A 57671-nucleotide genomic window follows, 5' to 3' on the forward strand; every position below is an offset into this window, starting at 1 on the left:
ACGATGTGCATATTATAGGTATGATGGAACACATTGAGCCTGCGGGTATCCACTCCGGCGATTCATTCTCGGTATTGCCGCCATTTGACCTGTCAGACCACGTGATCGGCCTGATGGAAGAGTATACCATAAAAATAGCCAAGGCATTAAATGTACGCGGCTTACTAAATATTCAGTTCGCGGTTAAGAACGACCAGGTGTATGTGATCGAGGCTAATCCCCGCGCTTCACGTACCGTACCATTCATTGCCAAAGCGTATGACGTACCTTACATCAATATAGCCGCCAAAGTAATGCTTGGGGTTAATAAGCTGAAAGACTTTACTATCGAACGCAAACTTTGGGGTTATGCCATCAAAGAACCTGTGTTCTCCTTCGATAAATTCCCTGAAGTGAACAAGGAGTTGGGCCCCGAAATGAAATCGACCGGCGAGGCTATCCGTTTTATCCCTAACCTGCAGGATCCTTATTTCAGGCATTTGTACAAAGAAAAATCAATGTACCTGAGCAAATAAAATAATTTAAAACATTAGATTGCACACGCAGTTTAATTACCGGATAACATTTACCTGCGGCCCCGGCTGCAGGTAAATTATTGTTGAACTAAGTTAGTATAGATTGAGAGTTACTTCGAATAATACACAGGCATTCAACCTGAATAATGTTGATCCTGAGGAAATAGGTGATGTTCTTGTAAAAATTGAAAGATCCTTTAATATCCGTTTAGACGACACATCCTGTAAAGATGTAAAAACCTTCGGCAAGCTTTGCGATATTGTTGTAGAGAAGGTAAAGCAAACCAATAACGACAGCTGTACCACCCAACAGGCATTTTATAAAATACGCAATGCCATTAACTCTACTATTTCTCCACCTAAAGAGTTAATAAAACCCCAAACCAAACTGGCTGATATTTTCCCGAGAGATACCCGCTTACAGGTGATCGCTGAAATTGAACGCGAAATGGGTTTCAAGATCAATCTCTTGCAACCTAAACAGGGCATTGTAGGCACATTTATATTTGTGCTTGCAGCATCGGCAGTTGGTTTCTTTTATCAGCCTATAATGGCTTTTATTGGAGCACTGATTGCTATAACCGGCTTAATGCTTGCAGGGAAATTTGGCAAGGAGCTTAAAGTAAAAACTCTGGGCGATCTGGCCGAGAAAGTGGCACGCGAACATTATATCAAATGCCGTCGTGATGCCTCAACCGTTAATCGCAATGAGATATCGCAAAAAATAAAGGAACTGTTTACAGCCGACCTATACCTGGAACCATCAGTATTAACCCGCGACGCTAAGTTTTAAGCAGCATTAAAAATAATCTCCAAAATAAAAGGGGATCCATGATATATGGATCCCCTTTTATTTTAAGATGCTATTCAAAGTTCTCCTTTTAGGAACTTATTTTGTTAAAAAGTGGGTTTACATGGTTTACACTTTTCATGGTTTACACTTATTTAATTAATTGATTGTCAGTTAATTACTTTTATTTTTCCATAAAAAAACGGGTTACAGTGTAAACCATGATTTTGGCTAAAGTCCCAATGTTATTTCAACGAACAGCAACGGGCATAGTGGAGGAGTGAGGAGAAATCTTACGCGCAATCGAAGAAGATCTCTCCTCGTACCTCGTTCAAATGACAGCTTTAGTTAGTTCCCCCATCAGGGGGCCAGGGGGCTTATTTATCTACCTGTAATCCCTTTACTTCAAAAGTTACTTTCCTTTTAGCATTCGTTTTCACCTGGTGTTGTTTTTTGCCAGTAACGGTATCGCCCGCCAGATGTTGAAGATCGTCGGCAATGAATTGCCTTTGGGCCACGCCTTCAATGATCACCGTACGTCCGGCTATATCTGCAGGGATGGTGATATTATAATTTTTAAAATGCGCGGCTATCACTTTCCCTGCTCCTGCATCCAACTCAAACCAACCTCCTTTTTTGTGGATCACTCTGATCACCCGGCCTTCGATAGTGGTACTGATCCTGGTCTTTTTTCCCATAAAGTTTTCCAGCTTTGCTGCACTCATCATGGCCTGCGTATTTGGTTTTTCACCATAAACCATACCATGAGGCAGAGGGGAGTGTTGCTGTGCAAAAGCGGTAGTTGAAAGTAAAAAAGCGATTAGAAATATGGAGGATTTCATGGTTATTGTTTACTGAATTGTAACAATTATATAAGCAAAATGTTATCCACCCCTGCAATATTACCTTTCTTCAGACTATCCTCATTTAAAAATGTTTCTTTCGAGGCTTTAAAGGCCCTTATTAGACAGCAAAAAAGTATTTTAATGCCATTTGTTAAGATATGTTAAAACGCGTGTTGCTAAATAATATGCGGCCTCGTATAGAGTTAATAAAGTGCTTAATAAGCATACTTATACTTAATCTATTAACACATGGACAAAACCTTAACTAAATCAATTTTTTTTGCCAGCTGTTTGCTAGCTGCTTTTTTAACAATTACCGGATGTACTAAGGGTACAAGTACAACCGGCACCCCACCAACCCTGGTAACAATGGATGTAACTACAACTGCTACCGGAACAGGTGCATATAGCGGTGGATTACTTACAACTACCTTAACCGAAAACCTGACGGGCATTGGCGTATGCTGGAGTGCGAGTAATCAAAACCCAACTACTGCCGACTCTAAAACAGCAGACACTGTTACCGTAATGAGCTATGCCAGTAAGGTAACCGGCTTAACCCCCAAAACAACGTATTATTTAAGGGCATATGCCATTAGTGCATCCGGAACTTCATACGGCAATACCATACAGTTTACTACCAGCGCAGATTTATCTGCACTGGGGGGTACAGTAAGCACAGTGGCTGGTAGTGCAACCACCGGATTTGCGGACGGAACCGGGTCAAGCGCAGTATTTGACAGTCCGCAGGGGTTAACCATTGACGCTGCCGGTAATATTTACGTAGCGGATTCCTTTAATAGTGCCATTCGAAAAGTTACACCGGCTGGTGTAGTAACAACTGTATCTGGCGACGGAAGCATAGGTTATATTGACGGTCCAATTGCCAGTGCTAAGTTTTATGCGCCGCAAAGCCTGGTGGCTGATGCTTCCGGGAATATTTACGTAGCCGATTTTGGCAACAATATGATCCGTAAAATATCAGCAAGTGGCACAGTAAGCACCCTTGCCGGAAGCGGTGATGCTGGCTATGCCGATGGCACAGGAAGCAAAGCTACTTTCAACAGCCCACGCGGCCTGGCTCTGGATGCTCAGGGTAATTTATACGTAGCCGATCAGGGGAATAATCTGGTCCGTAAAGTTACGGCAGCAGGCGTGGTAACTACCGTTGCAGGTAAAACCACAGCGGGTTATGTTGATAATGTTACAGCAACAACCGCGCAATTTAACCAGCCAAATGGCATTGCGTTGGACGGCCAGGGCAATATTTATGTAGCAGATCTGCAAAATTATGCCATTCGTAAGATCACAGCAGCCGGGGTAGTAACTACTGTGGTTGGCGGCCTTAAATTATCGGCGCTGATCAGTAATCCTGGCGCCCTTACTTTTGATGCTAAAGGAAATTTATTTATAAGCGATCAGAATGGGCGTGTATTAGAACTAACCGCTAATAAAGTTTTGCTTTCATTAGCCGGGAAAACAGCTACAGCGGGTTTTGCCGATGGACAGGGTGCGAGTGCCTTATTTAATGCTCCACAGGGCCTTGTGGCCGATGCCAGTGGTAATATCTGGATAGCAGACAGCAACAATAACCGTATACGTAAGCTTGTTCCGCCGTCAGGAATTTAAGATTATTGGACTTTTTGGACTATAGGACTTTGGGACAAGGGGACTGAAGGACTAAGATGGAAGATAAAGGATCCATTATCCTTACATACTAATAAAGGACGAAAGAACAAGGATGATATAAAATCCTTTGTCCTTTCGTCCTTTATCTTTTGTCCCAAAGTCCCTTAGTCCTCTTGTCTCAAAGTCAATGAATTATCCAAAAAGCTGACCAAATACTTCTTCAATACTACTTACAATTTTTATTTCAATATCGTAACGCGACAGATCCATCCGCTTTTTGTCCTGCCCTCCTGATGGAAGATTATATTTAGATATGAAGATTTGATTAAAACCTAGCTTTTGCGCTTCAGCAATACGTTGTTCTACCCGGTTTACCGCTCTGATCTCGCCTGATAACCCAAGTTCACCTGCAAAACAGGTTTTAAAGGGTATGGGCATATCCTCATGTGAAGATATAATGGCCGCTGCCAAACCAAGGTCAATAGCCGGATCCTCTACCCTGATACCCCCGGTAATATTTAAAAACACGTCCTTGGCTCCCAGTCTGAAACCACAGCGTTTTTCCAATACGGCCAACAGCATACTCATCCGCTTGGTATCAAAACCCGTAGCTGTACGTTGTGGTGTACCATAAGCCGATGTACTTACCAATGCCTGTGTTTCTATCAGCATAGGGCGCAGGCCTTCCAATGTGGCCGATATGGTGATGCCGCTTAACGGCTCATCACGCTGCGACAATAGTATTTCTGAGGGGTTGGATACTTCCCTTAAACCCTCGCCCAGCATTTCATAAATACCCAACTCGGAGGCTGAGCCGAAACGGTTTTTTACCGTACGTAATATGCGGTAAACATGATGCCTGTCGCCTTCAAACTGCAAAACGGTATCAACCATATGTTCCAGTATTTTTGGCCCTGCAATCATGCCATCTTTAGTGATATGGCCTATCAAAAATACGGGAGTTGATGTCTCCTTGGCAAAGCGCAGCATCTCGGCTGTACACTCACGCACCTGTGACACACTGCCAGGGGTAGACTCGATGTGCGAAGAATGAAGCGTCTGTATAGAGTCGATCACTACCAGATCAGGCTCCAGGGCCTCTATTTGTTTAAAGATATTTTGGGTGGATGTTTCCGTTAGGATAAAACATCCCTTATTAATTTCGGATTGAGCCCCTATATTAAGTTTTTGACTGCCAACCGAAGACTGCTGACTGAGAACTTCTGGGGCCAACCGCTCGGCCCGCATTTTGATCTGCCGTTCACTTTCCTCGCCCGATACGTAAAGCACTTTCAGATTTGGCATATTGAGTGCCAGTTGCAACATCAGGGTTGATTTACCAATGCCCGGCTCGCCACCAATAAGTACCAGCGAACCTGCTACTATACCACCTCCTAAAACCCGGTTAAACTCCTTGTCGGGAGTTTGCATGCGGTGTTCTTCGCTGAAAGTTATATCGGCCACCTGCACCGGCTTATTGGCACGTTGCTGGGTATTGGAAGTAACTTTCCAGGTAGGCACCGATGCCGTGTTACCTTTGTCAATAATCTCCTCAACAAAAGTATTCCATTGCTGGCATGAAGGGCATTTGCCCAGCCACTTAGCCGATTCAAAGCCACAGCTTTGACAAAAATACGCGATCTTGGTTTTAGCCATATCTTAAACCTGCATATTACAGATGCGCAAATATGCAGATTTATATACTAATTAAGGATATGATTGCTAATTAAATTAGTATTTATTGCGCTGCATGTTATACCTTAAATGCAATTTTTGCAAAAGTTTAATTAATTACCCGTAAAGCAAATTATCAGGAAACATAAAACTATCTTTAGCCGTATCACTGCCGTGTTTCATACTTGATCAGCATGGGACATGACTCGAAAACGCAACTGGCGATCGCGCTTTTTAACTATTGTAACTTAACGTTTATGAATAAATTTTTATCTGTTATTATAGGGATTGTGCTATTCAGTTTTTCTGCAAAAGCGCAGGACACAGGAAATAGTATTGAAATAAGCGGCACCTCGGGTATCAAAATTTTTTCGCCAGAGAAAAACTATCTGACTGGCCCTCTATTTGGCGGAGAACTGGCTTATCACTTTAATATGGCGGATAATAAAAGTGATTACATCCGGATACTAAACATCAAGAGTATCGATGCGGTATTTTCTTATCGAAACATGAGCAAGGTAATACTAAACCATGATCAGGCAACCAAAGGCGTCATCGGCGATACTTACGCTGTGCTGGGCCGGTTAGAGATCGGTTTGCTTAAAATAAATCGTACCGAATTATTGTTTACCCCGGGCTTTGGCTTTTTGTATGCCACTGAAACCCATGTAACCAACAGCCAAAATGTTATTATAGGTAGTCACATCAATTTAGCCACTCAGGCTGGTCTCAAGATATTTACGCCTATAACCCAAACAACCGGTATACAGGCAGGGGTTGAGGTTTTTCATTACTCAAACGGCGCAACCAAGCTGCCTAACAATGGTATAAATGCATTTGCTTATACACTGGGGCTGGTACAAAAAATTAATCAGAGCGGTCCCGTAAATGACCGCGAACAACAACCCGAGAATAAGCACTTTTTTGAGGTTGGTGTTAATGTAGGCAGCCGGGGCGCTATCAGTAACAACAAAGCACTCTATAAAGCAGGGGTTTACATAGGCTATAATTACAAATTCAGCCCGGTATTGAGCATCAAATTGGGAACCGATGCCGTTTACAATAATACCCTTTTTAAGTACAATTCAACACAAAGCTTTCTGAACACCTTTCAATCCTATGGCTCCTCCTATGATCGTTGGAGAGTTGGTGTTGCTATAGGTCCCGACCTGTGGCTGGGTAAACTGGCTTTAATGACCGGCTATGGTTATTATGTACATTACAACAGCTACTACCCAACAAAAACATACTGGACCGCAGGTTTTAAATACTTTATAACGCCTTACCTGGCACTACAAGCCAAAGGATATGTTCATGGTACCGAAGCCGATTATGTTGGTTATGGTTTACTATTCAGGATCCATTAATCATATGGAGAGGGGCCATAAACCCCAATAAACAAAATATGCAGCTATTATTTAATAGCTGCATACTTGAAATCTGCATAGCTGCAAATCAATCTCTTTACAGTTTTATTTCTTCGTCTTTTGACGAGAAGAAACGGAACTCTGTGATCTGGTAAGCAGGGTTGCTTTTAACCTTGATCCACTGGCCATATTTAACAAACCACTTCATTTGGCGGTTGTAAATGCCTTTTTTAATGTAGGCTTCAATATATGGATGTACGCATAGGGTAATGCCCTTTTCGTTTTGCTCATCCAATATATAATTGAAGTTATTCTCAATATCATCCATCAGCAAAATGGTTGGCCTAATGGTACCCGTACCATTACAGGTTGGGCACACTTCGCTGGTAACAATATTCATTTCGGGCCTTACACGCTGGCGGGTAATTTGCACCAAACCAAATTTACTTGGTGGTAAAATGGTATGCTTGGCCCTGTCGTACTGCATTTCGGTACGCAAATAGTCAAATAGTTCCTTGCGGTTCTGCGGCTTGTGCATATCAATAAAATCGATCACCACAATACCGCCCATATCACGCAAACGTAATTGGCGGGCAATTTCTTTAGCCGCTTCCTTATTTACCTGGTAGGCATTTTCTTCCTGGTTCTCTTTACTGGCTGTACGGTTACCACTGTTAACGTCAATAACGTGCAATGCCTCTGTATGTTCAATTACCAGGTAAGCGCCACCAGCAAGATTAACTGTTTTACCAAAAGCGCCCTTGATCTGTTTATCAACACCAAAATGTTCAAATATAGGCTCCTTATGCTTGTGCATACGGACTATACTTTCCATGTCTGGCGATATTTCATGGATGTATGACCGAATTTCTTCGAACATACCATTATCATTCACATAAATATGCTGAAAATCGGGGTTCAATATATCCCTGAGGATAGTTGATGTACGTCCAATTTCGCCTAAAACCTTTTTTGAAGGCTCAACAGACGGGAGCTTAGTTATAAATGATTCCCATTTAGATATCAGGTCAAGCAGGTCTTTCTGTAATTCATCAACCCCTTTGCCTTCAGATACTGTACGGATAATAACGCCAAAATGCTTTGGCTTAATGCTTTCAACAACCTTCCGTAAACGATTTCGTTCTGTATTGCTCTTTATTTTTTTGGAAATAGAGATAGCCTCCGAAAATGGTACCAATACCACATAACGGCCGGCTATTGAAAGATCAGAACTTAAACGTGGTCCTTTGGTTGATATAGGTTCCTTAGCTATTTGTACCGGTATAAGTTGGTTTTTTGATAATATCTCCGAGATCTTTCCTCCCTTATTGATATCACCTTCCAGCTTAAAGCTGTCCAAAAGCTTCGATTGGTATCCCCCGCTACGTACTTGTTTGGTCAGTTTAAGCAGGCTTTGCACCTGCGGACCAAGATCAAGATAATGCAAAAAGGCATCCTTCTCGTAGCCAACGTCTACAAAGGCTGCATTTAAACTGGGCATGATCTTTTTGATGCGCCCCAGGTAAATATCACCAACAGTATAATTGTTGCTGACCTGCTCTTTATGAAGTTCTACGAGTTGTTTGTCCTGTAATAATGCAATGGTAGCCCCATTTGGGGATGAATCGATAATTAATTCTTTTATCAACTGCTACTCCATTTCTTAAAACGGTAAAAACCGCATGTTAATAAGTGGGTAAAAAACACTACTAAAGTTACCTGCTTCATAAAAAAGCAGGTAAGCTGCTTTAAAAAAAGCAGCTTATTTCTTTTTATGTCTGTTTTTTCTTAAACGCTTTTTGCGTTTATGGGTAGCCATTTTGTGTCTTTTACGTTTTTTACCGCTCGGCATAATAATAATTTTTAATGTGTGATTAATTCTTTAACTCCTTGATGTATTCATCAATCCGTTGCCCGAATACAGGATCGGGCATCATTTCTTTACATTTTTGGTAAGCATCAATAGCTTCCTTTTTCATGCCCAGTTGTTTGTAGCTTTCGGCCAGATAAAAAGTTGGCTCTAACTCCTGTTTCTGGGCAATTAATGTTTTAAACCTGCCTACCGCTTTTTCGTACTGGCCCGATTTCATGGCAAACATTCCTAAATTCAGGTTTGCATTCCAGTTGTTCGGATCCTTTTTTACTACTTCAAGCAATAAGGCTATACCTTGCATTGGGCTGGCGCCGCCATTTACGTAGGCAACACCTAATCCTGTTTTACCCTCAAGGCTTTCTGGTTTTAATTTAAGGGCACTTTGAAAAGCTTCAACCGCATTGGTTACAAATGCTGGCTGTGTTAAAGTGTCCTGTGTAAGTTTGTAAGCATCGTTAAAACGATTCCCTGCATTTAACCAATCTTCCAGCTTGTTTTCCTTACGGGCCAAGGCCTGGTAATAAAATGCTGCCGGAGCCGGCTGGTTAACATCATCCCACTGACTGGCCAATTGCTTCTGCAATTTTTGCTCGTCGGCGCCTGATGCGTTTTTTAATTGCCCTTCAAGGTCATTTATCTTTGCTGTTAATGCCGCCCCAATTGCGGTTTTAGCAGTCGTAGATACCATATCAACCGTTACAGCAGTGGCCGCTTTGCGGTTTCCTGTCATCACGCTTGTTTTATCTGGTTTAGTCTCTTTGGGTTTTATTAAACCTTTAACAGGTAAATAGTACAAATAGCCCATAATCACAACTACGGCTGCACTAATGGCTATTTGTTTCTTATTCATGCTTATAAATTATTTGCTGTTTTTGTTACCTGTTTTAACTTTTTCAACAAAAGTTTTAGCTGGTTTAAAGCTTGGTACAAAATGCTCAGGAATAATGATGGCAGTATTTTTTGAAATATTGCGGGCTGTCTTTTTCGCCCTTTTCTTTACAACAAAACTTCCGAAGCCTCTTACATAAACGTTCTCGCCGCCAACCATTGAGCTTTTCACTACTTTAAAAAATGCCTCAACTGTTTCCTGCACGTCTACTTTCTCTATACCTGTCTTAGATGAGATTTCAGTTATAATTTCTGCCTTAGTCATATCTGATTTACTTTTATTTAATATATAAATACTTAACTGTTTTGGGGTTGCAAAAGTATCGCTTTATATTTTAAGAGCGAAATATTTAACAGTTTTTTTTTCGTAAGTAAGTAAAACGTACAATTCTGTTACAAATTGTAAGCTAAATCGTTAAAAATGAAAGGTAAAGGAGCAATGATCAAAAGGCTAAATACAGCGTTATGTGATTAGCAATAACGCTGATTTCGTTAACCCGTTTTAACATCCGGCAGGCTTTTGATGATCAATATTTAAAACAGTTTAGCCATTCGCCTTTTAGCTTTGACCTGCTTACTTTTACAGCCATGAATTTTACTGACGAACTGGTGCAATGGTATCTTCAAAATAAACGCGACCTCCCCTGGCGTAATACCACCGACGCTTATGTGATCTGGCTGTCGGAGATCATCCTGCAGCAAACGCGGGTTGAACAGGGCCTGCCTTACTTTTATCGTTTTGTAGAAAAATATCCAAACGTAAGCAGTTTTGCGGCTGCCCACGAGGACGAGGTACTTAAACTATGGCAGGGCCTGGGTTACTATTCACGCGGCCGTAACATGCTTAAAACAGCCAAACTGGTACAGGAACAGTACAACGGTGAATTCCCTCAACGTTATGACGACCTGATTAAATTAAAAGGCATAGGCGAATATACTGCTGCGGCTATTTCCTCATTTTCGGCAAACGAAGCCAAAGCCGTTGTTGATGGCAATGTTTACCGGGTACTTGCCCGCTATTTTGGTATTGATGAACCGATCAATTCAACCGGGGGTAAAAAAACATTCCAGGAACTTGCCAACAATTTAATTAATAAGAAAATGCCCGGCTTGCATAATCAGGCTATGATGGAGTTTGGCGCGATGCTGTGTAAGCCAAAAAATCCGGCTTGCGGTATTTGCCCGGTACACCTGAATTGTGTTGCTTTTTTGAGCAATGCTACCGCTTCACTCCCGGTTAAATTAAAGACGGTAAAAGTGCGCGAACGCTTTTTTAATTATTTTTTAGTAACCGATGGCGACTCCGTATTGATGAATAAAAGGGACGATAAAGACATCTGGGCCAATTTATACGACTTTCCGATGGTTGAAACAGCCTCTCTTTTACCAATCCAGGAATTGATGGATCAGCCTATGGTAAAGGAAATTTTTGGTGACGACATCCAAATATCCGCGGATAATTTACCCGTACAAAAACATATACTTACCCACCAGCGCTTGTATATCCGGCTTATTAAAACGCAATCGAAGCCCATTAAATTAGAATCCAACTGGTTTTTCACCACAGTTGAAAACCTGTCAAATCTGGCTCTTCCCAAACCTATAGTTATATTAATAAAAAATATTTTTAATTTATAAAAGAATTTTCCGTTATTTTATGGCATGTCTGGAATTAATAAAGTAATACTTGTAGGTCATTTGGGCAAAGATCCTGAGGTGCGAATTTTAGAGGGTGGAGTATCAGTAACCAGTTTCCCTTTAGCTACTTCTGAAACCTTTAATAAAGATGGCCGTAAAGTTGAACAAACCGAATGGCATAACATTGTAATGTGGCGCGGTTTGGCCGAAATGGCTGCCAAATTTTTACAAAAAGGTAAACTGGTTTACATTGAAGGTAAACTACGTACCCGTTCATTTGAAGATAAAGAAGGCATTAAAAAATACACCACCGAAGTAGTAGCCGAAAACTTTACCATGCTTGGCCGCAAAAGTGATTTTGAAGGTGACAGCAGATCGGTTTTAAAGCAGGAAGATCCGCTTAGTTACCAGGGTAACGCGGCGGATGATGGTCAAGCTTATTAACCTATACCTTATTGCTATAAAAGTGCCTGCTGAAATACCGGCAGGCACTTTTTATATTACATCATGCTATTGCTTAACATAGTAAAAGGGTGGTACGTAATTAGCAGTGCAAAGCTCATTAGCACCACATTGATGATTTAAAGTAAGCCTATTCCCATTGGTAATAGCTACATCGTAATCATAAGTTTTTAGACCCTCAATGGCTTTAAGATCATCAATAGTACCTGGTTTATTATCTTTATTCAGGTAACTCAACATATCATAAAGCCCTAATTTAGCATTGCTGATTTTGTATTTACCCGTTTCTCTGGCAATGATGCCCAGATCCTTTTTGGTGACCGTATCGATAACATGCAACGTGTGTTCGTAGGTACGATCACTTTTGAATTCGTAGGTTGATTTCTGTGCTGACATGGGGATGGTTGCCTGCCATTTCCCTACCAGATTGTCGCTATTTGCAGCATCTTTTTTACAAGCATGGAGCATGAATAGCAACACAAATATCAAGGTGATAAAAGGCGCGTTAAGGTTAGTTACTCTTTTCATAAATAAGCTTTTTGATAAGTATAACAGCCTTTACGCACCTTTAAACCACAATGATACAGTCATCATAAAACGCTCCGCGCAATACATACTCGGAGAGCCAATACAAAATTTACAAGTAGCTTAATTATCTGCCACCTGGCGGGCAATGTTCTTTTAAATAATGAGTAAACAGCGTTCTTAAATGCAGATTTGTTCCTTCGCCCTCGGAGATGCTATGTGTACGGTTAGGATACGACATCAGCTCAAACTGACGGTTATACTTCACCAACTCATTGATCAGCTCTTCGGCATTCTTATAATGCACATTGTCGTCACCTGTGCCATGGATATATAACAGGTTACCACGCAGGTTTTTGGCATAGGTAACCGGCGATCCTTTGATAAATGCCGCACGACCTTCGTCATCAACAGGTACCCCCATATAACGCTCCTGGTAAATATTATCATAAGTAAGCTGATCACCAACAGCGGCTACAGCTATACCAGTTTTATAAATATCCGGATACTGGAACATCAGGTTTAGGGTTGATGAACCACCACCGCTCCAGCCATGAACAGCTATACGGGTTGAATCAACAAATGGCCATTTTAAGATCTCTTTTGCCGCCATAGCCTGATCGCGGATATTCACGATGCCTATATTTTTATAGATCGCCTTACGCCATGCTGTCCCCTTTGGCGCAGGAGCTCCACGACCTTCAACCGACATGTAGATATAGCCATCATTGGCCATACTGCCTACATACAGCCTGTTACTGCCTGCCCCCCAGGTATCGGTAACGGTTTGCGATGCAGGTTCGCCATAAACTATAAACACCACCGGGTATTTTTTATGCGGATCAAAATTGGTGGGCTTTTTCATCCAGCCATCCATTTCAATGCTGTCAACCGTTTTAACTTTAAAAAACTCGGTTTTATTTGCGGCGTCTTTGTTTAATGCTATCAGGTTACCGCCAATATGCTTATGCTCTGGCAAGCTTACCACCTCGCTTACCGGAGGAGTGTAGCTGTTGGAAAAATTATGCAGGGCAACCTTACCGTTTGGCGATATATCATAACCATGTGTACCCGGTTCATCCGCCGGCGAAACACGCTCGGGCTTTGCAGCACCGGCAATTTTTATACGGTACAGATACTTTTGGGTAGCATTATCAGGCGAAGCCATAAAGTAAATATAACCGGATGCTTCGTCAATCAGATTTACGCTGATCACATCATAATCGCCTTTGGTCACCAGGGTTTCTTTGCCATCGCGGGTTACCCGGTAAATGTGTTTCCAGCCATCTTTTTCGCTCACCCATAAAAACTCTTTGCCTTTATTCACCCATTCCCAGCCACTTGGATCGCCACTGTTCCAGCGTTCTTTGCCATCAATCCAGGCATTGCTTTTTTCCTCACGGATCAGGTGGGTAGTACCATTGGAAACATTGCCAATAAACACCCTGCTTTCGGTTTGTGCCCTGTTCAGTTGCTCCAGGATAATTTCATTGGAGTTCAATGTCCACTCCATTCGGGGTATATAATGTTGTACAGCATCGCCAGGTGTGTTTATCCAGTTGGTTTTACCGGTGCTGATATTCACAACGCCTACTTTACATGAACTTGGATCCTGCCCTGCTACAGGGTATTCCACAGGCACGACGTACGGGTAAATAGAATCCGTAGTATTCAGCATCAGGTAGCTTTTTATTTTAGTAGCGTCTATCTGCCAATAGGCTATCGACCTGCTATCCGGCGACCAGCGGAAACCATCGCGGCAGCCAAACTCTTCTTCATAAGCCCAGTCGAAAGTTCCATTGATGAGCCTCGTGGTGCCATCGGTAGTCAATTGCTTAACCGAAGCATCAGCCAGATCTTCCACATAAATATTATGTCCGCTCACATAGGCTGCTTTAAGCCCATCGGGTGAAAATTTGGCAAACATCAGCGACGATTCCGGCAGTTTTTTGCCCAGCTGCCACAGCTTTTTGGTATTGGTATCATACACCCAATAATCGCCCCGGGTATCATAACGCCATACTTTTTTGGTGTTGGTATTGATCAGCAATTTTTGTCCATCGGCCGATACCGAGAACCTTTTTACGCTTAACGGCGACTGCCCCTGCGGGGTAAGCATATCTTTACTTATCCACAAGGTTTTTTTGCTGGTATCGCGGGTGTCCAGGATCCTGATGCCATCGCCGCTGATTTTGTAATACTGGTAGCCATCCTTTGTCCAATGGGTTGGCAACCGTTGCGCTTTTGCTGTGTACCCGCCCAAAATGAGCAATACAGCGGTAAGGAATAATGATCCCGAACGTAAAAATTTCATATACTGCGTGTTTTAATGAAGATTGCGGCGTTATTTTACAATTAAGTAAAGCCGCTGTAAATTTTGCATTAAATTAGCACAATCAAGCACGTAAATATCCAGTGTAATGAAAAAAATACTTCTATCTTTTATTATCTGCCTTACTTTTTTTACCAGCGTCCGGGCCCAGCGTGCCGACCGTTCCAAGTTTATCCGGGATAGTTTGGACCTGTATATCAGCAGGGCTTTAACCAATTGGCGCGTGCCCGGGATTGCCGTTTTTATTGTAAAAGACAATAAAATAGTACTGGTAAAAGGCTATGGTATCAAAGAACTGGGGCTGCCCAATACGGTAGATATCAATACCCTGTTTATGATAGGCAGCAATACCAAAGCCTTTACCGCTACTGCCCTGGCCATGTTGCAGGCCAACAACAAACTATCGCTTGATGAAAAAGTAACCAAATATATCCCCGAATTTAAACTGGAAAATAAATTTGCCGGGCAGGAAGCTACCGTACGCGACCTGCTGTGCCACCGCCTTGGTTTTCAGACCTTTCAGGGCGATTTTACTTTTTACAACACCAACCTTACCCGTGCACAGGTGATCGAGAAACTGGGCGAACTTAAGGCCGCTTATCCATTCCGCACCAAATGGGGTTATACCAATGCCGCTTTTTTAACTGCCGGTGAGATCATCCCACGGGTAACTACCAAACCCTGGGAGGTATACCTTAAGGAGGCCATTTTTGCCCCACTGGGCATGACTAATACCCTGGCCCTGACCAAGGATCTGCCTAAATCGCTTAACCGTACTGTACCACATACCCTAACCGATGGCCGGCTTGCACCTATACCTTATTGCCAGATAGATGGACTTGCACCAGCAGGTGCTATCAGCTCATCGGCCAGCGACATGGGCAAATGGGTAATGGCCTTGCTAAACAACGGCAAAGTAGGTAACCGCCAGATCATACCTCAGGCGGCCATTATGGCCACCCGCGAACCACAGGATATTGTAGGCAGCGAATACCACCTGAATGGCGAAAACAATTTTGAGCTATACGGACTGGGCTGGTTTATACAGGACTATTTAAACCACCGCCTGATTATGCACGAGGGTGGCGTAAACGGCTATTTATCATCAGTTACCCTTTCACCGCAGGACAACCTGGGTATTGTGATACTCACCAATACCGATCAAAACCTGCTTTATGAGGCCCTGCGCTGGGAAATCCTGGATGCCTTTTTTGGCAGGCCCTATCATAATTACAGTGATGCTTACCTGAAAAATTATAAGGCACACACCGCTGCCGATCAGCAAACCGAACGTAAACTACGTGATACTGTGGCGCTTGCCTTAAAACCTGCATTACCCCCGAGTTCCTATTTAGGTAAGTATACCAACAGCTTTTATGGTAGCATGACCGTAACCCAGGGCGAAAATAGCGACCTGGAAATGCGTTTTGAACATCATCCAACCATGTTTGCCAAATTACAGCCATTGGGTGGCAACCGTTTTTTTGTAACTTTTTCTGACCCGGTTATGGGCAAGGCTATTTTTCCGTTCAATGTACAAAATGGCAGGGTTACCGGCGTAAAAGTTAAGGTAGCTGATTTTGTGGAACGAGGTGCTTATGACTTTAAAAAGGAGTAACAGAATTTGGATAACACACCTTCAAAAAACTTTTTAAACCTAAAATTTTAACAATTTTTTAGTCGAAACAGGTTGAAAAAGCTTTGTTTTTGCCCTGTTTAACACTTTTTTAACGCCATTTTAACACTTTTTAACAAATTTTTAGCGGGTTTTGAAAGCTTTAAAAAGTATTAAATAATTGACTATCAAATAACTAACTATAAAAAGATCGTTTTTTGGCCCTTTTTATCCTTAACCAAAACGGCCCGGTTCTCCTTTTTACAGAGAACCAGGCCGTTTTGTTATATACAAATATACGCAATTAAGTCGGGAGTCTTGAGTTCTGAGTCCCGGATTTTGAGGTAAAATCTAGTGCTCTCTGCGCGTTCTTTACTTAGCTTGTATTTCAACGTTATAGGCTGTTCCTTTATGTCTATAGGCAACACTAAATGTAGTATCTGTAAAACTTGCCAATTGGAATACGCTGTTGTTGTTCTCACCCTTTAATTGAGCGGTTATTAAAACGATGCCATTTTCAAGCGAAATATTTGATACCGTAAAAGGTGCATCTATGGCATCTTGCGCTACATCTGTGTCGCTGGCTCCTAATTCGTATTTTTTGATCGCGGTAAAATCTGTTTTAGTTCCTACCAATTGCTTGAACTTATCATAGTCCGGCAAAATATTGGAATAGCCCACTCCTGTCAGGTTTGTTTCGGCCGATGAACCACTTTGAAAATAGCCGCCGTATTTGTTGCCTTCGGTACGCTGGTTGGTAAGGTAAACTATATTGGCACCAAACATGGCTGCCTGTATTTTTAGTTTATGATAGGCCCTGTCCTTTACCCGTTCCTGGCTCGAAAAAACAGTTGTTCCTTTAGCTTTGGAGCTCACATCTGTTAATTTGTACAGGCCTTTAACCTCACCTTCTACAACGGTAACGGTCACTTTATCAAAATCCATTACGCCATTGATGGCTTTGTAAGATGTCGCTTCGGCGAAAGTCTGGACACGCCCACTTTTGAAAATTATTTTTTGTACGGTGGTTTTGTAAACCGAGTTCAGCAAGTCCTCATTTGGATAAGTGTATTTAACGGCTTCGGGGGTTATTTCTTTAACAACACAGGCTATTTTTGTATTGTTGGAAACAATGGTGTCTACCTGCGCCTGGCATACTAAAGAGAAAATGGCAAATGAAATGGTTAGGGTTAATGTTTTAAGCTGAGATAAAGAATGGAGCATACCACCAGCTCTGTGGTTTAGGGTCGGTTTTGTCATTGTGTTTAAGGTTGTTTAAGTGTCTAAAAGTACATAATTATTAGAAAGAGCAGGTACACAGGCGGAATAAAAATCAAACACATAAAATCACCCTTTACTGCCGCCCGTGATACACATGCCACAGCATTTGACTGCCCTGAAGCCGAAGGGTTTAACCATGCTTCTTACTAAATATACGAACGTTAATCCCGTGGGAGCGGGACTGTCATCCTGAGCTTGTCGAAGGGCGCATAGAGGGGCCTTTGCCCACCATGCTTCGAAGGGCTCAGCATGACAGCCATTGTTGCCTAAGGGATAATTTATAGCACAAAGCCTCCAATCAGGTTAATCAACCTGGCTATAGACAAACCCTAAATTTTTAATAAGCTCTTCGAGTACGGTAAGAAAACTTCAGTTTAAAACTTCAAATTAGCTTTAAGCCATTGCTGTACATCTTCCTGCAGTGTAATGGTCGAGGGGAGCTGATCATGGATCAGTTTTTCCATTTTATTACCAGTATTGGCAAAACGGTAATCCCAAAGTATCATTAATTTGTTGATCAGGTAAACTACCTCATTGCCCTCATCCTTTGTAAACGGCGTGGTGTCCGGTTTACCGTTTACCCGCGGATCGTTTTGATTATATACGCTCCATTTGTAATCGGTATAATGTAAATTTCTTCTTGAAAAAAGGATCATGAGCTCAGTAATTTCTTTAAAGATACATATAATAGTTCAAATTGATACCGAATCGACTCTCCCTGTCATCGCTCCGCTCAGCATGTCACCCGTTCAGCTTCGTGAAAAGAGGGGTGGAGTAATAACAAATCAAAATCATGTCATTGCGAGCGTAGCGTGGCAATCTCCTCAGGTGTCTGTCGATGAGAATAGCTACGAGATTGCTTCGTCGTTCCTCCTCGCAATGACATATGGAAAAAAAGAGAGGGTTGTCCAGCGCAGATGGGTGAAGTCGTCTGCAACCTATAATTCCATCATTCAAGTCTGTCTCCCTTATCAACCGGCCAACTAACAAAATGATGCCTCATTTTTCTCCGATTAATTTGTAATTTCAGCCCTGTATAACATCATTTACATGAAAAAAATATTTCTAATTACCATTGCCGCTTTATTAAGCACTGCCGCCATAGCGCAGGATAAAGAAAAGCCCATCTATTATTCCATATCCTTTCCCAACGCCGCGCATCATGAAGCAGAAGTTGTGATGACCGTGCCACAGGCTCCTATGAGTTTGCGTTTCCGGATGAGCCGTTCATCAGCAGGGCGTTATGCCACGCATGAGTTTGGCAAAAACATCTATAATGTTAAAGTAACCGCTATCGACGGTACCGAGATCCCTTTTACACAAATAGAAGGCGACCTGTATGAAGTTGGCCAACATCCGGATAATATCAAAATAAGTTATACCCTGTTTGGCAACTGGACCGACGGCACTTATGCCAGTATTGATCCCAGTCATGCCCACCTGAATATGCCTGCGGCTTTTGCCTGGGTATTGGGACAGGAAAAAAGACCTGTAAAGTTTGAGTTTAATGACCTGGAAAAATATGGCTGGAAGGTATCTACCCAACTAAAACCCGAAGGTGCCAACGTGTACAGCGCGCCTAACTTGCAATACATGATGGATAGCCCGACGGAACTGGCCAATTACAAAATAGCCAGCTGGGACGTGATCAATACCGACGGCAAAAAAGAAAAAATAAACGTGAGTATCCACTCTGACGATGACCAGGCCGCAGTGGATAAATTTGGCAAAATGGTACAGAAACTGGTACTGGAAGAGAAAGCCGTTTATGGCGAGCTACCTACCTATGATTATGGCGAGTATACCTTTTTAACTGATGTATATCCAACCAACTCGGGTGATGGGATGGAGCACCGTAACTCCACCTGTATTGTTTACCCGGTTGATAGGGTTGCCGGTAATGAGGATGGCCTGCTGGGCATATTTTCGCACGAATACTTCCACAGCTGGAATGTAAAACGCATCCGTCCAAAATCATTGGAGCCCTTTAATTTTGAGCATGCCAACATGAGCAGCGAGCTCTGGTTTGCCGAAGGTTTTACCCAGTATTATGGCGATCTGCTGCTTACCCGCGCCGGTTTTACCCCGCTTGATGATTATACGCGTACACTGGCAGGTTTGGTTAACCAGATCCTGAATACACCGGGAGCCGCCAAATATCCGGCTACACAAATGAGCCGCTATTCGGTATTTGCCGATGCCGGGGTGTCTATCGATCCGAACAACAATATCAACGATTTTACCAGCTATTATACCTATGGCGGCGCCATAGCACTGGCGCTGGATATGCGCCTGCGTGGTGATTTTAACCTTACGCTTGATGATTATATGCGCCAGGTTTGGTTAAGCCGTGGCAAGGTCATGAAACCATATACCATACCGGACCTGCAAGCCGATCTGGCTAAGGTGACCAACAACCCTAAGTTTGCCGCCGATTTCTTTAAACGTTACATTTACGGTACCGATAAAAACAATTATGAGGAACTGTTGAATAAAGCCGGACTGGTATTGCGCAAAGTGCAGCCGGGTAAAGCATGGGCAGGTTCATTGTCTACTAACGCAGGTCGTGGCCGTTCGGGTCAACCGCGTGCCGCCGGAGCCGAAGGATTGCCTATCCTGTCAAGCACCATTATAGGTACACCAGTTTACAAAGCGGGCTTAGATGCAGGCGATATTATCCTGAAAGCCGATGGCCAAACCATCGCCGATCCAAAATCGTTTAGTGATGTACTGGCGGGCAAAAAACCGGGCGACAAAATAACCGTGAACTATAAAAACCGCACCGGCGCCCATGAAACCACCATTACGTTGGAAGAAAGCCCGTATTTTGAAGTAGTTACTTACGAAAAAGCAGGCAAAACGCTTTCGAAAGAACAGGAAACTTTCCGTAATAACTGGTTACAATCAAAAGTTAAATAAAATTTGCAGACTCAAATTAACACCCCACTTGTCATTTCGACCGGAGGGAGAAATCTTAAACGTTTAGTATATCGCTTGCAAAAGATTTCTCCTCGTACCTCGTTCGAAATGACATGAGGGAAAAAGCTAATAATCATGAAAAAACTCACCATAATAACCGCTCTTTTAGCTGCATCAACCTACAGCTTTGGGCAAGACGTGAACAAGCTTATTGATCAGGATGATGTAACACGCATCATCAAAACCCTGAGTGCCGATGATATGCAGGGCCGGGCAACTTTTACACCGGGTATTGAAAAAGCAGCTCAATTTATTGAGGGTGAATATAAAAAAGCAGGCCTAAAACCCCTTGCCGGGAATACTGGTTACCGCCAGAATTTCACCATGATACGCTCAACACCCATAAAAACAACCGCGGTTATTAATGGTAAAGCCGTTGTGGCCGACAGCGTTTTTGCATTGGGCAACGCAGCCTTTACCTGGGCCAGCGACAAGGATGTACAGGTGGTAAACGTAACCGCCGACAAAAATTTCAGAGAGGAATACGTGGAAGCTCAAAAAAGCGGCAAAAAAACGCTGTTGATTATTGATCCCAAATTTCAGAGCTTGTTTAAGCGCGCCCATGATGCTTATAGCACGCGGGGTAGCGTAAGCTTTAAGGGCAAAACCGCATCACCTATGGCACTTGTATTGGGTAAGTTTGATAACATCTCCTCGTTTGATATCAGCTATGAGAACAAAAGCGAAGAATTGCCTTTGTTTAATGTAGCCGGCATTATCCCCGGTAAAACCAAGCCTAACGAATTTGTGGTTTTTTCGGGCCATTATGACCACCTGGGTATCCTCAAAGCCATGGAGGGCGATAGCATAGCCAACGGTGCCGATGACGACGCTTCGGGCACCACAGCGGTGATATCCTTAGCCAAATACTATAAAAAATTAAATAACAATGCCCGTACGCTCATCTTTGTGGCCTTCACTGCCGAAGAGATAGGCGAATACGGCTCGCAGTATTTTGCTACCCAGGTTGATCCGGATAAAGTGGTTGCCATGTTCAATATCGAGATGATCGGCAAGGCTTCTAAATTTGGCGAAAACTCGGCCTTTATCACCGGCTTTGATCGTTCGAACTTTGGCACTATCCTGCAAAGTAACCTGAAGGGAACCAAATTTGAGTTTCACCCCGATCCTTATCCCGATCAGGACCTGTTTTACCGCAGCGATAACGCGTCGCTGGCAGAAAAAGGCGTGCCAGCCCATACTATCTCAACCGACCAGATAGATATTGATAAACTGTATCATACCGTAAAAGATGAGTTTAGCTCGCTGGATGTAAATAACATCACTTCCACCATCCGGGCCATAGCATTAAGCTCACGCAGCATCGTTTCGGGCAAAGATACGCCGACACGGGTACCGAAACTGGAAAGATAAAAACAGATCAGAGACATATGTGATGTGTCTCTACGTTTAATCATTGTAGAGACGCATTACATGCGTCTCTATTTTCATTTAATAACACATGAAACATATTCCCAAAATAGCGGTTGTCGGGCCTGAATCAACGGGAAAATCAACCATGTCTGATTATCTGGCCGCGCATTATCATACCATCGCGGTACCCGAGTATTCGCGGGAGTATTGCGCCGCGCTTACCGGGCCCTGTACCTGGCAGGATGAGATCAATATGTTTCAAGGGCAACTGGCACTGGAAGCCGCTTTACTACCCAAAGCCAATAAACTCCTGATATGCGACACCACTTTTTTAACGGTAAAAATATGGAGCGAGCACATGTTTGGCCAGGCGCCGCAGGAGGTACTGGACGAATTACCCAAACACCCCTACGATTTTTATTTACTGTTAGATATCGACCTGCCCTGGCAGGACGACCCCCTGCGTAATTTCCCCGAATTACGCGAACATTTTATGGCCATATGGCACAAAGAACTTACCGCGCTGCAGGCCCGCTACGTGGTGATATCCGGCATAGGAAACGACCGGTATGAAAATGCGGTGAAAGCTATTGATGCTCTTTTGGAGCAAGGATTTTTTTGATGGAGCAAAGATTTTTGGAACAAAGAGCAAGGACTTTCTTGCATTTCTATCCTTGTTCTTTGTTCCTCCTATCCTTATTCCAAAAATCCTTGCTCCTTATATCCTTGTTCCCCAAATCCTTACTCCAAAAATCTCCCTTAAACGGCTATTTTTAAAGAAAATTATTGTTCATATAAATTATTTTTCACCGTGATGCAACGTTGCTAAAAATGATGCGTCATTTAATCTGAAACCTGATCAGAAATTTGGAAGCCATATATGTAGATAAGCATTATAACCTGGTGGTTGAATGCAAACAGGGAAGCAAAAAGGCCAGTTACGAGTTGTACCGGTTGTATTCTAAAGCGATGTTGAACGTTGCCTTTAGGATCGTGGGCAATATTGCCGAAGCTGAAGATGTTTTGCAGGAAGCTTTTCTGGATGCTTTTAACAAGCTAAAGGATTTCAGACAGGACACCACGTTTGGTTTATGGCTAAAACAAATAGTGGTAAACCGCTCTATAAACCTGTTGCGTAAGCGCAGGCTGGAGCTGATAGAACTGGAGGGCGACCATCTGGAAAATATACCAGCCGAAGAGCCCGATGATGATGAAGATGTACAATACCAGGTGGCTTTGGTAAAAGAAGGCATGAAACAATTGCCAGACGGTTACCGCGTGGTACTGTCGCTTTACCTGCTGGAAGGTTATGATCACGAAGAAATAGGACAAATATTGAATATATCAGAAAACACCTCAAGAACACAGTTTTTGAGAGCTAAAAGAAAGTTAATGGAAATTTTAAAAAGGAAAGGAACAGAATTATGAGCAAGCGATTTGAAGATTTCATTAAAAATAACCGCGAAGAGTTTGACGAGATTGAGCCATCGGCCGATCTGTGGAGCAAAATTGAGCAAAGCCTCAACATGCCGGAGGAGTTGCCAAAAAAGCTGGAAACAAAAACCTTTTCGCTTGCTTTCGTACTTCGGGTCGCCGCGTCGGTAATCGTTGTCATGGGCATCGGTTTCGGAATATACCTCCAAAGCCAAAAAGCCGCAAAAGGCGTGGACCTGGCCGCCATAAACCCTGAGTATGCCAAACAGCAACTGCATTATGCGTCGCTTGTTGAAACTAAACTGACAGAGCTAAAATCGGTTTCCAAAGCCGATCCGCAACTGTATAAAGAGTTTAGCGCCGAAATAGCCAAAATGGATTCTACTTATAAAAGACTTAATGCCGATTTAGCCACCAGCCCTAACCAGGAGCGTGTTTTACGTGCCATGATCCGGAACTTGCAGGTACAAACCGAGGTGCTTAATCAGCAATTGAGTGTAATAGAACAATTCAATCAAATGAAAAAAGACCAAAAAGATGAAATCAAAAATATTTAAACGGTCGATGTTTGCTTTAATGGCCCTGTTAGCCATTAATACGATCAGTTTTGCACAGCAAACCCCTGCGCCGCCGGTTCCGGTTCCCGTGCTTCCGCCTATGCCTCCAATGGCACCTTTAAACAAATTGACCCTGCCTGACAGCAAGGACTTTCAGCTAAAAATGAAGGATCTGCACCTTAAAATGCAAGGGCTGCAAAAGCAGATGGGCCGTATCAAATTGCAGCAGCTTAAAAAAATGAACCTGAAGCTGAAAGGCTTTGACAAGCAGTTTAAGCACTTTGACCAGAATTTCAACTATAAACTGAATGATAGCGCCATGAATTTTGCCTATGATTTCAGTAATATAGCGCCGCAGATAGCTTTAGGTTTTAAGGACTTTGACACCAATTTTAGCTATAACACCGATAATGATAAACAGGACGGTATTGAAAAAGTTAAAAATTACAGCAAAAGCTATTCAATAGATGGTAACGATGTGATTAACCTGGATAACCGTTTTGGTAAAATAACCGTGAATACCTGGAACAAAAGTGAGGTAAAGGTTGATGTACAAATAAAAGTTGGTGCCAACGATGATGATCTGGCCCAAAAACTACTGGACAATGTAACTATCAGGGATAGTAAAGATGGATCGGGTGTTTATTTTAAAACTAACATCAACAATGATGATAATGGCAGCTCATGGTCGTTATTTGGCGGTAAACGTAACAATGTGCGCAAAATTGAGGTGAACTATACCGTATATATGCCATCCAAAAATCCATTAAACGTAAGTAATAAATATGGCGCCACCAGTCTGCCAGATCTGGATGGAAAATTAAACATCAATAACTCCTACGGCAGCCTGGTAGCCAAAAACCTGAGTAATCCGGGTAACCAGATCACGGTTAAATACGGTAGCGCCACCATTGGTTCGCTTAACGGCAGCGATCTGGATGTAGCTTATGGCAGCCTGAGCCTGGGCGAATGCAATAAACTAAATGCCGATATCAGTTACGGCTCTGCTAAAATTGGCCGCATCACTACTTCGGGCAACATCAACGTAAAATTCAGCGGCAACCTGAATATTAACGAGGTAGATAAAAACATCAAGAGTTTATCGGTAAACTCATCCTACTCCAGCGTAAAATTGGGTATTAGTAATGAGCAAAATGCCGACTTTGATGTAACCGTGCGCTATGGAAGCTTTAACTATGGCGGTCATGACATCAATATCACCAGCAAAAGTCCGGCGGATAATGATCGCGGTTATAGTCCTACTAAAAACTATAAAGGCCATTTAGGTAAAGGCTCAAACGATAAAACCATAACTGTTAACACCAGCTACGGCAGCGTAAGCTTTGATTAAGACGAGTCTCAGGATACGAGAGTCAAGAATCAAGACCTTTATTAGTCATGCCGAATTTATTTCGGCATCCCATAGGCAGGTTGCACGATGCTTGTCCTGTGGGATCCTGGAACAAGTTCAGGATGACGCGCTTATTTAGTCTTGATTCTTGGTTCCTGACTCTAATATCTTCACAAAACACCTTATATTTTAACATTGATCGCAAACCCCTGCTATTTTCGGCAGGGGTTTTGCTATTTTAGGGGCAAACAAATTTAGCCTGCTATGGAAATATTTGCGAATGCCGAATCCTGGATATCGCTCGTTACCCTTACGTTATTAGAGATCGTATTGGGGATAGACAATGTGATATTTATCTCCATTTTATCTGATAAGCTCCCGGCAAACCAGCAGGCTAAAGGCCGTAGGATTGGCCTGGGCATGGCCATGATCACCCGGGTATTGCTTTTATTATCCATCAGCTGGGTCATGACACTTACGGCACCCCTGTTTAACCTGGCACATATTTTTAATGTTACCGATGCTGATTGGGCCGAAAAACTGGCCATATCTGGTCGTGACCTGATCCTGATCATCGGCGGTTTGTTCCTGATCTATAAAAGCACCGCCGAGATACACCATAAAATTGAAGGCGAAGAAGAAAACGCCGAAAAAGTAAAACGACACAGCTTCTGGGGTACCATCATCCAGATTATGCTGCTGGATATTGTTTTCTCGCTCGATTCTGTGATTACCGCGGTAGGTATGGCCAGCCATGTCGAGATCATGATACTGGCGGTTGTTATTGCTGTAGGTATTATGATGTGGGCTTCAAATGGCGTGGCCGGCTTTGTTAACAAGCACCCTACGGTAAAAATGCTGGCACTGTCGTTCCTGCTGCTGATAGGCGTTTCGCTTTTAGCCGAGGCTTTTGAGCAGCATATCCCTAAAGGATATATCTACTTCGCCATGGCATTTTCGGTACTGGTGGAGATGCTGAACCTGAAAATGAAGACAAAAGCGGTTAAGAAGGGAGTCAAGAAGTAAGAATCAGGAATCAAGAGATTAAACAAATATTAAACATGTCATTGCGAGGCACGAAGCAATGACATGATTGGTGTTACTTCTTGATTCCTGGCTCTTATTTCTTGATTCTAAATCAAAATACTCTGCACAACAGCCCTTTCAAATACTCTCCTTCGGGGAAGGAGGCCCGCACCGGGTGATCCTCGGGTTGGTGGAACTGGTAAATGAATTGCACTTGTTTACCGGCGTCGAGCGCGGCCCAGGCAATTACCTGTTTAAAGGTTTCCATATCCATAGCGCCTGAGCAGGAATAGGTAGCCAGCAGGCCGCCTTCGTTCAATAGCAGCATGCCCAAACGGTTCAGATCCTTGTAAGCCCTGGAAGCTCTTGTGAGCGCAGAGCGCGAGGGAGCATATTTAGGCGGATCGAGCACAATGACGTCAAACTTTTCGCCATCATCCCTGAACTTGCGCAGTTGCACATTCACGTCAGATTTTATGGCCGTATGTTTATCAGCGTCCAATTTGTTTAAAAGGATGTTCTCCTTCAACGTTTCAATCGCCAATGCCGAACTATCCACACTGGTTACCGATGAGGCTCCATTTTTTAAACTATTGAGCGTAAAGCCGCCGGTATAGCAAAAACAATCCAGCACCTTTTTTCCAGTAGCATAATTGGCCACTATATGGCGGTTATCGCGTTGATCGCAGTAAAAGCCCGACTTTTGGCCCTCGGTGATATTGATACCGTAAACAATATTATTCTCCAGCACTTCTACAATCTCTGGCGGAGGATTACCAAAAAGCACTTTATTTTCGGCTTCTGTCAGGCCTTCGTGGGCCCGTGAGGAGTTATCACTTTTGTCGGATATGCTTTCGGGATTTAGCAACTTTTGCAGTTCATCAATAATTACCGGCATCAACCGCTCCATACCCGAAGTGAGCACCTGAACAGCCAGGTGGCCCGCATATTTATCAACTATTAAGCCGGGCAAATAGTCGGCCTCGCTAAAAACCAGGCGACAGGTATTGGTTCCGTTTGCTAATACATGAGCCCTGCTTTTAATGGCCGTGGCCAGTTTACGGCGAAACCAATCGTCATTAATTTCAACAGCTTCGTCCCACTCCAAAAGGCGCAGGGCAACCCGCGACTGATCGTTATAAAAACCATAGGCCATAAAATCGCCTTTTGCATTAAGCAGCCGCACCACATCGCCATTGGCTGGTTTACCCTTTACTTTTTCAACAGCGCCCGAAAATACCCAGGGATGTTTTTGCAAAACAGCTTTCTCTTTACCCTTATTTAGTAACACATCAATCATAGCCGCAAAGGTAATAAAAAGCTTAAGGCTGAAAGCCAAATGCAAAAAGCTTGTTACTTACCTCTTTAACCTGATATCTTAATTAAACTTTCATAAATTTTATTACTCCAATACAATATTTACCGATTAAAAACATTTGGTATCTTAGTATCGAAAACATAACATGAGAAAGACTTACTTATTTTTAGTGACCATGCTATTGGCATGTGTAAGCTATAAAAGCGATGCTCAGGCAGTACCCCGTATCCCTGAGGCCAGTTCTACACAAACCATTATCCAGGATTTTGGACTGGGAAAGGTTACTATTACTTACTCCCGGCCCAATGTTAAGGACCGTAAAATATTTGGTGGTATAAATCCTTATGGTGAAGTTTGGCGGACAGGAGCCAATGCCGCTACTACGATTACCTTTACCGAAAAAGTAATCATTGAAGGGCATGCCGTACCTCCTGGCACCTATTCCTTATTCAGTATTCCTCAAAGAAATGAGTGGACCATCATCCTGAACAAAACCGTTAAACAATGGGGCGCTTACAACTATAAGCAAGCCGACGACCTTTTACGTTTTGATGTAAAATCCATCCGTGTAAACGAAAAACGGGAAACTTTTACCATGGCATTTGCCAACTCCACTACCCGGGCAACAGATCTGTACCTGGTTTGGGACCATACAGCGGCTCTTATCCACATGGAGACCGATGATGATGCCAAGATCATGGCAAATATTGACGAATTGATGAAAGGCGACCGCAAACCTTATTATTTTAATGCTATCCAGTGGTATTATGAAAATAACAAAGATGTGGACAAAGCTTTAGGCTGGGTAGCTGAGGCCGAAAAAGAAGAGCCTAAAGTCCCCTGGTTTAAACTATGGGAATCGCGCTTGTTATTGAGAAAAGGTGATAAAGCCGGTGCAATAGCCGCTGCCGAAGCCGGTATCGAGCTTTCAAAAGAAAGTAATGATGATGAATATCTGCGGTTGAACCTGGAAGCACTTAATCATGCCAAAGATTAAAGGTGAGGCAATAAAACACTACACGCCCGGTTCTATTTGATCCGGGCTTTTTTGTGACATGAATTTATTGATCACGTAAGCCACAATCATCACTAAAAAGCAGCCGATAGGGTTAAGCCACAGATAGGCTACCGTTTTACTCAATCCTAAATATAATATGATCCCTTCGCTAATAATAGCGGCAATAAACACCGGGGTTCCGGTTATCCGTTTCATATAAAAAGCAACTATAAAAACGCCTAATACGGTTCCGTATATATAGGAGCCCAATTGGTTTACGGCCTCCAGTAAATTGCCCAATTTGCCGGCATACAAAGCCATAATTACACATACTACTCCCCAAAATACGGTTGCTATACGGGATACCAGCAGGTAGTTTTTATCTGATGCATCCTTATTGATGGTGCGTTTGTAAATATCTATCACTGTGGTTGAAGCCAGTGAATTAAGGGCGCTTGCTGTTGAACCCATAGAAGCCAAAAATATAATAGCTATCAATAACCCGACAAGTCCCTTGGGTAAGTATTGCTTAACAAAGGTCAGGAACACGTAATTGGTATCGTTATCATCAGCGCTGGCATTGTTCTTTTTCATCAACGCAATAGCATCCCGCCTGATGACGTGGGACTGGGCATCGGCCACTTTCAAAGCATCTTTTGCGCGTTCTATCTGATCCGTTTTTTTACTATCAAGGGCTTTTATCAGATCGTCAGCTTTTGCTTTTCGCTGTTCAAAAGCTTGGGTATATTGCTGATCGAGGTAATTGTACTGGGTTGCATAACTGCTTTGCTTTACCCTGGCCACCTCGTAATTATTAAAGAACATGGGTGGCCTGTTAAACTGGTAAAAGGCAAAAACCAATACGCCGATCAGCAAAATGAGGAATTGCATCGGGATTTTGATGAGCCCATTCATAATGAGGCCCAATCTGCTTTGCCCTACCGAGCTCCCTGTTAAATAACGGCCAACCTGGCTTTGATCTGTACCAAAGTAGGATAACTGCAAAAAGAAGCCCCCTATCAGGCCGCTCCACACGGTGTACCGGTTATCCCAATCAAATTTCCAATCTATTACATTCATGTGGCCAAGCTTACCGGCCATTTTCAGGGCACGCGTAAAACCTACGCCTGTTGGCAATAGATTAACCACCAGTATACCAGCCAGGAACATACCGGCAAATATGATGCTCATTTGCAGCAATTGTGTGTATGATACCGCTTTACTGCCACCATAAACGGTGTAAAATATAACCAGGCCGCCTATAAACAGCGTAGTATAAACCGTATTGATATTTAAAATGGTTGATAAAATAATGGCGGGCGCATAAATAGCGACCCCGGTTGACAGACTGCGTAATACTAAAAAAAGGAAGGATGTAAGCGCGCGGGTTTTCAGGTCGAAGCGTTGCTCCAGGAACTCGTAGGCTGTATAAACCTTAAGACGATGAAATATGGGCACGAAAGTTACGCAAAGCACGATCATGGCCAGTGGCAACCCGAAGTAAAATTGTACAAAGCGCATCCCATCGGAATAGGCCTGTCCGGGTGCCGAAAGAAATGTAATAGCACTGGCCTGGGTAGCCATAACCGAAAACCCGACATGATACCAGGGCAACGAGCGGTTACCCATTAAAAACTGATCGATATTTTTATTGCTGCCGCTTTTCCACACGCCATAAAGCACTATGGCAAAAAGCGTTAAGCCTAAAACTATCCAATCGGGTAAACTCATTCAAAAACTTTTGTAATGAGCCAAAATACTAAAATTAAAAAAACCAGCCATGCGACTACAATGCCGTAAAACTGGTTCCAATTTTTTATAAATGAGGGCAGATCAGGATCAGGCCTTTTCACCACGGCCTTTAACCAATACAGCTATAAAGAAACCGGCGGTTAATAAGCCTAAAACACCACCAACGGCTATCCAGGTAAATCCTTTATCAATTATTGCTCCTATAAAAAGCCCAGAAACTAAGCCTACAAGGTAAAATACAAAATCAAGGCTTTTTTCTTCTTCTTCGTGTTGTTTCATATTACTGTTAATTATAACGTTTGCAAAAATAGATGATTAATTGATTTTTACCAATAAATTATTTAACGGTGATTTACAATTGTTACATATCGCCATTTACTGAAAACTTACGAAGTTTTTGAAACTTCGTAAGTTTCAAATCTACTACTTTGATTTCCTGACTTGCTTTGCAATTGGTTTAGTGTTTAAACCTAACCCATTGCTTATGAAGCTCCGCATTTTCATTGAGTGTAATTTTAAATGCCCGGTCATCTGAAGCGTTCCATTGTTTGATGTTTTGCAGTTCTTCTTGTGTCGGGTTATAAAACTCAAAAAAAACGGTATCCTTTGCAATTGTCTTAACTCCTACAAGCTTAAGCCTTTCAGATATCATATTTCCATGATAATCATAGGGAACAAACTTGGTTAAATTCAGATCTTTAATCTTAACCAAACCCATCCGAGTTGAGTCTTTAAATTTAATACTGTCTATTCCCCCATCTTTCAATGATGGTATTTTATCCAAACTAATGAAATACCAGCCGCTTTTTGCGGGATCTATAAAAACGTTTACTGTTTTTATAGCTGAACCGCCAGCACAACTGCCTAAAAGTAATAGAGATAAACAAACACCAATTATATACCTCATCTATTTTTTCGGCTGGCTCAACAAATTAATAAACAAGCGATAGGCACCCGGTACACCGGCAGGTACTTCCCTGAAAAATGCCAGGGAAGTATATACAAAACGCCCTTTGCCATAATCGCCCACTATTAATGATCCGTTATTGGGTTGCTCGCCTTTGTCGTTCATCTGTAAAACAGCTTTGTATTGCGGGTCGATATCGCTTACAAAATACAAGCCTCGTTCCTGTATCCAGCCTTTAAAATCGTCCTGGGTAATTTTATTGGGATAGTTAAGCACCGGGCTTTGCTTATCCAATATGGTTACTTCAGCATCCTCGTCGGTAACTCTTTGGTTTACTACCCGGAATGGGTATGGACCAATCTGTTTTACAACCAAACCCGAGTTATTATTATACTGCACCAATAAGTTACCGCCATTTTTAACATAATCCATGAGGCGACTTTGCTCATACGCGAGGCGCTCGTTCACGTTATAGGCACGCACCCCGGTAATAATAGCATCGTATACAGAAAGATCGGCATTCATGATCTCACTCTCCGAAAGCAGGTGAACATCATAGCCCACCTGGCGCAGGGCTTCGGGCATCAGATCGCCGGCTCCTGTAATATAAGCTATTTTTTTACCTGCTATTTTCAGGTCGAGATTTACCAGCCTCGTTTCGGCGGGCGGGAACAGCGTAATGGCCGGTACGTGATCATATCGGATGCGACGCAAAGCCAGCGAAAAGGTTTTTCCATTTACCGCTACCAAGGCCTGTAAATTATTGGTGCGGGGTTTATTATCTGTTGGCGCAATGGTAAAAGACACCGTCCATTCGTCATTTTTATTTTTCCCGCTAAACTCAATTTTTTTGGGATCAATCTTCCAGCCGGCAATAGGTTTTAAACTGATATCGCCGGTAGCCGCCGTGAAGCTTTTTAATTTTATTTGAACCAACTGTTCCTGCTGCGAATTAAAAATATAATCCTGGTTTTCGATATTGGCGGTAACCGGTGGTGTAATTTCCAACGGCTGATAAACCTCGCCCCTCACCGGGTCGACATATTTATATAGCAGCCTGCGTTCAAAATGTACCGGCTTGCCTTCAACAATAAACTCAAAATCAACTTTGGGCAGGTCGGGGTTCTCGGGATTACCGGCCAATGTTTCATCGGGGAGGTTGTAGGCACCTATACTGTGCGGGGTTTCCAGCCAGTAAGGTTGGGTCAGTTTATCGGCAATACCGCTTTGCTCAAATGTTTGCTGCTGATTGGCCGGGATCACCTGGCTGTTCAGGTTGGAAACATTGTTTTGAAAAGCGATACTGTTGATCTTTACCCTGTTGCTATACCTGTCGACCACCTGGGCGCGTACCTGGATCTTATCGCCAAGGGCGTAGGTTGGCTCAGAGGCATAAGCCTCAAACCATAAGCCCGAGCAAGCGGCAATCAGTTCGCTCAACTCTTTGGTTTTTTGTACGCGCCAGTACATATCTGATACTTTTTCAACGCGGTTTAACAATTGCACCAATGCCGGTACCGATCTTTCAGGAGCTTCGGCATTAAAATCCCTGTTGATGATGCCGATGGCCGCGCCAATAGATTCACCGTCCTTTACCCGTTTCCAGGTAGTATTAACGCCGTCCATCAGGTCGTTTTGTGGGGCATCGCCCAGAATGGTTTTAAAATATTCATAAAACTCACCGCGTTGTTTGGCCGAACCAAAGCCCTGCGTTTTATGGTTACTGCGGCTATCGGCAGCAATTTCACCATAGCCTTTACCTAAAATGGAGTTGTAAACGCCTACATTAATTTTAAATTGATCGGCCGCGGTAGTGTTCACACTACCAAAACTAAAGGTATTCCATAACAGGCGTTTGGCCTGCCAGGGTTGCACATATTTTAATTGCTCGGGGTAACGTTTAGGATCGGCCGCGGCTGTAAATGCCTCCTGCGCCAGTATGGCCGATGAGGTGTGATGCCCATGACCACCTTCGCCGGTTGTAGGGAAACGGCAGATCATTACATCGGGTCTGAATTTGCGGATCACCCAAACCATATCGCCCAGTACTTTCTCTTTATCCCATATTTTCAGCGTTTCTTCGGGACCTTTTGAAAAGCCAAAATCATTGGCACGGGTAAAAAACTGTTCGGCACCATCAATGCGGCGGGCAGCCAGCAGCTCCTGTGTGCGTATCAATCCTAAAAGTTCACTTTGTTCATTTCCAATCAAATTTTGCCCGCCATCACCACGTGTACAGGAAAGATAACCGGTACGGTAATGTTTTTCCTGGGCCAGGTAAGCCAACAAACGGGTATTCTCGTCATCGGGGTGAGCGGCTATATACAGCACACTGCCCAGTGTATTGAGCTTTTTAAAATTTTGCTGTATGGCACCCAGATCGGCCGGTGGCGAAGTTTGCGCTGATACGATGGTAGAAAGGTATAAAAAGATGGTAATGAGGTTTATCCGCTTCATGCTGGCAAATATATTTGAAAGATGGAAATTTATTATCTTTATATCAATAATATAACATTGCATAAATATGGAATGCGCTATATTTCAAAAGGATAACAGACAAACCATAATTGCTGCAATAACCTAAAATTTCTGCTGATTAGTAAAACAAATCTGTCATTCATGAGTAATCTTAATCAGTTGATTAGCTTTTCGCCCCCAATCGCTATGCATTAATCAATCGTTTGATTAATTTTGTGCCGTTAAAAGAAAATGGACAAAGATAAGATAGATAAAAAAGACCATATCCTGGACGTTGCCGAGCGCGTGTTTTCAGAGATGGGTTTTGACGGCGCTTCCACCCGGATGATCTCGGGCGAAGCCGGTGTGAACATGGCCATGCTCAATTATTATTTTGGTTCAAAAGAAGGTTTATTCCTTGCAGTTATTGAACGTAAGATCACCTATTTTCAAAATATACTGCAAATTTTAGGTAACGACGAAAGCATCAGCTCCTGGGGGAAAATAGAATCATATATCGAGATCTATGGCGACCGGGTAGTGAACAATAATTGTTTTCAGAAATTGCTATACCAGGAATTGACCATGAACCGCCGCACAGAGCTTGCCGAAAAGATACGTAACATACTGATGAAAAGCGTATCGGAACTGTTCAGAATAATGCAGGAAGGAATAGATAATGGAGAATTTCGTAAAGATACCGACATGCAAATGGTAGTATCCACGCTTTACGGAACCAAAAATTTCATTCTGAATACCCCGCTCATGTCATCAACCATGCTGGGGTACGATATACAGGACGAAAAAGTGTTGGAAGAACAATTTAAGCCTCGTATCAAAAAATATTTAAAGAACCTTTTAAAAGCGTATTTAGTTAATGAAAATGACAACTCTAAATAAAAACCCCAACCACCTATCACTGTTTAATGCAGTGCACCCCTTCTGCCTGTATGCTATTACGTTTGTAATAACAGCTTCGCTATTTGTGGGAACAGCAAATGCGCAGGACAGAACCATCACCCTGGATGAGGCTATAAAACTTGGTCTGGACAACAGCAAGACTTTAAAGCTTTCGCAATCAAAAATTGACCAGGCCGTTTCTGAATACAACCAGGCTAAAGACCAGTCGTTACCAACCGGTAAAATAAGCTATGGCTACACCCATGCTGAGATTCCGGCAAACAGGCTGGCCTTAGGGGCCGAAAGCTTTAGCTTACCAAACCGGGCCGATGCTTACCTGGGTATATTGACCTTAAATCAAACTATTTTTGAAGGTAACAAGCTCAAGTACGCCCGTCAATCAACAGACCTGTTAACCCAGGTTGCCCGTTTGGATGTGGTGAATGATAAAGATCAGATCGTTTATGACATTATCAGCTCCTACTACAGCTTGTATAAAGTATTACAAAGCAAAAAAGTAGTTGCCCAAAACTTAACCACTGTTGACGCGCAGATAAAACAGGCGCAAAGATTTTTTGACCAGGGTCTGGTTACTAAAAACGATGTGCTGCGTTTCCAGCTGCAAAGGTCAAATATTGAGCTTAACGGCATCGATCTGGAAACCAACCGCCGCATTGTTAACTACAGCTTAAATGTGTTGTTAGGTTTACCCGAAGGTACCCAGCTAAACATAGCCCAGATCACTGAAGCTGACAGACAGATTGCTCCATTAAGCAACTACCTGGATACAGCCATGACCAACAGGCCAGAACTGCAGCAGTTTGACCTGCGTACTAAAGTGGCCGAAACAAACATTAAAAGCATCAAAGGAAATACACTGCCTACACTGGCCGCATCAGTTGCAGGATATTATGTAGATGCCAATATCAACCCTATCCCAAAAAGCGGCAACTATATTACACCGCTAACAGGTGGTTTAACCTTGTCATGGAGCTTTAGCTCATTATGGAGCAACAAAAACAAGGTTACCGAAGCTAAAATAGAGCGCGAACAAACTGTTATTAACAAAAGTATCTCGGTTGATCGGATCAAAAACGAAGTGAACCAGGATTACCAGAACTACACTTCGGCTTTAAACAAGATCAAACTTTTACAGGTAGCCATTGAGCAGGCAGGCGAAAACAATAAAATATTGGAATCGAAATATAAGAGCAATATATCATCAGCCACAGACCGTGCCGATGCCGAAACATTGCTGTATCAGGCCCAGATCAACCTGGAACTGGCTAAAGCCGATGCAGGTCTTGCTTACTATACCCTATTAAAATCAACTGGAAAAATTAACAAACAATAATACTAAACCAATCAATACTATATACAATGGCAAAGGAACACGAAACACAGGAACAAACACCTAAAAAGAAACCGAATAAAGTTATCCCTATCATATTAGGCGTATTACTTATTGGCGGTATCATTTTCGGGATCAAAGAATATATATATTTCGGTAAACACATTGATACCGATGACGCGCAGATCGATGGCGATATCAGCCCGGTTGTTGCCCGCGTAGGTGGCTATGTTGATTCGATCTATTTTGAAGAGAACACCCACGTGAACGTTAACCAGGTACTGGTTAAGATAGATGACCGCGACTATAAAGTTAAAGTGGAGCAAGCACAAGCTGCCCAGGTAGGTGCAAGCGCCGGCATTAACGTAAATCAATCACAGATCTATGCTACCGAGGCCAACTCATCAAGCGCAAGAGCACAGGTTGCATCAAATGTTGCCCGTTTAGATAAAGTACAAAAGGATTACAACCGTTATGCCAACCTGGTAAAAGATGGTTCTGTAACCCAGCAACAATTTGATCAGGCTAAATCTGATCTGGACGTAGCTAAAGCTAACCTACGCGCTTCACAAGATCAATACAAATCAGCTCAGGAACAAATTGGTACTACACGCAGCCAGTTAAAGGTAACCAACACCGGTGTAACTCAAAAGCAGGTTGACATTGATTTTGCTAAACTGCAATTAACTTACACCACCATTAAAGCACCAGCTGGTGGCCTGGTATCTAAAAAAAGCATCCAATTGGGTCAATTAGTACAGGCCGGACAAACACTGTTCTCGATCATTAACGATAACAGCTTGTACATCACTGCCAACTTTAAAGAAACACAGTTGAATGGCATGGCAAGCGGTCAGAAAGTTGACATCGAAGTTGACGCTTTCCCTGATCTGAAGCTGGAAGGTACTGTATATAACTTTTCGCCTGCTACAGGTGCTAAGTTCTCTTTACTGCCACCGGATAACGCTACCGGTAACTTTGTAAAGGTTGTACAACGCGTTCCTGTTAAAATAAAAATAAACGCTGATAAAGCGACCCTTGAAAAATTACGCCCGGGAATGAGCGTAAAGGTGTCTGTAATTAAAGGATAAATAACATGGCTGAAACAGGCTTTAAAAAATGGATCATCACCATCACGGTTATCATAGCTTCGTTACTGGAGCTTATTGATACCACGATCGTGAACGTATCGCTGCCCGATATACAGGGTAACCTTGGCGCTACACTGGAGGATATTGCCTGGGTAGTTACCGGTTATGCTGTAGCAAACGTAATTGTGCTTCCTATGTCAGGTTGGCTGGGAAGCCGTTTCGGGCGTAAAAACTACTTTATAACATCAATTATCGTTTTCACCATTGCCTCGTTTTTATGCGGTAACGCAACCAACTTAAATGAGCTGGTATTGTTCAGGATATTACAGGGTATAGCAGGTGGGGGTTTAATATCAACCTCACAGGCCATCCTGATCGAGACCTGGCCGCGCGAACAGATTGGTACAGCTACCGCGTTATTTGGTTTAGGCGCGGTGGTAGGACCTACTGTAGGGCCTACTATTGGTGGTTACATCACCGACCATTCCTCATGGCGCTGGATATTTTATGTAAATATACCCGTGGGTGCCCTTGCCGCATTCTTCGCCTACACCTTTGTACGCGAGACGCCTAAGGACGAGAAAGGGAAACCTGTTGACTGGTGGGGTATTGGCCTGCTGGCAGTTGCAGTAGGTAGTTTACAAACCATATTAGAAAAAGGTGAGTCGGAAGATTGGTTTGCCACACCTTATATAACGGTACTTACTATTTCGGCCGTATTAGGATTGATCCTTTTTATATGGCGCGAAATGAGCATAGATTACCCGATAGTAAACTTTTCCATATTAAGGCACCGGAGCTTTGCCGTAGGGATGTTTACCTCCTTTATACTCGGTTTCGGATTATATGGATCGGTATTCGTGTTCCCGGTATTTTGTCAGAACCTGCTCGGCTTTACGGCACAGCAAACAGGCGAGATCCTGTTTCCGGGTGGTTTATGTACTATCATCATGATGCCATTTATAGGTAAGATGCTTAATAAAGGTATCCCTGCTCAGTTTATGGCAACCGCGGGTATGTTCCTGTTCTTTGTGTTCACCACCATGCTAAGTAACTCTACATTGGCCATGGGTACAGGAAACTTTTTTATCCCACTGGTTATACGCGGTGTAGGTATGGCTTTATTATTCGTACCGTTAACCACGCTGGCCATTGCCGATCTGAAAGGTCCGGAAGTTGGTCAGGGAACCGGCTTAAACAATATGATGCGCCAGTTAGGCGGTTCATTTGGTATTGCTACCCTTACTACTATTATCCACATCAGGCAGGGTGTACACCGTAATAACCTTTTAACCAACGTTACGGCTACCAACCCGGCGTTTACCGACCGGTTTAATACATATCTGCATGGTTTTATGGCTAAGGGACATTCATTGATAGATGCTACCCGTATGGCTTATGGAGCGGTAGAAGGCGCCGTTACCAAGCAAGTATTACTCTTAACTTATGATGATGCCTACTGGATATCAGGTTTAGTGATGTTGTTCTCGATACCACTGCTGTACCTGCAGCCGTTTAAAAAGGCTGTTAAAATGCCGGTAGACGCGCATTAATAAAATGATAAAAGCCGTTCCTCTATTACCAGGAACGGCTTTCCCCAAAAAAAATTAACAATTAAAATTTAAGTACTGCCCCCTGTCAACACTTTGCTTTATGAAAAGATTTTGCAGATCAAGGGGGCGTTTAATCTTAGGTATAAATTTAGAAGTTTTTAATTAACAAACGCAAATTAAATTAAGCAATTACGCATAATTTATGAAAAAGACATGAAATTTGTAAATCTCATGTCTTTTTTTTGTGAAAATTCTATCCGGAAACTTAAAAAATTAGCTTCCCGGTTGATGTTATTAGTGATGCAATACGTACAGCGTCAAAAATACGCTCTTCGGTAGTGGCTAATTTTATTAATGAATCCTCATGGGCATTCACACACATCTCGCAACCATTAACCGCGGATATGGCCAGGCTCATTAATTCAAAAAACTCCTTACCTGTTACCGGTTTCATCATCAGCTGCATGCGGATACGGGCCGGGATCTGGGTATATTTCTCTTTCTGGGTAAAATGCCTGAACCTGTAGAATACATTGTTCGATGCCAGTAAAGAGGCGCAACCAACCGCTTCGGCTATTTCAGCAGCGTCGGCACCCTGCTCCTGGGCATATTTAGTAAAAAACACGGTAAGCGCTGTGTTATTATTATTAACAGCGGTGCTTAATCCCAGCAGGGCACACTCTTTAGTTGTTAAATGGGCCGATGTAAGGGTGCTTGTAAAGTTCAGCTTCAGATCACGCAGGTAACGCGATTCGCCTTTTTCCAACAAGGTAAGGGCCTCTGTTCTGTAGTTTTTATCTATTCCAATACTTTCCAGCAGTTCCTGGATCACTTCGGTACTTTCGTTCATGTTTTTGTGCTTAAAGCTCAAAGCCGAAGGCTTAAAGCTGGTTGTTTTGAAGGCTTTTGGCTTTGTGCCTTAAGCTTTCAGCTTATATTAATTGTATAAAAAATCCCCGCACAAATTTTCTGCACGGGGACATATAGTATAATAGGGGTATTAAACGGTAAGCGTTTCTTGTCCTTTTTCCCAGTTGCAAGGGCAAAGCTCATCTGTTTGTAACCCATCAAGTACACGTAAAACTTCTTTAACATTACGACCAACGCTTAAGTCGTTAACTGATACCCAGCGGATGATACCGGTAGGATCGATAATGAAAGTAGCACGGTAGGCAATTTTTTCGGTTGGCTCTAATATACCCAGGTCTTCTGCCAATGATTTTGAAGTATCAGCAAGCATCGGGAATTTCAGATCGCGCAAATCATCATGATCACGTCTCCAGGCAGCATGCACAAATTCAGAATCTGTAGAAGCACCAATTAAACGGGTTTCACGATCACGGAACTCACCATAGTTTTTGTTGAATTCAGCAATTTCTGTTGGGCACACAAAAGTGAAATCTTTTGGCCACCAGAACATTACAGTCCACACGTTATCGTCATTTACCAGGTACTCAGAAGTTAGTGTTTCAAACTCTTTACCTTTTTCAAGACTTACTACAGCAGTTTTAGAAAATTGAGGGAATTTTTGTCCTATCGTTAACATATTAGCTCTTTTTTTATTATTTCCGCAAATATAGAACTTTTAGAGTGTGCGATCCATTCTTAAAATCTATGTCTCATAGATTTTATTTATACATTACATTTATTGATATACTTTTTATTTGTTCATTAATATATCCTGTAAAAAATTCCCATTTCATAAAAAAAGCGACGCCTGGAGCGCCGCTTTTTACGAATATAAAAATGCGCTACAATATAAACTTAGTACTCAGGAAATTGGAATCGCTGCCGTTCACAATTTCATTGATAATTTGTTTATTGGTTTCGTTCAGTTTGGTAGCAACCAATGAGCGTATGGAGAATGCCCGCAGCGCGTCAAATACCGAAAGGGTACCCTCGGCACTGTCTTTACGGCCCGTAAACGGAAACACATCAGGCCCGCGCTGGCACTGGCAGTTGATATTCACTCGGCTTACCAGGTTTACAAACGGATCTATCAGTGATGAGATTTCCTGGGCATCGTTACTGAATATACTCACCTGCATACCGTGCGGCGAATCGATCTGATATTCAATAGGTTCTTCTATCGATTCAAATGGAATAACCGGAATAATCGGGCCAAACTGTTCTTCGCGATACAGCTTCATTTTCTCGTTCACCGGGTAAACTATAGCCGGGTAATAGAACGAAGCCACGCTTTCGCCGCCATTTTCATTGATAATTTTCGCGCCATGCGCTATGGCATCGTCCACCATTTCTGTCAGCGACTCAGCCTTATTCGGCTCAGGCATTGGAGTAAGTTTTACGTCCTTATCCCATGGTAAACCAAATTTCAGTTTGGATACAGCCTCGCTCAGTAGTTTTAAAAACTCATCGGCTATATCTTTATGTACAAATATTACTTTGATAGCTGTACAACGCTGTCCGTTAAATGACAACGCGCCTAAAACACATTCGCTCACAGCCAGTTGCAGATCGGCATTTTTGGTGACGATGGCCGCGTTTTTGGCATCCAGACTTAACACCGCCCGTAAACGGTTTATTTTAGGATGACGCTTTTTCAAGTCGTTAGCCACTTTACTGGAGCCGATAAAAGCCAGCACATTTACTTTACCGGTTTGCATCAGCCCTGGGGTAACCACAGCACCACGGCCATAAACCGTATTCACCACACCTTTAGGGAACGATTCCTGGAAGGCCCTTAACAGCGGGTAGTGCAACAGCGTGCCATGCTTTGGTGGTTTAAATAAAATGGTATTGCCCATAATAAGGGCGGGGATCAGGGTAGTAAAAGTTTCGTTAAGCGGATAGTTGAACGGCCCCATACACAGCACCACACCCAGGGGCGAACGGCGGATCTGGGCAATTAAACCTTCGGCCATTTCAAAGCGGGACGATTTGCGGTCGAGCGCTTTCAAAGCATCAATAGTAGCGTTGATGTACTCGATGGTGCGATCAAATTCCTTTGCCGAATCGCCATATGATTTACCGATCTCCCACATCAGGAGCTTTACCACCAGGCTGCGCTGTTCAATCATTTTATAGATGAAACGCTCCATGCATTTGATGCGGCCATCAATGCTCATGGTAGGCCACTCGCCACGGCCATTATCGTAGGCGGTAATGGCTGCCTCCAGGGCATCGTTGGCTTCTGTTTCGGTGCAAATAGGATAAGTGCCTATTAGCTTGCGTTTAAACCCATCCGGGCCGGGGAAACAAACAGGAGAATACACTTCGGTCACGGGCCCGTTCCAGGGCTTCATCTCTCCATCACACAGGTATTCACGCTGATGCACTTCTGTTATCTGGAATTCGGCCGGTATCTGGCTTTCCTCCACAAATATCGAACTGATCTGGTCTTGAAAACTCATATTATATTGGGGTTAGATTTTCATAAAGGTAAAAAAAGCCAGCTTTCATTAGCAAACCTTTTTAGAGATGACATGCATTATTACCAATTTCATAATTTAAACCTTAACAACGGTGTATTAATCTATCTATTTATCAAAAGTGATGCACATAAAAAGTTAATCCATCAGTAAAACCCGAAAAATCATTTTTTAACTGTCGCGAAACAACCTTTACAGAATCATGATAGCGTTCTACTTCTAAATAATGAAATTGGGGCTTATATTTAGCCGAAATATCCGGTGTTATCTCCTTACGGGACAGGGGTTGATGAGGGCCGCCCCCGCCACCAATCACCAGGAAATCTTTACCCTGCTGGGTAAAATGTTCAAAATTATGTGAGTGGCCCGAGAGAAAAAGAACCCCCTTTTTCGAATTTACAAAAGCAGGAACAAATTTTTGACGTACCAACTCTGATGGCGCTACTACTTTACTGTTGGTATAAGGAGAATGGTGGCAACCAACGATCACCCATTTTACCGCTTCGTCCTGGTCTAAATGGCGCATGGTGTGGGTGTACCAATTATCCTGCTTGTTGATCAGGGAATCCGGCATTTTATTAAAATTCGAATTCAGCAAAACCACGGCTACAGAGTCAACAATCTCTACATAGCCGGCAGGATCGTGCATCGGGAATCTCGACTGAAATTGCGCGGCTCCTTTACGCGCGTTGAACATGAGCTCATGATTACCAAGCAAGGCATAAACGGGGATATGATTTTGCTTACACGCCCGGAGATAGGCATCCATTTTTCGCCATTTGCTGTTTTGATAGCCTAATGATACCACATCGCCCAGTATAAATAAGCTTGAAGGATGGGTATTCATAATGTCCTGAAAAATGAGCTCTGTTGCCCTGGTATTGTGATGTAGTTTGCGGATCACGTGCTCGATCAACAGAGGGGCCTGCGTATCACTCACAAAAGCGATAACCGGCTTTTTCTCCTGGGCCTGAATTGGAGTTATCATACCCAGCCATAGAACATATACACAGAAGTTACGCCATTTGATCATGCTGTTTGGCTTGTACCTTAATATGATACCTTTTATGAAGATACCATATTAAATACAATTCTTTAGCACAATGGCAAGCCCGGCATGGCCGGGCTTTTAAGCCGATTCTTTATACAAAACCATACCGGCGTGGTAAAATATGTTACCGTCAAAATCACCGTCGGCGGTAAAGCCTGTATCATCGAGGTATTCGATATGCCTGCCCCTGATGCTGTAAAAACCGGTGTAGGCTACCTTCCTATTACCACGCCCCTCAACATAACGGCCGTTTGGTAATAACTCATGGCGTATGTAACCATCACTTGTTACCCAAACGCCTATATGTTGATCCTTTTCCATATTTATACTATTGCAGTTGAGGCTGTTAATTCTTTCCAGTTTTCCAGATCGCTTTGAACCGCAGCTATTTTATTATTTGCCGCATTGTAGGCATCCTCGCCCAAAAACAAATTAACCGGCGGGTTTTCTGCATTTACAATTTCAATCATAGCCTCTGCTGCTTTATCCGGATCTCCGGCTTGTTGCTGATCCAATTCGTTCTGGTGCAGGTTTTGCGAAGCGCGCACATTCTGGTAAGCATCTATCTGGTGTTTCGGCGCTACCAATGAGCCTTCTGACAGGAAACTGGTGCGGAAATAACCCGGCTGTACAATGGTTACTTTAATACCAAATGGTTTTACTTCTTCGGCCAGCGATTCTGAAAAGCCATTCACTGCGAACTTGGTAGCACAATAGATGCCGAAACCAGGAAAGCTGCCTGTAAAACCACCTATTGATGATATATTGAGGATATGGCCCGATTGCTGCTCGCGCAGATAAGGCAATGCCTTGCGGATCACGTTTAAGGAACCAAACACGTTCACTTCAAAATTATCACGTGCTTCCTGGTCGGTTAATTCTTCCAGGCCGCCTATAAGTCCATAACCGGCATTGTTAACCACCACATCAATTTTACCAAAGGTGCTTACAGTCAATTCAATGGCTTCCTGCACGCTTTCTTCGTTTTTGATATTCACGGCCAGCGGCAAAAACCGATCGCTATGGTTATCAACCGCTTTGCTCAGATCGCTCAGGTTTCTGGAGGTTGCAGCTACACGGTAGCCTTCGTTTAATAATTTCTTTACTAAGGAGAGTCCCAGACCTTTGGAGGCGCCAGTTACAAACCAAACTTTATTATTGCTCATTTTTTTAATTTTTAGATGTTTTTATAGATAGATACAGGGTTGATAGCATATTATTAAAAATCGGTTGAGCAGGTAAGGTCTTCCCACTCATGGATCTCTTTATACAGCGAATCTAATTTACTTAAAGCCCGGTTGTAAGCATCGCCACCTAACAGCAAATACAGCGGTGGGTTTTCTAAACCAGCTACTTTAATGATAGACGCGGCAGCTTTTTCCGGATCGCCGGCCTGCTCGCCATCCATTTTCAGGTATTGGGCATGAGTTTCCCGTACATCCACATAATCAGCTATTGGATTTTCGGTAAGGCTCAGCGAATCAGATGTCAGGAAATTAGTCCTGAAGGCACCAGGGGCTACTACGGTAATTTTAATACCAAGCGATCTTACATCTGCCGCAAGCACTTCTGATAAACCAACGACGGCGTATTTAGCGGCGCTATAAATAGCAAAACTTGTACCCGGAGCAATTCCTGCAATTGAGGATATGTTAATGATATGGCCCGACCGTTGCTTACGCAGATAAGGCATCACAAACCTGATCACATTGAGGGTGGCAAATACGTTGACATCAAATGCCTGGCGGGTTTCTTTATCGGTCAATTCTTCGATAGCGCCACCTATACCATAGCCGGCATTATTGATCACTACATCTATCTGACCAAAAAATTCATAGGTATGCTGCAGGGCCAGGGATACACTGGCTTCGTTTACCAGATCAACCTGTAGCGGTAAAAAATTATTGTTTTGGGTGTTAACTGCTTTTATTAACTCCTCTTGATTCCTGGAGGTGGCGGCAACAAGCTGACCAGCATCCAGTAATTGTTTAACTAAACTGAGCCCAAATCCTTTGGAGGCACCAGTAATAAACCATACTTTTTTGTTGTTGTCCATTTTTGTTCTAATTGATAGAACAAAGTTAGGTTACCAAGCAGGCCTGTGCATTACGCTAATCAAACCAATGGTTACAAAATTCAAACATTTTGATTTTGTGATGGTGTTTTACTTTTGCTTTGGAGAGGGATATACAGCGAGGTTATAACAAATATAACGAATTGCGCGCATGAAAACAAGCGAATAACAGCAATTCAAAATCACATATCGGAGACGACTCACCCCGCCTGCGCTTCGCTGGGCGACCCTCTCTTCGCCTGCGGCGGAAAGAGGGTAAAACTTTTCTCTCCACGCGTCATTGCGAGGTACGAAGCAATCCCCGACTTACAGATCGGCCCTGTATAGCATAGAGATTGCTTCGTACCTCGCAATGACGCGTGTATTAAAAAGCGATGGCCAGATGAGTCAACTATACCGCGTTTGGAATTAAACATTCCTGAATGACGATGGCGTAAGTTGGGTTTGTTTCTTAAAAAAGTTATTGAAATGCGTAGCCTCTTCAAAACCCAGGCAATAGCCTATTTCTGATATATTCCAGTCGGTGTGTTTGAGGAGCGATTTGGCTTCGCTCAGCAAACGATCGGCAATATGATCGGTGGTGGTTTTGCCGGTGGTTTCGCGGATAGCACGGTTCAGGTGGTTTACGTGTACGGAAAGGCGCTGGGCAAAATCATTAGCCGAGCGCAGGGCAAACCGCTGTGCCGGGTTTTCTATAGGGAACTGACGCTCCAGCAACTCGGTAAACACCGAGGTGATGCGGCTTTTGGCATCGGCGTGTTTATATACATTTTCTGATGGCTGGGTTTTGAGGGCATAATAGGCCACTTCGGTCACGTAATTGCGGATCAGGTCGTACTTAAAATCGTAATCGGAGCCTATTTCATCCATCATTTTGGTGAACAATCCGGTCACATAACGGTCCTGGTCATCATTCAGGCTGTATACAGGCTTGGCACCCAGGGCAAACATCGGCAGTTCGCCCAGACCACCCCGGAAACGTTCAGTAAAGAAAGCTTCGGTAAAAATGCAGAAGAAACCCGTACGATCATCAGACATATTCTCAAAGGTATAGGGCACATGCGGACTAAAAAACATGAGCGAAGTGCCCGACAGCGTAATGCTTTTATCGGCATAATGGATAATGTTTTCACCACGCATCAAACTGATCTTATAAAAGCTCCTGCGGCTATAGGTAACCGGTTTGGCGTTGGGGCCAATGCAGTCCTCAATCCTGAAAACGTTAAAGTGACCTATGTTTTGCTGCAGGTTATCGGGCAGCCAGTCAAATTTGTTCTTGTAAAAATCTTCGAGTGTTTCTGTTGCCATACCCAAAGTTACAAAATTCAAACACAGGCACAAATCAGCATTGTCTACCCAAGGTCATTTTGACCCTGTATTTTAACAAATTTTAACACTTTTTGAGCCACTTTATCTCCGAAACCTGTTTAAAAACAGGCCATTTAACACTTTTAAACAAATTTTAACACAGTTTTAGTGAGGTTTTGATGAGTTGAGATCAGGGTCAGGATATTTTAGAAATCACAAACCGATCCGTTTGGTATGTCGGGAGATTATTTGTTTGCGAAACCCCTTCCTCCCCTTCCCGAGGGAAGGAATCGCACGGGGCTGTTGGATTTTTATGAAATCAACCTTGCGCTCGTTTGCAACGAGTGCTTAACATGGGTTTGCGTTTAAAACGCTATGGCGATGCAATCGCCGCTCCACAATAAGCACTCGTTGCAAACGAGCGCAAGTATATTTTTCGCACAAAAAAAGAGACGCATGTGATGCGTCTCTACATTATTCTTTTATTGATTTCAGACTGCAATTACTCCTGTTCTTCCAGATTGGCAGCTGCGGCTTCATCTAAAAACCAAAGGGTTTCGCCGGCGATGGAATCGATCAGTTGGGCCGGGTATTCTTCAATATCTTCGGCATCTTCCAATACGTGGTGTACCGCGATAGCTTTACCTTCACCATAAACCAGGAACGCGATGTAGCGTGCCTCGTTGATCAGCGGAGCATTCAGCGTAATGCGCCATACCTGCTGATCTTCCAGCCAAACTTCTTTTACACCAGGTTTAGTATCATGCAATACCGGTGTATGCGGGAATAAGGAAGCTGTGTGAGAATTATCGCCCAGGCCTAATAATATCAGGTCGAAATTTGGCTCATCCTCATCAAAAAAGGTGCTGATGAGGGTCCAGTATTTGGACGCGGCTTCTGCCGGTTCAAAAGTGGTATCAACAGCATACACATTGGCCGGACTAATGAGCAAAGGCTCAAACAGGGCCTTTTTAGCCATCAGGTAATTACTATCCTTATGATCCTGAGGTACGTTACGCTCATCGCCAAAAAAGAAAAATACCTTTTCCCAGTCCAGCTGGTCGGCGTAGGAAGTAGATGCCAGCAGCTCATACAATTTTTTTGGTGAGCTACCGCCCGATAAAGCTACAGTGAATTTACCCCTCGCGGCGATAGATTCGTTACCTGTTTTAACAAAATAATCTGCCAGGGCAATTAGTACTTCGTCGGCAGTATTAGAAATATTTAATTTCATATATCAATTTGAAAATTTGGCAATTTGAAGATTTGAAAATGAACCATTCAATTTTCAAATTGGCACATCTTCAAATTTTCAAATTACTTATATTAACTTTTCTTCCCATTTACCGGCAGGGTGAACCAGGTAAATCCGTCTCGGGCGATAAGTGCTTCGGCGGCTTCCGGTCCCCATGAATCGGCAGAATAGTTAGGGAAATTCAGGCTCTTTTTATTTTGCCAGGTGCTCAGGATCGGCATAACCAGTTCCCATGCAGCTTCTACCTGGTCGCCACGCATAAACAGGGTTTGGTCGCCCAGCATGGTATCCAGTATCAGCGTTTCATAAGCTTCGGGAGCCTGGTTGGTATAGGTTCCTTTATAGTCAAACACCATATCCACAGCGTTCAGCACCATATCAATTCCCGGGCGTTTGGCCTGCACTTGTAAACGGATGCTCATTTCTGGCTGTATGCTGATGATGAGCCTGTTTTGCTGCCAGCTTTCGGCGGCTTCAGTTGGGAATATCAGGTGAGGTACATCCTTAAACTGGATGGTAATAACAGATGAGGACTGGTGCATGCGTTTACCTGTACGCAGGTAAAACGGCACACCCTGCCAACGCCAGTTATCAATAAAAAATTTGATGGCGGCAAAAGTTTCGGTGTTTGATTCCGGGTTAACTTTTGGTTCTTCGCGGTAGCCGGGAACTTCTTTGCCCTTCATCCAGCCGCTGCCGTACTGGCCCCTAACGGCCGAGTTACGCACTTCGTCAGGACCAAACCTGCGCATGGCTTTTAATACATCAACCTTACGGTCGCGCACTTCGTCGGCATTAAAGCTCACCGGTGGCTCCATGGCTACGTGGCAAAGCAATTGCAACAGGTGATTCTGGATCATATCGCGCATAGCGCCAGACCCATCATAATAGTCACCGCGTTCTTCCACACCCAGTTGCTCAGTCACCGAGATCTGTACGTGCTCAATATAGTTACGGTTCCACAGCGGCTCCATGATCGAGTTTGCAAAGCGGAAAGCCATAATATTCTGAACGGTTTCTTTACCCAGGTAATGATCGATACGATAGATCTGTGATTCGTCAAAAATACCCGACAATAGTTTGTTCAGCTCTTTGGCGGTTTCCAGATCGTGACCGAATGGTTTCTCGATGATGATCCTCACACGCTTTTTATCATCGGCCAATTTGGCTTTTGATATGTTTGAGGCGATAATCGGGAAGAAGTTTGGCGCTACAGCCAGGTAAAATATAACGTTGGCTTTAGCTTTCCAGTCGGCGTTATGTTTTTCGATACGTTTGCCAAACTCTTTGTAGGTTTCAAAATCGTTGGCATCTGATACCTGGTAATAGATGTTATTTACAAAGTCGGCCCATTTTTTCTCGTCAACTTTACCGCTGCGCGAAAACTGGTTGATATCGTTATGCAAATTCTCGCGGAATTGCTCGTCGGTCAATTTGGTACGACCGGTACCTATAATGGAATATTGTTTTGGCAGCCATCCATCTAAAAATAGATTATACAGGGCCGGCGCAATTTTCCGTGAATTTAAATCCCCCGTGCCACCAAAAATGATGAATATAGTAGGATCTGATTTAGTTTGTGTGCTCATTGTTGTTTTTTCTTAGTATCAAGTAGTTAGTATCAAGTATCACGACTTTTTTTAAGTGGCGAGGCTTTTTTGCAAGCCATATACCATTTTCTGTATATCTGTAATTATTGTACTGGTTTCATCCAGTTTTTCCTGGCTTATATAGTTAAATTCTTTAGCAATAATCAATTGCGTCTCCAATTCAAAGGAAGATCCTAATGCTATACTTAAAAAGTGGTATAACTCTTTATCCGATCTTCTTCCGCAACCTTCGGCAATATTAGAAGGTATTGAAATAGCCGAGCGTATCATTTGGGAAATCAATCCATATTTTTCTTCGGAAGGTAAAGTTTTGCATAGTTGAAACACAATTTTTGATATTTCGATCCCTGCTTTCCATACTTTCAGTTCCTTGAAATTATGCATTCCTGTCTTGATACTTGATATTAACTCTCTTTATTTATTCGTACTGATTATCAAGCAGTTAGCATCAAGTATCGCGACTCTTAAAACGGCATTTATAGCACATAAAAATCTTGATACTTGATACTAATTCATTCCGCTGCCCATTGTGTATGGAAAGTGCCTTCCTTACCGATCAGCTCATAGGTGTGCGCGCCAAAATAGTCGCGCTGAGCCTGGATCAGGTTTGATGGCATCCTTGCACTGCGGAAAGCATCAAAGTAACTTAATGATGCAGCGTAGGCTGGTGCAGCTACCCCGGCAGCAATAGTTTTTGATAATACTTTTCTGATGCCCGGTACTACGCTTTCCACTATCGCCTGTACGTTGGAATCCAACAGCAGGTGTTCCAGGTTAGCATCTTTTTCGTAAGCTTTAAATATATCGTTCAGGAATTTTGAACGGATGATACAACCGCCTCTCCAGATCTTGGCAATTTCGCCCAGGTGCAGATCATATTTATACTCTGCCGACGCGTTTGACAGCAAATGCATGCCCTGCGCGTAGCTGATGATCATGGTGAAATAGAATGCCTGCTCTAAAGCTGCTATCAACTCGGCTTTGTCGCCATCAAGTACTATCGCATCTTTAGCGTAAAGCTTTGCGGCTTTTTCGCGCAGTTGTTTGTATTTTGAAAGGTCGCGCATAGATACCGCGGTATCTACTGTAGGGATAGGAGCCTGCAGGTCCATAGCTACTTGTGATGTCCATTTACCGGTACCTTTGGCACGGGCTTCGTCCTTAATATCATCTAACAATAAATGATCGGTTCCCGGCGCTTTGAATTTGAAAATATCTTTGGTAATGTCCAGCAGGAATGATTGCAGCCTGCCTTCGTTCCACTCGGCGAAAATTTTACCGATCTCGTCGTTGTGGAGTTTTAAGCCTTTTTTCAGGATCTCATAGGTTTCAGCTATCAATTGCATAATACCATACTCAATACCGTTGTGTACCATTTTAACAAAGTGACCAGATGCACCCGGACCAATATAGGTTACGCAAGGTACGCCATCAACTTTGGCAGCAATGGCCTCAAAAATAGGCTTCATTACGTTGTAGGCATCTTTATCGCCACCCGGCATCATGCTCGGGCCACGACGCGCGCCTTCTTCGCCACCAGAAACACCCATGCCAAAGAAATGCAGGCCAATAGCTTCCAGTTCTTCTACACGACGGTTGGTATCGGTAAAGTGCGAGTTACCGCCGTCGATCAATATATCGCCTTTCTCCAATAGTGGAGTTAGTTCTTCAATTACACTATCCACAATTTTACCTGCCGGTACCAGCATCATGATGGCACGCGGTGTAGTTAAACTCTGGACAAATTCTTTTACATCTCCAAATCCTTTGGCGGCACGGTCGCCGGCTTCATCGTTCAGTGATGCTACTTTAGCGGCATCTTTATCATGCCCGGCTACTGCAAAACCATGGTCGGCCATGTTCAGCAGCAAGCTGCGGCCCATAACGCCCAGGCCTATCATACCGAAAGCATATTTATCGTTTGTTGCGCTCATTTTATTGTTTTAGTTTATTGGTTCAATGTTAGTTATTTGGCCTCACCTAAATCCTCTCCAAAGGAGAGGACTTTGACTTCATACTTTTGAACCCTCTCCTTTGGAGAGGGCAGGGTGAGGCTTAATGACCTCCATTTTCTTTTTTTAGATCTTCTAATATTTTTTTGGTGGTCTCGAAGTCGGCGTGCTGGAACGAGTGGATCCCCAGTTTCTGGGCTGTATTCACAAACATGATACGATCGTCAAAATACACACATTGCTGCGGCGAAGCCTGGGCTATGCCCAAACCCAACTGCCAGATACCCGGATCGGGCTTGCGCATTTTAACCTCGCACGATGATACAAAAGCATCAAAGCACTCATGAAGTTTGAATTTTTTAACCCGGTAATCGTTCAGCTCCTTGCCTTCGTTGTTAAGCGATATGATACGGAAACCGCAGTCTTTTTTCCACTCTTTAAGCCAGGCCAGTGTTTCGCCCAGTTCAACAGATTGGGCGTACATGAACTCCTTAAAATCCTCACGAACAAAATCGCGCGGATGGTTAAAAACTACCGTATCCAGGTATTGATCAAGCGTGATACTGCCAATTTCGTATACGTTGAAAATGAAATTGTGCAGCTCGTTTACTTCGGCCTGATCAAGACCAAATTTTTCGCAGGCAAGCTTACGCGAATCGCGCCCCCAGCCGTTGGTGAGCAAAATGCCACCAACGTCAAAAAAGAGGATTTTAATATTTGCTGCTTCCATGGGGCAATTAGCTTACTTTGCTTTTTTGCTCCTCGATAGCGTTTAATAATTTTTCAAACGGCTTGTTGAATTTTTCGATGCCTTCGTCTTCCAGTTGCTGGGTGATGGCGTCCAGGTCAATTCCAAGATCTTTTAGTTTAGCCAAAGTAGCGGTTGCTTTATCCAAACCACCTTCCAGTGTGTTTGCAGCAATACCATGATCGCGGAAAGCGTCAACTGTTTCCAAAGGAACGGTATCCACAGTATCCGGACCGATAAGGGCCTCTACATATTTGGTGTCTTTGAAAGCAGGGTTTTTGCTGCCGGTACTTGCCCAAAGCAAACGTTGTGGCTGAGCGCCTTTAGCGGCCAGTTTTTTCCATCTTTCGGTGCTGAACACTCTTTTGTAAATTTCGTATGCTTTTTTAGCAGAAGCGATAGCTACTTCACCAACCAGGTCTTTTTCGCCTTTAGCTTCCAGCAACGGATCAACAATAACGTCGATACGGCTCAGGAAGAAACTGGCTACTGATGCAATATGAGCGATTTCATGACCTGCAGCCAAATGATCCTCTAAACCAGAAATGTAGGCTTCGGTAACAGCTTCATAACGCTCTAAACCAAATAATAAGGTTACGTTGATGTTGATACCTTTGGCGATTGACTGTCTGATAGCCGCTAAACCAGGTTGAGTTCCCGGAATTTTGATCATCACATTGTTACGGTCAACTTTTTTCCAAAGCTCTTCGGCTTGTTTGGCTGTACCTTCGGTATCCAAAGCTAAAAACGGAGAAACTTCCAGGCTCACATAACCATCTACTTTGTTCGATTCGGTGTAGATACCTTTAAACAGGTCGGTTGCCTGTTGAATATCTTTTACAGCAAGACCAAAAAACAGCTGTTCGTTGTCGTCAGTAGTTTTTGACAGCTCTACAATATCGTTATCATAATCGGAGCTGCTGGTGATGGCTTTTTCAAAAATGGCCGGGTTTGAGGTTACGCCTCTAACGCCATCTTCGTCGATCAGTTTTTTTAACTTTCCGGATGCCATGATCTCACGATCAATAAAATCAAGCCAGATGCTTTGTCCGAAACTATGTATTTGCTTTACATTATTAGTTGCCATTTTATTAGGTTGTTTTAAAGTTCACTATTTAATTAACGAGGCAGATGTATTATTTGTGCATATGGCGGTTTTACCTCCCAAACCGCCTGCATTTGTATTGATAAGTTAAAGTTCCTAATTTATATTGTAAAATAGGTAACCTGAGTATCATTGTTTGATCTCCTCATGTATAGGAGACGCAATTATGCATCTCTACAACAAAAATCAAACGTAGGGACGCATAATTGCGTCTCCTTTTGCTAAGTATTCGAAGCCATCAAAATCTGCAGGTTGTAGCCTATAAAAAGCCCGCTTTCAATAACGCCGGTGATGGATTTGATATCCCGCTCCATTGTGCTGCCGATCTCATCAAATTTGCAATCCAGTATCATGTTGCCGTTCTCGGTAATTATCGGTCCGTCTTTACCTTTTGCAGGGCGAAGCAGGATGCTGTTGGCACCCAGTTGCTGCAGTTCTTTTTCTACATACAACAAGGCCTGCGGAAATACCTCAACCGGAACAGGAAAATTCGAGCCTAATTTAGTTACCATTTTCGAATCGTCAACAATAATATAGCTTACCTTGCTCGAGCTGATGAGCAGTTTCTCCTTGAACATAGCCCCGCCGCGACCCTTGATCAAACTGTTGTTAGGGTCAACCTCGTCGGCACCATCAAACAGCCAGTCGGGTTTGTTTTCGTAAAGGCTAGTTAAAGGCACGCCCAGCTTGCTGCAAAACATGGATAGCTCCAGCGATGTAGGGATGGCCTTTACGTTCAGCTTTTCTTCCTTTATCCGCTTGGCTATAGCAACGAGGGCCAGGTAAGCGGTTGAGCCCGAGCCTACGCCCAGGATGTCACCGTCCTTAACCTTCGCGGCAATTTCATCGGCCACCTTTTGCTTACCGCTAATGTGGGTGATCTCCGACGACCATTCCAGGTTTGTGATTAAATTGCTATTCCAATCCATATTTTAATTAGTATCAAGTAGCTAGTATCAAGTATCAAGACTTTTCATTGTCCTTTTAACTAGTACCAAATATCAAGATGTAAAACATTTTCTTGATACTTGATACTAGCTACTTGATACTAAAGCACTATAACAACGCCTTAGCGCGGGCCACTACGTTATCAACCGTAAAGCCAAAGTGTTTGTACAGGTCTTCTGCCGGTGCCGACTCGCCAAAGGTGGTCATGCCCAGCATATCGCCTTCGTCGGTAGTGTATTTATGCCAGCCCATTGGGGATGCCATTTCTACAGCCAAACGTTTGCGGCTTGCTTTTGGTAATATTTTTTCTTTATAAGCGGCATCCTGTTTCTCGAACAGTTCCCATGATGGGAAACTTACCACACGGGTAGAGATACCTTCTGCTTCCAGTTTTTCCTGGGCCTGCATAATCAATGATACTTCAGAGCCGGTAGCTATCAGGATCAGATCCGGGCCTTTGCTGCCTTCTGATACGATGTAAGCGCCTTTTTCCAGATCGCTGGCTTTACCATATTTATCCTGATCAAGGATAGGCAATGCCTGGCGGGTGAATATCAATACAGTTGGGCCACCTTTTTTCTCGATAGCTACGCGCCACGCATGAGCAGACTCGTTAGCATCAGCCGGGCGGATAACCGTTACGTTAGGGATTACACGTAATGTTGATAAGTGCTCAACAGGCTGGTGGGTTGTACCATCCTCACCTAAACCGATACTATCATGGGTGTAAACAAATATCGGGCTGATTTTCATGATGGCCGCCAAACGGATCGGCGGACGCATATAATCAGAAAATTGCAGGAAGGTAGCGCCAAACGGCAGCAAGCCTTTGGTTAACGACATACCATTTAAAGCCGAACCCATGGCATGCTCACGGATACCAAAGTGGAAGTTACGGCCATGCCTGTCTTCAGAAGTAAATGAAGTATATTCTTTCAGGTTAGTTTCTGTTGATGGTGCCAGATCCGCCGCGCCACCGATCAGGTTAGGCAGACTTGAGGCGATGGCGTTTAATACTTTACCAGATGCCTGGCGGGTTGCCATTTTAGGGTCAGAGCCTTTAAATACCGGCAATTTATCTTTCCAGCCGGCTGGCAGCTCGCCTTTAAAGGCGGCTTCATATTCGGCAGCCAGTTCTGGGTATTTGGCTTTATAGTCGGCAAATAGCTTGTTCCATTTTTCTTCTTTGCCTTCGCCTTTAGCACCTTTTTCGTGGTAGTATTTTAATACTTCATCAGGTACGTTGAATGATTTTTCTGGGTCGAAACCAAAGAATTGTTTCACCAGTTTAATTTCATCGGCACCCAGCGGCGAACCGTGTGAACCTGCAGTACCCGATTTATTTGGGCTGCCATAAGCGATCAATGAACGAACACGGATCAATGATGGTTTTTGTGTTTCTGATTTAGCGTTGATCAAAGCCAGCTCTAAAGCATGGGTATCATTCACGTCTGATACTTCCTGCACCTGCCAGCCGTATGCACGGAAACGGGCGCTTACATCTTCGTTAAAAGCAATGTCGGTGCTGCCTTCTATGGAGATGTGGTTATCATCATACAGGTAAATAAGGTTACCCAGTTGTAAATGACCTGCCAGTGATGCGGCTTCTGATGTTACACCTTCCATCATGTCGCCATCGCTGGTGATCGCATAAATATTATAGTTAAAAAGGTCGAAACCTGGTTTGTTATAGCGTGCTGCCAAATGTTTTTGCGCTATGGCAAAACCTACACCATTAGCAAAGCCTTGTCCCAGCGGACCGGTAGTAACGTCAACACCCGGAGCCAAACCATATTCCGGGTGACCGGCGGTTTTGCTGTTGAGCTGGCGGAATTGTTTAATATCATCTAAACTCAGATCATACCCCGTTAAATACAAAAAGTTGTACTGTAAGATACAGGCGTGCCCTGCCGAAAGGATAAACCTGTCGCGGTTTGCCCAATCAGGGTTTTTAGGATTGTAGTTTAAAAACTTTGTCCATAAAACGTGCCCCATTGGTGCAAGAGCCATCGCGGTTCCCGGGTGACCAGAGTTTGCTTTTTGTACTGCATCGGCCGATAATACCCTTACGGTATCTATCGCCAATTTTTCAATGTCCTTAGAATTTTCCATTGTTAATTCGGTGTTGTATGATTTTATTTAGTTGGTGTTGCTTTTGTGATCCTGCTTTCCGCGTCAGACAGCCATAGTCTTGAGCCGCCCTTTATACCATCGGCATTGGTTACAATCCTCATATTTTTATCCAGCTTAAAAGTAAGCTCATCAGAGTTACCCCCGCCAATATATAAAGTATCGTAATTGAATACAGTTTTTAAAATTTCAAAAACTTTCTGCATCCGCTTGTTCCATCTTTCCTTACCATATTTTTCCAATGCCTTTTCACCGATATACTCATCATAGTTTTTATAGTCTTTAATAGGCAATTGCGACAATTCCAGGTGAGGCAATAAATGGCCATCCATCAGCAAAGCGGTACCAAAACCGGTGCCCAGGGTTATTACCATTTCCAGGCCCTTGCCATCAACCACACCCAGGCCCTGCATATCAGCGTCGTTTACTACCCTGGCTGGTTTACCTAAGGCCTCGCTTAGTTTTTTGCTCAGGTCAAAATCGACCCACAGTTTGGTGTTCAGGTTGGGCGCTGTTTTGATGACGCCATTTTTCACATAGCCTGGAAAACCTACCGATATATAATCATAGGAAGGAAAATCCTTCACCAGTGTTTTAATGGCTTTTATTAAATTTTCGGGACTTGACGGCGCGGGAGTTACAATTTTATCATAATCCATTTTAAGCTCGCCCTTTTCGTTCAGGATGGTGGCTTTGATATGTGACCCACCGATATCGATGGAGAGGACTTTTAATTTGGTTGGCATATTGTTTTTCATTATATAGATTTAACCTGATTTTAGGCACACCTGACAATCAATTTGACCACCTGGTTTCCCCGGGCACGTAAATATCACATTTTTAATAATATCTAATTGTTAAATATGTAATTAACGCAAGTGTAAGTAATACAATAAGCAATCAACATTACAAGGGTAAAGTTAGCGTTGCTTTTTACTTTTCAAACAGAAAATCAAAGTATTTTTACTCAAAAATTGCAAAAACGACATAAAACTCGCTTCCATTAAGAGTTTTTCAATAAAAGATGACTTTGATTAGCTTTTTTTAGCAATTTATCAAACGATTTTATCGTTTTTCCTGACATTAAATACACAAATCATGGCTTTTTTGACCAGGAAGCCATATATCTTCAATTGTAAAGGCGCATCAAGCGTATGATGTTGTTTACCTTGCTCTCGTTTGCAAATGAGCGCAAGATTGAATAGAAACAACCTACACTTGTCATCCTGAACGGAGTGAAGGATCTTCTGCACCATGTATATCTCCGGCTTATCATCCGAAGAAGATCCTTCGTTCCTCAGGATGACAAGGGTAGGTTGCTCTTTGATCTGCGCTATAGCAAGTGCCCCGCTGGTAATATGGGGATCCAGTCGAACAAAATAAACGTTTAAAAGCCGCGGTAAACTGCTTAACTTTCTTGTAAACCTAATACCTCACATTATTACTCATAGGCATGGCCGACGTACTTTTCATTAACCCTTAAAATCAAAATCATGAGTACATCCAATTCAAAAAAGGAATTAAAAGAAGACAAGGTTAATATGGTCAGTAACCCCGATAATCCAGCATCGAAAGCAAAAGAAAATGAAGCCAAGGAAAATCTTTACCCCGATCTCT

At 43.1% G+C, this 57671-nt stretch carries 51 protein-coding genes (2 of these 51 cut by a window edge); 20 read left to right on the forward strand and 31 right to left on the reverse strand.

The window, feature by feature from the left end:
• Nucleotides 1-515, forward strand: the final stretch of a protein-coding gene (carB, locus tag AC57BQ_RS20085) for a carbamoyl-phosphate synthase large subunit (RefSeq protein ID WP_496407960.1). The gene continues 2302 nt to the left of window position 1, outside the view; 515 of the gene's 2817 nt are visible here — the last part of the coding sequence; its start codon lies beyond the left edge, outside the window; it ends in the stop codon at nt 513-515.
• A 103-nt stretch (nt 516-618) separates the two neighbouring features.
• Nucleotides 619-1308 (forward strand): hypothetical protein, encoded by a 690-nt coding sequence (locus AC57BQ_RS20090; RefSeq protein WP_496407961.1) that lies wholly within the window; start codon nt 619-621, stop codon nt 1306-1308.
• Nucleotides 1309-1682: 374 nt separating this feature from the next.
• Here the strand turns inward: AC57BQ_RS20090 and AC57BQ_RS20095 are convergent, their stop codons facing one another.
• Nucleotides 1683-2147, reverse strand: coding sequence for a DUF4920 domain-containing protein (locus AC57BQ_RS20095; protein ID WP_496407962.1), 465 nt, complete (start codon nt 2145-2147; stop codon nt 1683-1685).
• Nucleotides 2148-2399: 252 nt separating this feature from the next.
• On the opposite strand from AC57BQ_RS20095, the gene AC57BQ_RS20100 reads away from it, so the two are divergent.
• The gene (locus AC57BQ_RS20100) at nt 2400-3779 is read left to right on the forward strand and encodes an NHL repeat-containing protein (RefSeq protein WP_496407963.1); all 1380 of its coding nucleotides are present in this window, start codon (nt 2400-2402) and stop codon (nt 3777-3779) included.
• A 192-nt stretch (nt 3780-3971) separates the two neighbouring features.
• Here AC57BQ_RS20100 and radA read toward each other — a convergent pair whose 3' ends face one another.
• Entirely contained in the window at nt 3972-5435 is a 1464-nt protein-coding gene (gene radA / locus AC57BQ_RS20105; RefSeq protein ID WP_496407964.1) for a DNA repair protein RadA, read from the reverse strand.
• A gap of 275 nt (nt 5436-5710) precedes the next feature.
• Here radA and AC57BQ_RS20110 point away from each other — a divergent pair, with 275 nt between their 5' ends.
• A complete protein-coding gene (locus AC57BQ_RS20110; RefSeq protein WP_496407965.1) occupies nt 5711-6820 on the forward strand; it encodes an acyloxyacyl hydrolase in 1110 nt (369 codons plus the stop codon).
• Nucleotides 6821-6917: 97 nt separating this feature from the next.
• Here the strand turns inward: AC57BQ_RS20110 and AC57BQ_RS20115 are convergent, their stop codons facing one another.
• From AC57BQ_RS20115 to AC57BQ_RS20125, 3 genes are all read right to left on the reverse strand, one after another.
• On the reverse strand, nt 6918-8468 hold the full coding sequence (locus AC57BQ_RS20115) for an Rne/Rng family ribonuclease (RefSeq protein ID WP_496407966.1): 1551 nt from the start codon (nt 8466-8468) through the stop codon (nt 6918-6920).
• Between the two features lie 226 nt (nt 8469-8694).
• The gene (locus AC57BQ_RS20120) at nt 8695-9543 is read right to left on the reverse strand and encodes a tetratricopeptide repeat protein (protein ID WP_496407967.1); all 849 of its coding nucleotides are present in this window, start codon (nt 9541-9543) and stop codon (nt 8695-8697) included.
• 9 nt (nt 9544-9552) lie between these two features.
• Nucleotides 9553-9876, reverse strand: a complete 324-nt coding sequence (locus AC57BQ_RS20125) for an HU family DNA-binding protein (RefSeq protein WP_496409487.1) — start codon at nt 9874-9876, stop codon at nt 9553-9555.
• A 293-nt stretch (nt 9877-10169) separates the two neighbouring features.
• On the opposite strand from AC57BQ_RS20125, the gene mutY reads away from it, so the two are divergent.
• A complete protein-coding gene (mutY, locus tag AC57BQ_RS20130; RefSeq protein ID WP_496407968.1) occupies nt 10170-11219 on the forward strand; it encodes an A/G-specific adenine glycosylase in 1050 nt (349 codons plus the stop codon).
• A gap of 24 nt (nt 11220-11243) precedes the next feature.
• Nucleotides 11244-11663: a single-stranded DNA-binding protein gene (locus AC57BQ_RS20135; RefSeq protein ID WP_496407969.1), complete on the forward strand. Its 420-nt coding sequence runs from the start codon at nt 11244-11246 to the stop codon at nt 11661-11663.
• Nucleotides 11664-11729: 66 nt separating this feature from the next.
• Here AC57BQ_RS20135 and AC57BQ_RS20140 read toward each other — a convergent pair whose 3' ends face one another.
• Nucleotides 11730-12209, reverse strand: coding sequence for a hypothetical protein (locus tag AC57BQ_RS20140; RefSeq protein WP_496407970.1), 480 nt, complete (start codon nt 12207-12209; stop codon nt 11730-11732).
• A gap of 124 nt (nt 12210-12333) precedes the next feature.
• Nucleotides 12334-14520: a S9 family peptidase gene (locus tag AC57BQ_RS20145; RefSeq protein ID WP_496407971.1), complete on the reverse strand. Its 2187-nt coding sequence runs from the start codon at nt 14518-14520 to the stop codon at nt 12334-12336.
• Nucleotides 14521-14626: 106 nt separating this feature from the next.
• Here AC57BQ_RS20145 and AC57BQ_RS20150 point away from each other — a divergent pair, with 106 nt between their 5' ends.
• Nucleotides 14627-16156 carry a serine hydrolase gene (locus tag AC57BQ_RS20150; RefSeq protein ID WP_496407972.1) on the forward strand — a complete coding sequence of 510 codons (1530 nt, stop codon included), beginning with the start codon at nt 14627-14629 and terminating at the stop codon, nt 16154-16156.
• A 369-nt stretch (nt 16157-16525) separates the two neighbouring features.
• On the opposite strand, the gene AC57BQ_RS20155 is transcribed toward AC57BQ_RS20150, so the two are convergent.
• Both AC57BQ_RS20155 and AC57BQ_RS20160 read right to left on the reverse strand, forming a co-directional pair.
• A complete protein-coding gene (locus AC57BQ_RS20155) occupies nt 16526-17413 on the reverse strand; it encodes a hypothetical protein (protein ID WP_496407973.1) in 888 nt (295 codons plus the stop codon).
• Nucleotides 17414-17808: 395 nt separating this feature from the next.
• Nucleotides 17809-18090 carry a hypothetical protein gene (locus AC57BQ_RS20160; protein ID WP_496407974.1) on the reverse strand — a complete coding sequence of 94 codons (282 nt, stop codon included), beginning with the start codon at nt 18088-18090 and terminating at the stop codon, nt 17809-17811.
• 394 nt (nt 18091-18484) lie between these two features.
• Here AC57BQ_RS20160 and AC57BQ_RS20165 point away from each other — a divergent pair, with 394 nt between their 5' ends.
• The 7 genes from AC57BQ_RS20165 to AC57BQ_RS20195 all read left to right on the forward strand — a co-directional run bounded on the left by AC57BQ_RS20165 (nt 18485) and on the right by AC57BQ_RS20195 (nt 26155).
• A complete protein-coding gene (locus tag AC57BQ_RS20165; protein ID WP_496407975.1) occupies nt 18485-20353 on the forward strand; it encodes a M61 family metallopeptidase in 1869 nt (622 codons plus the stop codon).
• Nucleotides 20354-20488: 135 nt separating this feature from the next.
• The gene (locus tag AC57BQ_RS20170) at nt 20489-21787 is read left to right on the forward strand and encodes a M20/M25/M40 family metallo-hydrolase (RefSeq protein ID WP_496407976.1); all 1299 of its coding nucleotides are present in this window, start codon (nt 20489-20491) and stop codon (nt 21785-21787) included.
• 88 nt (nt 21788-21875) lie between these two features.
• Nucleotides 21876-22409, forward strand: coding sequence for an AAA family ATPase (locus AC57BQ_RS20175; protein ID WP_496407977.1), 534 nt, complete (start codon nt 21876-21878; stop codon nt 22407-22409).
• A 245-nt stretch (nt 22410-22654) separates the two neighbouring features.
• Nucleotides 22655-23215, forward strand: a complete 561-nt coding sequence (locus AC57BQ_RS20180) for an RNA polymerase sigma factor (protein ID WP_496407978.1) — start codon at nt 22655-22657, stop codon at nt 23213-23215.
• Nucleotides 23212-23778: a hypothetical protein gene (locus tag AC57BQ_RS20185; RefSeq protein ID WP_496407979.1), complete on the forward strand. Its 567-nt coding sequence runs from the start codon at nt 23212-23214 to the stop codon at nt 23776-23778. The genes AC57BQ_RS20180 and AC57BQ_RS20185 overlap by 4 nt, the downstream gene beginning before the upstream one ends.
• Nucleotides 23759-25129, forward strand: coding sequence for a DUF4097 family beta strand repeat-containing protein (locus tag AC57BQ_RS20190; RefSeq protein ID WP_496407980.1), 1371 nt, complete (start codon nt 23759-23761; stop codon nt 25127-25129). The genes AC57BQ_RS20185 and AC57BQ_RS20190 overlap by 20 nt, the downstream gene beginning before the upstream one ends.
• Nucleotides 25130-25393: 264 nt before the next feature.
• A complete protein-coding gene (locus AC57BQ_RS20195) occupies nt 25394-26155 on the forward strand; it encodes a TerC family protein (RefSeq protein ID WP_496407981.1) in 762 nt (253 codons plus the stop codon).
• Nucleotides 26156-26267: 112 nt separating this feature from the next.
• Here AC57BQ_RS20195 and AC57BQ_RS20200 read toward each other — a convergent pair whose 3' ends face one another.
• Entirely contained in the window at nt 26268-27455 is a 1188-nt protein-coding gene (locus tag AC57BQ_RS20200; RefSeq protein ID WP_496407982.1) for a class I SAM-dependent rRNA methyltransferase, read from the reverse strand.
• Nucleotides 27456-27618: 163 nt separating this feature from the next.
• On the opposite strand from AC57BQ_RS20200, the gene AC57BQ_RS20205 reads away from it, so the two are divergent.
• A complete protein-coding gene (locus AC57BQ_RS20205; RefSeq protein ID WP_090470260.1) occupies nt 27619-28470 on the forward strand; it encodes a DUF2911 domain-containing protein in 852 nt (283 codons plus the stop codon).
• An 18-nt stretch (nt 28471-28488) separates the two neighbouring features.
• On the opposite strand, the gene AC57BQ_RS20210 is transcribed toward AC57BQ_RS20205, so the two are convergent.
• From AC57BQ_RS20210 to AC57BQ_RS20225, 4 genes are all read right to left on the reverse strand, one after another.
• Nucleotides 28489-30201 carry a sodium:solute symporter family protein gene (locus AC57BQ_RS20210; RefSeq protein WP_496407983.1) on the reverse strand — a complete coding sequence of 571 codons (1713 nt, stop codon included), beginning with the start codon at nt 30199-30201 and terminating at the stop codon, nt 28489-28491.
• A gap of 108 nt (nt 30202-30309) precedes the next feature.
• Nucleotides 30310-30501 (reverse strand): hypothetical protein, encoded by a 192-nt coding sequence (locus AC57BQ_RS20215; protein ID WP_090470254.1) that lies wholly within the window; start codon nt 30499-30501, stop codon nt 30310-30312.
• Between the two features lie 178 nt (nt 30502-30679).
• The gene (locus tag AC57BQ_RS20220; RefSeq protein ID WP_496407984.1) at nt 30680-31129 is read right to left on the reverse strand and encodes a hypothetical protein; all 450 of its coding nucleotides are present in this window, start codon (nt 31127-31129) and stop codon (nt 30680-30682) included.
• Nucleotides 31130-33586, reverse strand: a complete 2457-nt coding sequence (locus tag AC57BQ_RS20225) for a PIG-L family deacetylase (protein ID WP_496407985.1) — start codon at nt 33584-33586, stop codon at nt 31130-31132.
• Between the two features lie 252 nt (nt 33587-33838).
• Here AC57BQ_RS20225 and AC57BQ_RS20230 point away from each other — a divergent pair, with 252 nt between their 5' ends.
• From AC57BQ_RS20230 to AC57BQ_RS20245, 4 genes are read left to right on the forward strand one after another with little or no spacing between them, the layout of a single operon-like run.
• Complete coding sequence (locus tag AC57BQ_RS20230) at nt 33839-34486, forward strand: TetR/AcrR family transcriptional regulator (protein ID WP_496407986.1); 648 nt, start codon at nt 33839-33841, stop codon at nt 34484-34486.
• A complete protein-coding gene (locus AC57BQ_RS20235; protein ID WP_496407987.1) occupies nt 34464-35840 on the forward strand; it encodes a TolC family protein in 1377 nt (458 codons plus the stop codon). The genes AC57BQ_RS20230 and AC57BQ_RS20235 overlap by 23 nt, the downstream gene beginning before the upstream one ends.
• A 26-nt stretch (nt 35841-35866) precedes the next feature.
• A complete protein-coding gene (locus AC57BQ_RS20240; protein ID WP_496407988.1) occupies nt 35867-36928 on the forward strand; it encodes an HlyD family secretion protein in 1062 nt (353 codons plus the stop codon).
• 5 nt (nt 36929-36933) lie between these two features.
• Nucleotides 36934-38481, forward strand: a complete 1548-nt coding sequence (locus tag AC57BQ_RS20245; protein WP_090470242.1) for a DHA2 family efflux MFS transporter permease subunit — start codon at nt 36934-36936, stop codon at nt 38479-38481.
• A 265-nt stretch (nt 38482-38746) separates the two neighbouring features.
• Here the strand turns inward: AC57BQ_RS20245 and AC57BQ_RS20250 are convergent, their stop codons facing one another.
• The 17 genes from AC57BQ_RS20250 to AC57BQ_RS20330 form a co-directional block, all read right to left on the reverse strand.
• A complete protein-coding gene (locus AC57BQ_RS20250; protein WP_496407989.1) occupies nt 38747-39331 on the reverse strand; it encodes a carboxymuconolactone decarboxylase family protein in 585 nt (194 codons plus the stop codon).
• Nucleotides 39332-39481: 150 nt separating this feature from the next.
• Nucleotides 39482-40027 (reverse strand): peroxiredoxin, encoded by a 546-nt coding sequence (locus AC57BQ_RS20255; protein ID WP_090470236.1) that lies wholly within the window; start codon nt 40025-40027, stop codon nt 39482-39484.
• 205 nt (nt 40028-40232) lie between these two features.
• Nucleotides 40233-41855 carry an NADP-dependent glyceraldehyde-3-phosphate dehydrogenase gene (locus AC57BQ_RS20260; protein ID WP_496407990.1) on the reverse strand — a complete coding sequence of 541 codons (1623 nt, stop codon included), beginning with the start codon at nt 41853-41855 and terminating at the stop codon, nt 40233-40235.
• A gap of 133 nt (nt 41856-41988) precedes the next feature.
• Entirely contained in the window at nt 41989-42861 is an 873-nt protein-coding gene (locus AC57BQ_RS20265; RefSeq protein ID WP_496407991.1) for a metallophosphoesterase family protein, read from the reverse strand.
• A 141-nt stretch (nt 42862-43002) separates the two neighbouring features.
• Entirely contained in the window at nt 43003-43245 is a 243-nt protein-coding gene (locus AC57BQ_RS20270; RefSeq protein WP_496407992.1) for an Atu4866 domain-containing protein, read from the reverse strand.
• A gap of 2 nt (nt 43246-43247) precedes the next feature.
• The gene (locus AC57BQ_RS20275) at nt 43248-44090 is read right to left on the reverse strand and encodes an SDR family oxidoreductase (protein ID WP_496407993.1); all 843 of its coding nucleotides are present in this window, start codon (nt 44088-44090) and stop codon (nt 43248-43250) included.
• 53 nt (nt 44091-44143) lie between these two features.
• On the reverse strand, nt 44144-44980 hold the full coding sequence (locus AC57BQ_RS20280; protein WP_496407994.1) for an SDR family NAD(P)-dependent oxidoreductase: 837 nt from the start codon (nt 44978-44980) through the stop codon (nt 44144-44146).
• Between the two features lie 426 nt (nt 44981-45406).
• Nucleotides 45407-46306, reverse strand: a complete 900-nt coding sequence (locus AC57BQ_RS20285; protein WP_496407995.1) for a helix-turn-helix domain-containing protein — start codon at nt 46304-46306, stop codon at nt 45407-45409.
• A 502-nt stretch (nt 46307-46808) separates the two neighbouring features.
• Nucleotides 46809-47540 carry a 6-phosphogluconolactonase gene (gene pgl / locus AC57BQ_RS20290; RefSeq protein ID WP_496407996.1) on the reverse strand — a complete coding sequence of 244 codons (732 nt, stop codon included), beginning with the start codon at nt 47538-47540 and terminating at the stop codon, nt 46809-46811.
• 92 nt (nt 47541-47632) lie between these two features.
• Nucleotides 47633-49150 carry a glucose-6-phosphate dehydrogenase gene (gene zwf / locus AC57BQ_RS20295; protein ID WP_496407997.1) on the reverse strand — a complete coding sequence of 506 codons (1518 nt, stop codon included), beginning with the start codon at nt 49148-49150 and terminating at the stop codon, nt 47633-47635.
• Between the two features lie 51 nt (nt 49151-49201).
• A complete protein-coding gene (locus AC57BQ_RS20300) occupies nt 49202-49555 on the reverse strand; it encodes a four helix bundle protein (protein ID WP_496407998.1) in 354 nt (117 codons plus the stop codon).
• A 128-nt stretch (nt 49556-49683) separates the two neighbouring features.
• Entirely contained in the window at nt 49684-51105 is a 1422-nt protein-coding gene (gene gnd, locus AC57BQ_RS20305) for an NADP-dependent phosphogluconate dehydrogenase (protein WP_090470213.1), read from the reverse strand.
• Nucleotides 51106-51226: 121 nt separating this feature from the next.
• Nucleotides 51227-51853, reverse strand: a complete 627-nt coding sequence (locus AC57BQ_RS20310) for an HAD family hydrolase (protein ID WP_496407999.1) — start codon at nt 51851-51853, stop codon at nt 51227-51229.
• A 7-nt stretch (nt 51854-51860) separates the two neighbouring features.
• Nucleotides 51861-52958 carry a transaldolase gene (gene tal, locus AC57BQ_RS20315; protein WP_496408000.1) on the reverse strand — a complete coding sequence of 366 codons (1098 nt, stop codon included), beginning with the start codon at nt 52956-52958 and terminating at the stop codon, nt 51861-51863.
• 239 nt (nt 52959-53197) lie between these two features.
• A complete protein-coding gene (rpiA, locus tag AC57BQ_RS20320) occupies nt 53198-53905 on the reverse strand; it encodes a ribose 5-phosphate isomerase A (protein WP_496408001.1) in 708 nt (235 codons plus the stop codon).
• A gap of 127 nt (nt 53906-54032) precedes the next feature.
• Nucleotides 54033-56036, reverse strand: coding sequence for a transketolase (gene tkt / locus AC57BQ_RS20325; RefSeq protein WP_496408002.1), 2004 nt, complete (start codon nt 56034-56036; stop codon nt 54033-54035).
• A 23-nt stretch (nt 56037-56059) separates the two neighbouring features.
• Complete coding sequence (locus AC57BQ_RS20330; RefSeq protein ID WP_496408003.1) at nt 56060-56812, reverse strand: ROK family protein; 753 nt, start codon at nt 56810-56812, stop codon at nt 56060-56062.
• A 735-nt stretch (nt 56813-57547) separates the two neighbouring features.
• Between AC57BQ_RS20330 and AC57BQ_RS20335 the strand changes: the two genes are divergently transcribed.
• Nucleotides 57548-57671, forward strand: the 5' end (the start) of a protein-coding gene (locus tag AC57BQ_RS20335; RefSeq protein WP_496408004.1) for a hypothetical protein. 158 nt of this gene lie beyond the right edge of the window; 124 of the gene's 282 nt are visible here — the first part of the coding sequence; it begins with the start codon at nt 57548-57550; its stop codon lies off the right edge, out of view.

It is taken from the genome of Mucilaginibacter sp. BGA-UO-ETr-C110 (assembly GCF_059567985.1).

What these genes read in the sequence shown, in the direction of transcription:
- AC57BQ_RS20095 (WP_496407962.1), bottom strand. Translation starts at nt 2,147, where the DNA reads ATGAAATCCTCCATATTTCTAATCGCTTTTTTACTTTCAACTACCGCT.
- AC57BQ_RS20100 (WP_496407963.1), top strand. Translation starts at nt 2,400, where the DNA reads ATGGACAAAACCTTAACTAAATCAATTTTTTTTGCCAGCTGTTTGCTA.
- radA (WP_496407964.1), bottom strand. Translation starts at nt 5,435, where the DNA reads ATGGCTAAAACCAAGATCGCGTATTTTTGTCAAAGCTGTGGCTTTGAA.
- AC57BQ_RS20110 (WP_496407965.1), top strand. Translation starts at nt 5,711, where the DNA reads ATGAATAAATTTTTATCTGTTATTATAGGGATTGTGCTATTCAGTTTT.
- AC57BQ_RS20120 (WP_496407967.1), bottom strand. Translation starts at nt 9,543, where the DNA reads ATGAATAAGAAACAAATAGCCATTAGTGCAGCCGTAGTTGTGATTATG.
- mutY (WP_496407968.1), top strand. Translation starts at nt 10,170, where the DNA reads ATGAATTTTACTGACGAACTGGTGCAATGGTATCTTCAAAATAAACGC.
- AC57BQ_RS20135 (WP_496407969.1), top strand. Translation starts at nt 11,244, where the DNA reads ATGTCTGGAATTAATAAAGTAATACTTGTAGGTCATTTGGGCAAAGAT.
- AC57BQ_RS20140 (WP_496407970.1), bottom strand. Translation starts at nt 12,209, where the DNA reads ATGAAAAGAGTAACTAACCTTAACGCGCCTTTTATCACCTTGATATTT.
- AC57BQ_RS20145 (WP_496407971.1), bottom strand. Translation starts at nt 14,520, where the DNA reads ATGAAATTTTTACGTTCGGGATCATTATTCCTTACCGCTGTATTGCTC.
- AC57BQ_RS20150 (WP_496407972.1), top strand. Translation starts at nt 14,627, where the DNA reads ATGAAAAAAATACTTCTATCTTTTATTATCTGCCTTACTTTTTTTACC.
- AC57BQ_RS20155 (WP_496407973.1), bottom strand. Translation starts at nt 17,413, where the DNA reads ATGACAAAACCGACCCTAAACCACAGAGCTGGTGGTATGCTCCATTCT.
- AC57BQ_RS20160 (WP_496407974.1), bottom strand. Translation starts at nt 18,090, where the DNA reads ATGATCCTTTTTTCAAGAAGAAATTTACATTATACCGATTACAAATGG.
- AC57BQ_RS20165 (WP_496407975.1), top strand. Translation starts at nt 18,485, where the DNA reads ATGAAAAAAATATTTCTAATTACCATTGCCGCTTTATTAAGCACTGCC.
- AC57BQ_RS20170 (WP_496407976.1), top strand. Translation starts at nt 20,489, where the DNA reads ATGAAAAAACTCACCATAATAACCGCTCTTTTAGCTGCATCAACCTAC.
- AC57BQ_RS20175 (WP_496407977.1), top strand. Translation starts at nt 21,876, where the DNA reads ATGAAACATATTCCCAAAATAGCGGTTGTCGGGCCTGAATCAACGGGA.
- AC57BQ_RS20185 (WP_496407979.1), top strand. Translation starts at nt 23,212, where the DNA reads ATGAGCAAGCGATTTGAAGATTTCATTAAAAATAACCGCGAAGAGTTT.
- AC57BQ_RS20190 (WP_496407980.1), top strand. Translation starts at nt 23,759, where the DNA reads ATGAAATCAAAAATATTTAAACGGTCGATGTTTGCTTTAATGGCCCTG.
- AC57BQ_RS20195 (WP_496407981.1), top strand. Translation starts at nt 25,394, where the DNA reads ATGGAAATATTTGCGAATGCCGAATCCTGGATATCGCTCGTTACCCTT.
- AC57BQ_RS20200 (WP_496407982.1), bottom strand. Translation starts at nt 27,455, where the DNA reads ATGATTGATGTGTTACTAAATAAGGGTAAAGAGAAAGCTGTTTTGCAA.
- AC57BQ_RS20205 (WP_090470260.1), top strand. Translation starts at nt 27,619, where the DNA reads ATGAGAAAGACTTACTTATTTTTAGTGACCATGCTATTGGCATGTGTA.
- AC57BQ_RS20210 (WP_496407983.1), bottom strand. Translation starts at nt 30,201, where the DNA reads ATGAGTTTACCCGATTGGATAGTTTTAGGCTTAACGCTTTTTGCCATA.
- AC57BQ_RS20215 (WP_090470254.1), bottom strand. Translation starts at nt 30,501, where the DNA reads ATGAAACAACACGAAGAAGAAGAAAAAAGCCTTGATTTTGTATTTTAC.
- AC57BQ_RS20220 (WP_496407984.1), bottom strand. Translation starts at nt 31,129, where the DNA reads ATGAGGTATATAATTGGTGTTTGTTTATCTCTATTACTTTTAGGCAGT.
- AC57BQ_RS20225 (WP_496407985.1), bottom strand. Translation starts at nt 33,586, where the DNA reads ATGAAGCGGATAAACCTCATTACCATCTTTTTATACCTTTCTACCATC.
- AC57BQ_RS20230 (WP_496407986.1), top strand. Translation starts at nt 33,839, where the DNA reads ATGGACAAAGATAAGATAGATAAAAAAGACCATATCCTGGACGTTGCC.
- AC57BQ_RS20235 (WP_496407987.1), top strand. Translation starts at nt 34,464, where the DNA reads ATGAAAATGACAACTCTAAATAAAAACCCCAACCACCTATCACTGTTT.
- AC57BQ_RS20240 (WP_496407988.1), top strand. Translation starts at nt 35,867, where the DNA reads ATGGCAAAGGAACACGAAACACAGGAACAAACACCTAAAAAGAAACCG.
- AC57BQ_RS20245 (WP_090470242.1), top strand. Translation starts at nt 36,934, where the DNA reads ATGGCTGAAACAGGCTTTAAAAAATGGATCATCACCATCACGGTTATC.
- AC57BQ_RS20250 (WP_496407989.1), bottom strand. Translation starts at nt 39,331, where the DNA reads ATGAACGAAAGTACCGAAGTGATCCAGGAACTGCTGGAAAGTATTGGA.
- AC57BQ_RS20255 (WP_090470236.1), bottom strand. Translation starts at nt 40,027, where the DNA reads ATGTTAACGATAGGACAAAAATTCCCTCAATTTTCTAAAACTGCTGTA.
- AC57BQ_RS20260 (WP_496407990.1), bottom strand. Translation starts at nt 41,855, where the DNA reads ATGAGTTTTCAAGACCAGATCAGTTCGATATTTGTGGAGGAAAGCCAG.
- AC57BQ_RS20265 (WP_496407991.1), bottom strand. Translation starts at nt 42,861, where the DNA reads ATGATAACTCCAATTCAGGCCCAGGAGAAAAAGCCGGTTATCGCTTTT.
- AC57BQ_RS20270 (WP_496407992.1), bottom strand. Translation starts at nt 43,245, where the DNA reads ATGGAAAAGGATCAACATATAGGCGTTTGGGTAACAAGTGATGGTTAC.
- AC57BQ_RS20275 (WP_496407993.1), bottom strand. Translation starts at nt 44,090, where the DNA reads ATGAGCAATAATAAAGTTTGGTTTGTAACTGGCGCCTCCAAAGGTCTG.
- AC57BQ_RS20280 (WP_496407994.1), bottom strand. Translation starts at nt 44,980, where the DNA reads ATGGACAACAACAAAAAAGTATGGTTTATTACTGGTGCCTCCAAAGGA.
- AC57BQ_RS20285 (WP_496407995.1), bottom strand. Translation starts at nt 46,306, where the DNA reads ATGGCAACAGAAACACTCGAAGATTTTTACAAGAACAAATTTGACTGG.
- pgl (WP_496407996.1), bottom strand. Translation starts at nt 47,540, where the DNA reads ATGAAATTAAATATTTCTAATACTGCCGACGAAGTACTAATTGCCCTG.
- zwf (WP_496407997.1), bottom strand. Translation starts at nt 49,150, where the DNA reads ATGAGCACACAAACTAAATCAGATCCTACTATATTCATCATTTTTGGT.
- AC57BQ_RS20300 (WP_496407998.1), bottom strand. Translation starts at nt 49,555, where the DNA reads ATGCATAATTTCAAGGAACTGAAAGTATGGAAAGCAGGGATCGAAATA.
- gnd (WP_090470213.1), bottom strand. Translation starts at nt 51,105, where the DNA reads ATGAGCGCAACAAACGATAAATATGCTTTCGGTATGATAGGCCTGGGC.
- AC57BQ_RS20310 (WP_496407999.1), bottom strand. Translation starts at nt 51,853, where the DNA reads ATGGAAGCAGCAAATATTAAAATCCTCTTTTTTGACGTTGGTGGCATT.
- tal (WP_496408000.1), bottom strand. Translation starts at nt 52,958, where the DNA reads ATGGCAACTAATAATGTAAAGCAAATACATAGTTTCGGACAAAGCATC.
- rpiA (WP_496408001.1), bottom strand. Translation starts at nt 53,905, where the DNA reads ATGGATTGGAATAGCAATTTAATCACAAACCTGGAATGGTCGTCGGAG.
- tkt (WP_496408002.1), bottom strand. Translation starts at nt 56,036, where the DNA reads ATGGAAAATTCTAAGGACATTGAAAAATTGGCGATAGATACCGTAAGG.
- AC57BQ_RS20330 (WP_496408003.1), bottom strand. Translation starts at nt 56,812, where the DNA reads ATGAAAAACAATATGCCAACCAAATTAAAAGTCCTCTCCATCGATATC.